Source organism: Gilliamella sp. W8126, assembly GCF_016102185.1.
GTDB classification, from domain to species: domain Bacteria; phylum Pseudomonadota; class Gammaproteobacteria; order Enterobacterales; family Orbaceae; genus Gilliamella; species Gilliamella apis_A.
The window spans coordinates 1-40,478 of the sequence record NZ_JACFPE010000010.1; the positions used below are offsets into that span (position 1 = coordinate 1).

35 protein-coding genes are annotated in these 40,478 nt (G+C 35.6%); 14 read left to right on the plus strand and 21 right to left on the minus strand.

Annotated elements, in window-relative coordinates; translation table 11 throughout:
* The 4 genes from H3S74_RS11970 to rpsL all read right to left on the minus strand — a co-directional run.
* On the minus strand, positions 1–85 hold an 85-nt coding region (locus H3S74_RS11970; protein WP_010312103.1), incomplete at its 3' end, for a GTP-binding protein.
* A gap of 65 nt (positions 86–150) precedes the next feature.
* Positions 151–2,253, minus strand: a complete 2,103-nt coding sequence (gene fusA / locus H3S74_RS11975; RefSeq protein WP_110448642.1) for an elongation factor G — start codon at positions 2,251–2,253, stop codon at positions 151–153.
* Positions 2,254–2,359: 106 nt separating this feature from the next.
* Positions 2,360–2,830: a 30S ribosomal protein S7 gene (gene rpsG, locus H3S74_RS11980; protein ID WP_065578189.1), complete on the minus strand. Its 471-nt coding sequence runs from the start codon at positions 2,828–2,830 to the stop codon at positions 2,360–2,362.
* A gap of 100 nt (positions 2,831–2,930) precedes the next feature.
* The gene (gene rpsL, locus H3S74_RS11985) at positions 2,931–3,305 is read right to left on the minus strand and encodes a 30S ribosomal protein S12 (protein WP_034883792.1); all 375 of its coding nucleotides are present in this window, start codon (positions 3,303–3,305) and stop codon (positions 2,931–2,933) included.
* 287 nt (positions 3,306–3,592) lie between these two features.
* Here rpsL and H3S74_RS11990 point away from each other — a divergent pair, with 287 nt between their 5' ends.
* Positions 3,593–4,783 (plus strand): DNA-binding transcriptional regulator, encoded by a 1,191-nt coding sequence (locus H3S74_RS11990; protein ID WP_198247964.1) that lies wholly within the window; start codon positions 3,593–3,595, stop codon positions 4,781–4,783.
* Between the two features lie 85 nt (positions 4,784–4,868).
* Here H3S74_RS11990 and xylB read toward each other — a convergent pair whose 3' ends face one another.
* The 8 genes from xylB to parE form a co-directional block, all read right to left on the minus strand.
* Entirely contained in the window at positions 4,869–6,326 is a 1,458-nt protein-coding gene (xylB, locus tag H3S74_RS11995) for a xylulokinase (RefSeq protein ID WP_198247965.1), read from the minus strand.
* 72 nt (positions 6,327–6,398) lie between these two features.
* Positions 6,399–7,718 (minus strand): xylose isomerase, encoded by a 1,320-nt coding sequence (xylA, locus tag H3S74_RS12000; protein ID WP_198247966.1) that lies wholly within the window; start codon positions 7,716–7,718, stop codon positions 6,399–6,401.
* A 299-nt stretch (positions 7,719–8,017) separates the two neighbouring features.
* Positions 8,018–9,328, minus strand: a complete 1,311-nt coding sequence (locus tag H3S74_RS12005; RefSeq protein ID WP_086320145.1) for an NCS2 family permease — start codon at positions 9,326–9,328, stop codon at positions 8,018–8,020.
* 290 nt (positions 9,329–9,618) lie between these two features.
* Complete coding sequence (locus tag H3S74_RS12010; protein WP_198247967.1) at positions 9,619–11,193, minus strand: TerC family protein; 1,575 nt, start codon at positions 11,191–11,193, stop codon at positions 9,619–9,621.
* 143 nt (positions 11,194–11,336) lie between these two features.
* Positions 11,337–12,782, minus strand: coding sequence for a TrkH family potassium uptake protein (locus H3S74_RS12015; protein ID WP_110448645.1), 1,446 nt, complete (start codon positions 12,780–12,782; stop codon positions 11,337–11,339).
* Positions 12,783–12,797: 15 nt separating this feature from the next.
* Positions 12,798–13,643 carry a co-chaperone DjlA gene (gene djlA, locus H3S74_RS12020; protein WP_198247968.1) on the minus strand — a complete coding sequence of 282 codons (846 nt, stop codon included), beginning with the start codon at positions 13,641–13,643 and terminating at the stop codon, positions 12,798–12,800.
* A gap of 1 nt (position 13,644) precedes the next feature.
* The gene (gene parC, locus H3S74_RS12025) at positions 13,645–15,873 is read right to left on the minus strand and encodes a DNA topoisomerase IV subunit A (protein ID WP_198247969.1); all 2,229 of its coding nucleotides are present in this window, start codon (positions 15,871–15,873) and stop codon (positions 13,645–13,647) included.
* 27 nt (positions 15,874–15,900) lie between these two features.
* A complete protein-coding gene (gene parE / locus H3S74_RS12030; protein WP_065614146.1) occupies positions 15,901–17,790 on the minus strand; it encodes a DNA topoisomerase IV subunit B in 1,890 nt (629 codons plus the stop codon).
* Positions 17,791–18,012: 222 nt separating this feature from the next.
* Between parE and H3S74_RS12035 the strand changes: the two genes are divergently transcribed.
* The 5 genes from H3S74_RS12035 to ubiA all read left to right on the plus strand — a co-directional run bounded on the left by H3S74_RS12035 (position 18,013) and on the right by ubiA (position 23,509).
* Positions 18,013–20,463 carry a DMSO/selenate family reductase complex A subunit gene (locus tag H3S74_RS12035; protein ID WP_198247970.1) on the plus strand — a complete coding sequence of 817 codons (2,451 nt, stop codon included), beginning with the start codon at positions 18,013–18,015 and terminating at the stop codon, positions 20,461–20,463.
* 19 nt (positions 20,464–20,482) lie between these two features.
* Positions 20,483–21,097, plus strand: coding sequence for a DMSO/selenate family reductase complex B subunit (locus H3S74_RS12040; protein WP_065650725.1), 615 nt, complete (start codon positions 20,483–20,485; stop codon positions 21,095–21,097).
* Between the two features lies 1 nt (position 21,098).
* Positions 21,099–21,938 carry a DmsC/YnfH family molybdoenzyme membrane anchor subunit gene (locus H3S74_RS12045; RefSeq protein ID WP_198247972.1) on the plus strand — a complete coding sequence of 280 codons (840 nt, stop codon included), beginning with the start codon at positions 21,099–21,101 and terminating at the stop codon, positions 21,936–21,938.
* A gap of 61 nt (positions 21,939–21,999) precedes the next feature.
* Complete coding sequence (locus tag H3S74_RS12050) at positions 22,000–22,557, plus strand: molecular chaperone (protein ID WP_198247973.1); 558 nt, start codon at positions 22,000–22,002, stop codon at positions 22,555–22,557.
* 121 nt (positions 22,558–22,678) lie between these two features.
* Positions 22,679–23,509, plus strand: coding sequence for a 4-hydroxybenzoate octaprenyltransferase (ubiA, locus tag H3S74_RS12055; RefSeq protein WP_198247974.1), 831 nt, complete (start codon positions 22,679–22,681; stop codon positions 23,507–23,509).
* 387 nt (positions 23,510–23,896) lie between these two features.
* Here the strand turns inward: ubiA and H3S74_RS12060 are convergent, their stop codons facing one another.
* On the minus strand, positions 23,897–24,790 hold the full coding sequence (locus tag H3S74_RS12060) for an SIS domain-containing protein (RefSeq protein ID WP_110448630.1): 894 nt from the start codon (positions 24,788–24,790) through the stop codon (positions 23,897–23,899).
* Between the two features lie 171 nt (positions 24,791–24,961).
* On the opposite strand from H3S74_RS12060, the gene rpiB reads away from it, so the two are divergent.
* The 3 genes from rpiB to H3S74_RS12075 all read left to right on the plus strand — a co-directional run bounded on the left by rpiB (position 24,962) and on the right by H3S74_RS12075 (position 27,882).
* On the plus strand, positions 24,962–25,414 hold the full coding sequence (rpiB, locus tag H3S74_RS12065; RefSeq protein WP_198247975.1) for a ribose 5-phosphate isomerase B: 453 nt from the start codon (positions 24,962–24,964) through the stop codon (positions 25,412–25,414).
* On the plus strand, positions 25,407–26,060 hold the full coding sequence (gene rpe / locus H3S74_RS12070) for a ribulose-phosphate 3-epimerase (RefSeq protein ID WP_110448628.1): 654 nt from the start codon (positions 25,407–25,409) through the stop codon (positions 26,058–26,060). The genes rpiB and rpe overlap by 8 nt, the downstream gene beginning before the upstream one ends.
* A gap of 232 nt (positions 26,061–26,292) precedes the next feature.
* The gene (locus H3S74_RS12075; RefSeq protein WP_110448627.1) at positions 26,293–27,882 is read left to right on the plus strand and encodes a PTS transporter subunit EIIC; all 1,590 of its coding nucleotides are present in this window, start codon (positions 26,293–26,295) and stop codon (positions 27,880–27,882) included.
* Positions 27,883–28,000: 118 nt separating this feature from the next.
* Here H3S74_RS12075 and folP read toward each other — a convergent pair whose 3' ends face one another.
* The 3 genes from folP to rlmE all read right to left on the minus strand — a co-directional run bounded on the left by folP (position 28,001) and on the right by rlmE (position 31,575).
* Entirely contained in the window at positions 28,001–28,840 is an 840-nt protein-coding gene (gene folP / locus H3S74_RS12080) for a dihydropteroate synthase (protein ID WP_198247976.1), read from the minus strand.
* Between the two features lie 152 nt (positions 28,841–28,992).
* The gene (gene ftsH / locus H3S74_RS12085; RefSeq protein ID WP_370547660.1) at positions 28,993–30,873 is read right to left on the minus strand and encodes an ATP-dependent zinc metalloprotease FtsH; all 1,881 of its coding nucleotides are present in this window, start codon (positions 30,871–30,873) and stop codon (positions 28,993–28,995) included.
* Between the two features lie 75 nt (positions 30,874–30,948).
* Entirely contained in the window at positions 30,949–31,575 is a 627-nt protein-coding gene (rlmE, locus tag H3S74_RS12090; RefSeq protein ID WP_065578175.1) for a 23S rRNA (uridine(2552)-2'-O)-methyltransferase RlmE, read from the minus strand.
* Between the two features lie 98 nt (positions 31,576–31,673).
* On the opposite strand from rlmE, the gene yhbY reads away from it, so the two are divergent.
* Entirely contained in the window at positions 31,674–31,967 is a 294-nt protein-coding gene (gene yhbY, locus H3S74_RS12095) for a ribosome assembly RNA-binding protein YhbY (protein WP_065614154.1), read from the plus strand.
* A 40-nt stretch (positions 31,968–32,007) separates the two neighbouring features.
* Here yhbY and greA read toward each other — a convergent pair whose 3' ends face one another.
* Positions 32,008–32,484: a transcription elongation factor GreA gene (gene greA / locus H3S74_RS12100; RefSeq protein ID WP_065578173.1), complete on the minus strand. Its 477-nt coding sequence runs from the start codon at positions 32,482–32,484 to the stop codon at positions 32,008–32,010.
* Between the two features lie 311 nt (positions 32,485–32,795).
* Between greA and H3S74_RS12105 the strand changes: the two genes are divergently transcribed.
* Genes H3S74_RS12105 through hslO form a run of 3 tightly spaced genes read left to right on the plus strand, consistent with a single transcriptional unit; the run spans position 32,796 to position 35,655 of the window.
* On the plus strand, positions 32,796–34,331 hold the full coding sequence (locus H3S74_RS12105) for a hypothetical protein (protein ID WP_198247977.1): 1,536 nt from the start codon (positions 32,796–32,798) through the stop codon (positions 34,329–34,331).
* A gap of 60 nt (positions 34,332–34,391) precedes the next feature.
* Positions 34,392–34,790, plus strand: a complete 399-nt coding sequence (gene hslR, locus H3S74_RS12110) for a ribosome-associated heat shock protein Hsp15 (protein WP_065578171.1) — start codon at positions 34,392–34,394, stop codon at positions 34,788–34,790.
* A 1-nt stretch (position 34,791) separates the two neighbouring features.
* Positions 34,792–35,655 (plus strand): Hsp33 family molecular chaperone HslO, encoded by an 864-nt coding sequence (gene hslO / locus H3S74_RS12115; protein ID WP_198247978.1) that lies wholly within the window; start codon positions 34,792–34,794, stop codon positions 35,653–35,655.
* 220 nt (positions 35,656–35,875) lie between these two features.
* Here hslO and tsaA read toward each other — a convergent pair whose 3' ends face one another.
* The 4 genes from tsaA to metN form a co-directional block, all read right to left on the minus strand.
* Complete coding sequence (gene tsaA / locus H3S74_RS12120; RefSeq protein ID WP_232354901.1) at positions 35,876–36,583, minus strand: tRNA (N6-threonylcarbamoyladenosine(37)-N6)-methyltransferase TrmO; 708 nt, start codon at positions 36,581–36,583, stop codon at positions 35,876–35,878.
* A gap of 87 nt (positions 36,584–36,670) precedes the next feature.
* On the minus strand, positions 36,671–37,570 hold the full coding sequence (locus H3S74_RS12125; protein WP_198247979.1) for a MetQ/NlpA family lipoprotein: 900 nt from the start codon (positions 37,568–37,570) through the stop codon (positions 36,671–36,673).
* 14 nt (positions 37,571–37,584) lie between these two features.
* On the minus strand, positions 37,585–38,226 hold the full coding sequence (locus H3S74_RS12130) for a methionine ABC transporter permease (RefSeq protein WP_110448643.1): 642 nt from the start codon (positions 38,224–38,226) through the stop codon (positions 37,585–37,587).
* A 112-nt stretch (positions 38,227–38,338) separates the two neighbouring features.
* Positions 38,339–39,370 carry a methionine ABC transporter ATP-binding protein MetN gene (metN, locus tag H3S74_RS12135; RefSeq protein WP_198222663.1) on the minus strand — a complete coding sequence of 344 codons (1,032 nt, stop codon included), beginning with the start codon at positions 39,368–39,370 and terminating at the stop codon, positions 38,339–38,341.
* Between the two features lie 118 nt (positions 39,371–39,488).
* Between metN and gmhB the strand changes: the two genes are divergently transcribed.
* On the plus strand, positions 39,489–40,025 hold the full coding sequence (gene gmhB, locus H3S74_RS12140; protein ID WP_110448620.1) for a D-glycero-beta-D-manno-heptose 1,7-bisphosphate 7-phosphatase: 537 nt from the start codon (positions 39,489–39,491) through the stop codon (positions 40,023–40,025).
* The last annotated feature ends 453 nt before the right edge of the window (positions 40,026–40,478 follow it).

Below are 40,478 nucleotides of genomic sequence, written 5' to 3' on the forward strand. Positions count from 1 at the left end.
TTAAAGTTGTTTTACCATGGTCAACGTGGCCGATTGTACCAACGTTAACGTGGGGTTTTGTACGTTCAAATTTTTCTTTAGACATCTTAATGTTCCTTTATTAAATCACTTCCCTAACAATAGGGAAGTGTTACTTATTTATATAAATAATTATTTCGCTTTACGAGCTTCAATAATTGCAGTTGCAATATTGGTTGGCGCTTCATTGTACTTCAAGAACTCCATTGAGTAAGAAGCACGACCTTGTGTTTGTGAACGAAGGTCAGTTGCATAACCAAACATTTCTGAAAGTGGAACTTGTGCTTTAACTGTTTTACCAGTTGCAGTATCTTCCATTCCTTCGATCATACCACGACGACGGTTTAAGTCACCGATAACGTCACCCATATAATCTTCAGGGGTTTCAACTTCTACTTTCATGATTGGTTCTAAAAGCACAGGTTTAGCTTTCATGAAGCCATCTTTAAACGCCATTGAACCGGCAATTTTAAATGCCATTTCTGATGAGTCGACATCATGGTAAGAACCATCAAAGATGGTAACTTCAACATCAACAATTGGGTAACCAGCAAGAACACCATTTTTCATTTGTTCTTGACAGCCTTTATCAACTGCAGGGATGTATTCTTTAGGAACCACACCACCAACAATTTCATTGTTGAATTTGTAGCCTTCGCCACCAGCTTCTAATGGTTTAATTCTTAACCATACATGACCATATTGACCACGACCACCAGACTGACGAACAAATTTACCTTCTTGTTCAACTTCATTGCGAATGGTTTCACGGTAAGCAACTTGCGGTTTACCAACATTTGCTTCCACTTTAAATTCACGTTTCATACGGTCAACGATGATTTCTAAGTGAAGCTCACCCATACCAGAAATAATTGTTTGACCTGATTCTTCATCGGTGTGAACACGGAATGAAGGATCTTCTTGTGCTAGTCGACCTAAAGCAAGTCCCATTTTTTCTTGGTCAGCTTTAGTTTTTGGTTCAACAGCAACAGAAATTACCGGCTCTGGGAACTCCATTCTTTCTAGAATAATTGGAGCACTTTCAGCACATAATGTATCACCAGTTGTTACCTCTTTAAGACCGATAGCTGCTGCAATGTCACCTGCGCGAACTTCTTTAATTTCTTCACGTTTGTTAGCGTGCATCTGAACGATACGACCAAAACGTTCTTTTTTATCTTTAACAGAGTTAAGAACAGTATCACCAGAATTTACTACACCAGAGTAAACACGGAAGAATGTTAAGTTACCAACAAATGGGTCAGTTGCAATTTTAAATGCTAATGATGAGAATGGTTCATCATCACTTGAATGACGCTCTGCTGCTTCACCATTTGGTAATTCACCTTTGATTGCTGGAACATCTGTTGGTGCTGGTAAATATTCAATTACTGCATCAAGCATGAATTGAACACCTTTGTTTTTAAAGGCACTACCACAAGTTACTAAGATGATTTCGTTAGCAAGCACACGTTCACGTAATGCTAATTTAACTTCTTCTTCAGTTAACTCTTCACCACCAAGGTATTTTTCCATTAACTCTTCATTTGCTTCAGCTGCTGCTTCCATTAAGTTTGCACGCCATTCTTCGACTTGCTCAACCATATCTGCAGGAACATCTTCATAAGTGAAACTTACACCTTGATCTGCATCATTCCAGTTAATTGCTTTACGTTTAAGTAAATCAACTACACCAGTAAAGCCTTCTTCAGCACCGATAGGTAATACTAATGGAACTGGTACAGCGGCTAAACGAGTTTTGATTTGATCAACAACACGTAAGAAGTTAGCACCCATACGGTCCATTTTGTTTACGAAAGCGATACGTGGAACTTTATATTTGTTTGCTTGACGCCATACTGTTTCTGATTGAGGTTGAACACCGCCAACCGCACAGTAAACCATTACCGCACCATCTAAAACACGCATAGAACGTTCAACTTCGATTGTGAAGTCAACGTGTCCCGGGGTGTCGATGATATTGATTCGGTGTGGTTCAAATTGTTGACCCATACCAGACCAGAATGCAGTAGTTGCCGCAGAAGTGATAGTGATACCACGTTCTTGTTCTTGTTCCATCCAGTCCATGGTAGCTGCACCATCATGAACCTCACCAATTTTGTGACTTACGCCAGTGTAAAACAAAATACGTTCAGTTGTCGTAGTTTTACCTGCGTCAATATGTGCACTGATACCGATATTACGGTAGCGTGCTATAGGGGTTGTACGAGCCATATTAATCCTCTATTTAGAATCGTTTGCTTATAAAATATCTTTTGGGGGACTGATAATAACTATTAATTATCAGTCTAATTTCAAGCGTCTTATATAAGCGCTTAAATTACCAACGATAGTGTGCAAACGCTCTATTAGCTTCAGCCATACGATGAACATCTTCGCGTTTTTTCACAGCGGTACCTTTGTTTTCAAAAGCATCCATAAGTTCATTCGCTAGGCGTAATGCCATTGATTTATCGCCACGTTTACGTGCAGCATCTACAATCCAACGCATTGCAAGTGCATTACGACGAACAGGACGCACTTCAACAGGAACTTGGTATGTAGAACCACCAACGCGACGAGACTTAACTTCTACAGTTGGTCTTACGTTATCTAATGCAACTTCGAAAGCTGCTAAGTGGTCTTTTCCACTACGCTCAGCTAATTTATCAAGAGCTGAATATACGATTGATTCTGCGACAGATTTTTTACCATCTATCATTAAAATATTTACAAATTTCGCCAGCAAATCTGAACCGAATTTCGGATCAGGTAAAATTTTTCTTTGACCGACAACATGACGACGTGGCATTGGAATACTCCGTTTATATGTTACAAATTTTCAGGTTTACCCAAAACTCAAATGAGTTATATGGAATTTATATAGTTTGGCCTTACTTAACGGAGTTCCATTAAGCTTTAGGTCGTTTCACACCGTATTTAGAACGGCTTTGTTTGCGATCTTTAACACCTGCGCAGTCTAATGCACCACGAACAGTGTGATAACGAACACCAGGTAAATCTTTAACACGACCACCGCGGATTAAAATCACGCTATGTTCTTGTAAGTTATGACCTTCACCACCGATGTAAGAAGTTACTTCGAAACCGTTGGTTAAACGTACACGGCATACTTTACGTAATGCTGAGTTTGGTTTTTTAGGTGTAGTGGTGTAAACACGTGTACATACACCTCGTTTTTGCGGGCATGCTTCAAGTGCAGGAACGTTACTTTTCGCTTCCTTTAGTGCTCTTGGTTTGCGTACCAGCTGATTAATTGTTGCCATTAATAAGCTCCTGATTAATTAAAATAAATTTAAAAATTGCTTTTTAGATACGTAATTAATAACTGTAGCCCAAAGCCTATTTATATAAGTTTTGGGTCGCAAGATTCTAGACCTCAATAGCTATAATGTCAAGTATTAGCACAGGTTCTTTATGTTATTTATCAATAATTTTTATGCATGAATAAATGCGAAATAAAAATACATTTTTTTATTTTATTGGTGCTTTTTATCGTACTAGTTTATCCTAATAGATGGATATAAATTAATATCAATATATAAATGTGACAATGAAAGATACACAGGTTGAAAGTTACAAAGTTGTTTTGCTATTTAATGCAAACAATATTTATGATCGACAAATCCTTAAAGGAATAGGTGATTTTCTAAAAGCGAATAATATTCACTGGAATATCTATATTTCCGAAACCATGCGTTATGACACAAACACAGCTTTCCATTTTGATTGCGATGGTATTATTGCTAATTTTGATGATCCAGATATTCAAGATCTACTAACCAATGTTGATATTCCAATAATTGGGGTAGGTAGTTCACATCATGATAATTCAAGTTATCCAAAGGTTCCTTATGTTGCTGCGGATAATTTTGCGATTATTGAGAGTGCTTTTAATCATTTATGTTCTAAAGGCATTAATCAATTTGCCTTTTATGGCCTACCATCACATCGATCTTGTCGTTGGGCGGCAGTAAGAGAACAGTTTTTTGAGCAAATTGTAAGTCAAAAGGGTTATGAAGGGTTTATTTATCAAGGAACAACTACATCTCTTGATAATTGGCAAGATAGCTTAGATAAACTCTCTAAATGGTTATTATCTCTGCCAGTTAATACTGGCATTATTGCCGTGAATGATGCTAGAGCCCATCATATTTTACAAGCTTGTAATAGAGTTGAAATAAAAATACCTGAAGAGCTATGCTTAATTGGTATAGATAATGAAGAAGTAATCAATGATCTATCGATGGTTTCCTTATCTACTGTAAAACAAGGAACCGAGGAGATGGGATTTGAAGCCGCTAAATTATTGCAAAAAATATTTAATAAAGGAAAGGTCTCTACCTCGCCACGGTTAATTTCACCGAAAAAAGTTATTGAACGTCGTTCGACCGATTACCGTTCAATACAAGATCCTTATGTTATACAAGCTATTCATTATATCCGTGATTATGCTTGTAAAGGTATTAAAGTAGATCAAGTGACTTCGGAATTGCAAATATCTCGTTCTAATTTAGAACTTCGCTTTAAAACATCATTAGGTAAAACCATTCACACGGTCATTCATGAAGAGAAGTTTAATCGAGCCAAATATCTATTAATTGAATCTCCATTATCGATTCAAGCAATATCTGAGCAATGCGGCTATCCATCAGTGCAATATTTTTACTTTTTATTTAAAAAGTTATATGGTATGACACCGAAGGATTTCAGAAATAAATTTACCAATCTTAATTTACTATAATCAAATTAACATAAAGTTAAAAAATAGATTTATTAACTGGCTAAAAAGCAGAAGAGTGTTACAAAAGATCTTCTGCTTTTTAATATCAAGACATTAGCGGCTTTAATTGTTGATAAATGTTTCTAAACATAGCACGCTGTTGTTGGTAATATTCATGTTTTTCCCTATCTGGCTGGTGAGTTTGAATGGTTGGTAATGGTGCTAACCATTGCCCTAAATCACTATCTGGGTTACAAGCGATTTGTGCCAGTTTAGCGGCGCCTAAAGCGGGACCAACTTCGCCACCCTCACAATAAACTATAGTATAACCAGAGATATCGCTAATTAATTGGCGCCAATATTTACTTCTAGCTCCGCCACCAATAACAATAATTTTATCAGGTGAAATGCCGCTTTGTTTTACCACATCTATACCATCTGCTAGGCCATAACTCACACCTAATAAGATTGCTTTAGCCAAATCGACTTTATTATGTTGATAGGTTAAGCCAAAAAATACGCCTTTAGCTTCAGGGTTATTATGCGGTGTTCTTTCACCTGATAGATAAGGTAAAAAATAGACTGGCGGTTTATCGTCAGATGGTTGTTCTTCTATTAAGCTAAATAATGTAGCAACATCTTTAATGTCTAACAATTGGCATCCCCAATCAAGACATGAAGCACAACTTAACATAACCGACATAAGATGCCAACGATTAGGTAATGCATGGCAAAAGCTATGAATTGCCTGTTCAGGTTGGCTGATAAACCGATCAGTAACGGCGAAATAAACCCCTGAAGTACCAAGTGAAAGCATTGCTTGTCCTGGTTGATAAAGACCAACACCGATAGCACCGGCAGCATTATCGCCACCACCGGCAATAACTGGAATTGAATTTATATTCCAACGCTTAGCAATATCATCAGTAACATAACCCGTTATTTGATTGCCTTCAAATAAGGTTGGCATATGTTGTCGACTTAAACCACAAGCATTTAACAATTGATCGTTCCAATCACGTTTTTCAACATCTAACCACATGGTGCCAGCAGAATCAGACATATCTGATGCATATTCGCCTGTAATTTTAAAGCGTAAATAATCCTTTGGTAAAAGTACTTTATCTATTTTGGCAAATATTTCTGGCTCGTGTTTTTGCACCCATTTTATTTTGGGTGCAGTAAAACCTGCCATCATCAAATTGCCAGTAATTTTTCTAGAATTTGGCACTAATTGCTCTAATTCATGACATTCAATATCACAACGACCGTCATTCCATAAAATTGCAGGCCTTAATACTTGAGATGAACTATCTAGTAGTACTGCTCCATGCATTTGTCCACTTAAGCCAATTGCTTTGACTAGTGTTAAGTCATGTTGATGGCTAAGTTCTTGTAGTGCTGAATCTGTTGCTTGCCACCACTGCTGGGGATCTTGTTCAGACCATAATGGGTGAGGACGGGATACGGTGAGTGACTTTGTATTTGACGCCACAATGCGTTGTTTTTCATCCATTAAAATTACTTTGACACCAGAAGTGCCTAAATCAATACCAATATACATATCTGCCTCCATTATGCAGCTATCAGAACTATAAATATAATAGTTCTGATAGGTAAATACACAATGATTTTTTTAGCCAAAAATAGATTTATTAACAATATTTTCTAATTGCTCTTGTGCACCGCTACGTGCTTTAGGTTGCAGATTATTTACAAGACTATATTGTGCAATTTCTTGTAGGGACATATTCCCTTGTAAAATATCTTTACCTAAATTTTTGTCCCAATCGGCATAACGCTCAGCCACTTTTTGATTTAATAGTTTATCTTCAATCATTTTCGCTGCACATTTTAATGATAATGCCATAGTATCGATAGCACCAATATGCCCATGAAATACATCATATTTATCAATGCTTTGTCGTCTTATTTTGGCATCAAAGTTAAGTCCACCAGTGGTAAATCCGCCACTTTTTAATATTTCATACATAACTAGTGTGTTTTCCTCGACACTATTCGGAAATTGATCTGTATCCCATCCCAATTGTGGATCACCTCGATTAGCATCAAGTGAACCAAATATATCTAAGGCAATAGCTGAAGCTACCTCATGTTGAAATGAATGGCCGGCAAGTGTTGCATGATTTGCTTCAATATTGACCTTAATTTCCTTTTCTAAGCCGAATTGTTTTAAAAAGCCATAAATGGTTGCAACATCATAATCATATTGATGTTTGGTTGGCTCTTGTGGTTTTGGTTCAATCAATAATGCGCCATTGAAACCAATCTTGTGTTTGTTTTCGACAACTAATTGCATAAATTTACCGAGTTGTTCACGTTCTTGGCGTAAGTTAGTATTTAACAGCGTTTCATAACCTTCCCGACCACCCCATAATACATAATTTTGACCACCTAACTTATGAGTAGCATTCATTGCATGGACAACTTGAGTGGCAGCACAGGCAAAAACTTCCGGATCGGGATTGGTTGCCGCACCAGCTGCATATCTTGGATTTGTGAAACAGTTAGCGGTTCCCCATAATAAATTAACGCCGGTTTCTTGTTGCTTTTGTAACAGGATATCCGTCATCATGGATAAATTAGAGATGTATTCTTGAATTGAATTACCTTCTGGGGCAACATCGACATCATGAAATGCATAAAAAGGAACATTCATTTTATAAAAAAATTCAAAAGCAATATCTGCCTTTGCTTTGGCATTAGCTAGTGGATTAGCCCCTTTTTGCCACGGATAATTAAATGAATTTGCACCAAACATGTCGGTGCCAGCCCAACAAAAAGTGTGCCAATAACAGATAGAAAAGCGTAAGTGCTCAGCCATTGTTTTTCCTAAAATTATCTGCTCTGGATTGTAATGCCTGAACGCAAAAGGATTATTAGTTTGTGTTCCTTCGTATTTAACTCTTTCTATTTTTTCATAATATTGACTCATAATGTACCTCTAAATACCATTAATTAACTTAAAATCTATATATTGGTTACTAAGTTTTCTGGATAACTAAACGTTGCTAAATCAGGTAATCAATATGCATGAGTTTTAACAACAACAACAATTACTAAATTTTGTAGCGATTTTATGTTTTTTGTTTTTTGTGACGCAGATCAAATTCTATAAAGGGTTTAAAGAAGGTAAAATGATTGTTGTAGTCTGTTTGAAATTTCAGATGAAATAATTGTATGGGGGGAAGAAGCTATTTCTACCATGTTAATGGTAGAAATAGTTTGATGAAATTAATGATGATCGATAAAGATGAATTTTAAAGCAAACAGTAGTGCAAAAACTATCACACAAAGATTTAATTCTTTAAATTTACCAGTAAATGTTTTTAATATCACATAAGAGATAAAGCCAAGTGCGACCCCTTCAGTAATAGCAAAAGCAAATGGCATCATTAATGCGGTAATAAATGCTGGTGTTGCATCAGTTAAATCAGACCAGTTAACTTTCATTAAACTTGATACCATTAAGATACCAACAAAAATTAGTGCGCCTGATGTGGCATAAGGTGGTACTAAATGTGCTAAAGGTGATAAGAAAGTCATCATTAAAAATAATAAGCCAACCACCACTGCAGTTAAGCCTGTACGTCCACCAACTGAAATGCCTGCGGAACTTTCAATGTAAGTTAATACAGATGAAGTACCAAATAACCCACCAAGTGAAGAACTGAAACTATCAATTAATAAAGCTTGACGCATTTTAGGAAAACGACCTTTTTCGTCAGAAAGTCCTGCTTTATCAGTTAAAGCTAAAATAGTACCCGATGAATCAAACAAGCTGACAATCATTACTGAAAAGATTACCCCGAGGATACCAATATTCAGTGAACCAGCAAGGTCAACATGGCCAACAACGCTGCCAACACTCGGTGGAACTGCTGCAATTCCTTGATAACTAATATTTGGATCAAGCCATAGCGCTAGTAGGGTTACGACAAGAATAGAAACTAACACGGCGGCATGAAAATTGCGGGTAGCAAGGATAACGATAATAAAAAATCCAAGCGAACCTAATAAGACTTTAAGTGACAAAATATTGCCTAAGGTTAGTAATGTAGCTGGTGATGCGACCACAATACCCATATTTTGGAATCCCATAAAGGCAATAAATAAGCCAATGCCAGCGCTAATACCAGCGCGCAAACATTGTGGAATATGTTCGATTAACCAATGGCGGACTTTAAATAGTGATAATGCAAAAAAGACCAATGATCCCCAAAATATCGCTCCCATCCCAACTTGCCAAGAATAGCCCATTGCACCGCATATTCCGTAAGCAAAAAAGACATTTAGCCCCATGGCAGGCGCTAAAGCAATCGGTAGATTGGCAAATAATCCCATCATAATTGTCGCAAAAGCGGTGACAACACAAGTTAGAACAAACACGGCTGATTTATCCATTCCTGTTGCAGATAAGATTGAAGGATTAACAAAGATGATATAAACCATGGTTAAAAAGGTGGTACAACCGGCGATAAACTCGGTACCAGGGGTGGTTTTTTTCTCTTTTAATTGAAAGATTTTTTCGAATAGTGAATTCATAAATTAAAGCCCAATTTAGGTTGATAGTGATCCATTTTGATATAATTTTATATCTTTATTTTTACCGAAGTGAATTTACGGTAAAAATAAAAAAGATATAAAGTGATTACTTCATATCTTTAAAAAACGTTAAAGCACAGCGCTATTATTGCCAGTAATTTATTTTGGTCAAGCGTTATTCTAAACAACAAATAACGTTTAATTAGCGATCAACAATGCCTATAAATTAACGCTAACATAATTTTCAGCTATTTTATGGTGAATTGAATTAAATATTAATTATCAATAATTTATTTATCCAAAATAGCTAATTTATTTTTAGTGATTTTTACTTTTAAAATCCGATGACTTTCAATCTCGGCAACTTCAAATAGATAGTCACCAATCTGTATGGTTTCACCAACATTGAGTAGATGTTGGGCTTTTTCCATCAATAATCCCGCAAGGGTATGATATTCTCGCTTATCATCAATCGGAATCGGTACAAATCTTACTAATTCTTCTACTGGGATATAGCCATTTGCAATCCAACTATCATCATCTAAACATTGGATGTCATGTTTAGCATCGATCTCTTCTTCTTCAGTTGGAAAGTCACCGGCAATGGTTTCAATAACATCGGTCACTGACACCACACCTTGCATTGATCCAAATTCATCAACCACAAAAGCAAAGTGCGTTTTGGCTTTTTTGAATTGTTCCAGCGCTACAAGTAAAGATACTGTTTCAGGAAAAATTAATGGTTGTTTGATTAATGAATTAATATCAAAGGGTTGTTTATTTTGTAAAATATCTTTTAACAGATCATTAACTTGAATGATACCTAATGGTTCATCAATTGAAGCATTATCAGTCACTACTAAACGTGAATGAGGATTGTCAAAAATTTCTTTTAATATTACTTCTCGATCATCATTGATATTGACCATATCAACATCTAATCGAGATGTCATGATACTGCTTACTGAACGTTGAGCTAACCCTAATACTCGCTCAACCATGTTTAATTCTTGATGATTAAATACTGAGGTTTTTTTATTATTATCAGATACCACATCAATGGTATGGCTATCGGGATCTTCTTCAGCATCGCCTTTAAGTAAATGTAAAATAGCTTCGGCGGTACGTTCACGTAGAGGTTTTTTGTTTAATGCTTTTCGACGGTTAAATATGGCTAGTTGATTAAAGAATTCAATCATAATCGAGAAGCCGATAGCTGCATATAAATAGCCTTTTGGAATGACAAAACCGAAACCTTCGGCAACCAAACTAAAGCCAATCATCAATAAAAAGCTTAAACATAAAATAACAATCGTTGGATGGGAGTTAACAAAATAGGCTAATGGTTTACTTGCCACCATCATAATCGCAATGGCGATACAAACTGCGATAATCATAACGGGTATATGGTCAACCATTCCCACTGCAGTAATGACTGAATCAAGTGAGAATACGGCATCAAGTACCACGATTTGTGCAACAACAGTCCAAAAATGTGAGGTTTTTTTCGGTTTTCCATCTTCGTGAGATGCACCTTCTAAACGCTCATTGAGTTCCATTGTTGCTTTAAACAGCAAAAATATTCCGCCAAGCAACATAATTAATTGCCGAGCATTGAAACTAATACCTGATATAGAAAATAGTGGGGTGGTGAGAGTAACTAACCAGCCAGTAAACATTAATAACAATATTCGGGTTATTAATGCAAAAGCAAGGCCTGTAATGCGTGCTTTATCTCGTTGTTGAGGCGGAAGTTTCTCCGCAAGAATGGCAATAAAAACAATGTTATCAATGCCAAGGACGATTTCAAGTACAACTAGAGTGGATAAACCAATCCAGATTGTAGGATCCATGATCCATTCCATATGTCAGGTGATTACCTCTAATGATCACAGCACATGCTGCTTAGTAATTCTGTCTGTAATTAGCAAAATAATCAATAAAATATTTAAATTTTTGACCATTTTATGGAAAATTGTTGATTAAAAGCCTTTATTAGGCGTAAAAATTAACTTCGCCAGAATGTTGGCGTGAATAAAACTAATAAAGTAAATATTTCTAGTCGACCAAATAACATGTCAACGACCATGACCCATTTCACCATATCACTGACATGAGCAAAATTATCACTGACACTACCAAGGCCAACGCCTAAATTATTTAGCGATGAAGCAACGATATAAAATGAGTCAGTTGCATCAATTCCTGTTGCCATAATAATAAACAAACTCACTAAAAATACTAATGCATAGGCAGAAAAGAATCCCCATACCGCTTCAATGATACGTTCTGGTACAACACGATTATTGAGTTTTAAGGTATAAATTGCATTAGGGTGAATAAGTCGTTTTAACTCTCGTGAACCTTGCATAAATAGTAGTAGTACCCGAACAACTTTTAGTCCTCCACCAGTAGAACCAGCACAGCCACCAATAAACGAAGCACATAATAAAAAGATAGGTAATGACGATGGCCAAGTATTAATATCATCGACGGTAAAGCCTACTGTTGCTGAAACAGACACGACTTGTAAAACAATTTTGTCGACACTAAGATGGCGTTGTGGCTGATAAATATAGATCACTAAAGCGCAGATAATAATTAAGATAAGCAGAATAAAGATAAAGGTTCTAAATTCTTGATCACGCCAATACACTTTCACTGAGATACCATTTAACGCAGCAAAATGTAGAGCAAAATTACATCCTGACAAAATGAGGAACAAGGTAACAATATAGTTAATTGTTGCACTATTAAAATAAGCTAAATTGTTATCATGGGTCGAAAAACCACCCATTGATATCGTTGAAAAGCTATGTGAAATAGCATCAAAGATATCCATTCCAGCACACCACAAACTTATTGCACATAAGGTAGTGAGTAAAATGTAAATCGACCAAAGTGTTTTTGCTGTTTCGGCAATACGTGGTCGCATTTTACTGTCTTTTTGAGGACCAGGAATTTCAGCACGATAGAGCTGCATACCCCCGACTCCTAATAATGGTAAAATTGCAACCGCAAGTACGATGATCCCCATACCGCCTAACCATTGCAGCATTTGACGATAGAAAAGTAGCGCTTTGGGTAAATGATCCAAATTGACAATCGTAGTGGCGCCAGTGGTTGTTAATCCAGAAAAAGACTCAAAAAAAGCTGTGGTTAAATTAAGATTGATATGATTATCAAATAGGAACGGGAATGCGCCAATAGTGCCTAAAACGACCCAAAATAATACAACAATGAAAAAGCCTTCTCGAGTACTTAATTCATGGCGTTGATGACGATTAGGAAACCACAATAACACACCTAAAATTAATGCTGCGAAAAATGAACGAACAAAAATAGCACCAGCACCGTCACGATATATTAACGCCACTAGTGCAGGTATTAACATAAATACTGACAATAGTGATATTAATAAACCGATAATTCTTATAATCGAGCGCCAATGCATCATATATAGTAATCTCTATTTAAAGCCACGTGATGATTTTATAAGATCGTAAGCAGCTTGAATTTCTTGTGCTCGCTTTTTGGCTGCTTCTAACATCTCTTTTGGTAAGCCTTTGGATACCAATTTGTCTGGATGATGTTCATTCATTAATTTACGATAGGCTCTTTTTATTTCAGAAATTTCAGCAGATGAATTTATTCCTAATATTTTATAAGCATTTGCTAAATCTGATTGCCTAGTACTGCTTTGGGAACCATTATAATTATGATTTTGTTGATATTGATGTTGACTGTTTTGTTGATTGTACTGATATTCTTGACGGAAATGAAAGCTTCCCATCATCATTTGAATATATATTGCCATTTGTGGTCGTGGAATACGAAACTCATCGGCAACAATGAAAAGAATCTCTGATTCTTTGTCATCTAAATGACCATCAACTAAAGCAGCTTGAATTAATTGTTCACAAAAGATATTTAAGACATTACGTCGATAACGATATTGGTGATATAACTCACTTAATCGTGATCGAAGTGGGTAATCACTCGCTTTACCACGATTGAATGATTCTTGCGCTAATTGACGACTTGTCGCATCAAGTTGGAGTCGATCCATAACTTGCCGAGCAAGATTAATATCATCACGAGTAACAACCCCTTTAGCTTTACTTAAATGTCCTAATACTTCAAAAACAACCGTTAAGTATAAGTTTGGATTAGATTGTGTCCTTTTCTCAGTCAATTTATTGCCAAATGCTTGATATAGCATTGGGCCAATAAATAATCCGAGTATAAATCCCCACCCAGATTTTAATACTGAATTCAGTATTAAACCGGTAATAACGGACCAGATCAAAGACATATTATTCGTTTACCTCAATTCGATCTATTTTTTGCAATCCACGTGGTAATGATGTGCCTTTACGAGCACGCTCCGCTCTAAATTTTTGTAAATCAGCTGGATAAAGTGTAAGTTTGCGTTTACCAACATATAGAGTTATAGATGTTTCTGGTGTTATCAACATCATATAAGCTAGGCTATCATCGCTACCAGAGAGTGAAATAATTTTATTGCCTTTACCTTTAGATAATTCTGGTAAATCTTTTACTGGGAATATCAGCATTCTTCCTGCTTTAGTAATTGATAACAGCAAGCTTTCTTCTGATAAAATCTCTATTGGTGCTAATACATCTGCATCTTTAGATAAATTAATCACTGCTTTACCATTACGGTTGCGCGCAATTAAATCATTAAATTGACAGATAAAACCGTATCCAGCACTCGATGCAAGTAAGAATTTTTGTTGTTCATTGCCTGACATCAATACATGTTCAATGGTTGCTCCAGCTGGTAATGCCAGTTTACCAGTAAGAGGTTCGCCTTGTCCTCTAGCTGATGGTAATGTACTTGGCTCAATAGCGTAACTGCGACCAGTTGAATCGATAAATACCACTGGTTGATTACTTTTACCTTTTGCTGCGGTTTTAAAAGTATCACCTGCTTTATAACTTAATCCTACAGGATCGATATCATGGCCTTTAGCAGCTCTGACCCAACCCATTTCTGATAATACGATTGTAACTGGTTCAGAAGGGATTAACTCTTGTTCAGTAATTGCTTTGGCTTCACTGCGTTCGACAATTGGTGAACGACGTTCATCACCATATTTTTCAGCATCAGCTTGTAGCTCTTTTTTGATTAAATTACTTAACTTTCTTGGTGAAGCTAATAATGCTTGCAGTTGATCTCGCTCTTTAGCCAGTTCGGCTTGTTCACCTTTGATACGAATTTCTTCTAGTTTAGCTAAATGGCGGAGTTTTAATTCTAAGATAGCTTCAGCTTGTGTTTCGCTTAAGGCAAATCTCTGAATTAATTCTGCTTTTGGGTCATCTTCATGACGAATGATTTCAATTACTTCATCAATATTTAGGAAGGCAATTAATAAACCATCTAAAATATGTAGTCTTTTTAGTATTTTATCTAAGCGATAATTTAAGCGACGGGTTACGGTAATGCGTCGATATTCTAACCATTCAGTTAGGATTTCAACCAATCCTTTAACAGATGGACGATTATCTAGTCCAATCATGTTCATATTAACACGATAACTTTTTTCTAGATCAGTAGTGGCAAATAGATGATTCATTACTTGCTCTAGATCCACACGATTAGAACGTGGCACAATAACCAGACGAGTCGGATTTTCGTGATCGGATTCGTCACGTAAGTCTTCAATTAACGGTAGTTTTTTAGCGCGCATTTGGCTAGCAATTTGCTCTAAAATTTTAGCACCAGAAACTTGATGTGGCAGATCAGTAATAACAATGTCGCCATCTTCTTTTTTCCAAACTGCTCGCATACGTATTGAGCCACGGCCAGTTTTATAAATTTTGGCGATATCTTCCGGAGAGGTAATAATCTCTGCTTCTGTTGGGAAGTCAGGGCCTTTTATGTGCTCCATCACTTCGCTAAGTGTTGCTTTTGGATTATCAGCTAACATAATAGCTGCATTCGCCACTTCACGAATGTTATGAGGTGGAATATCGGTTGCCATACCTACCGCAATACCGGTAGTACCGTTTAATAAGATATTCGGCAATCTAGCTGGCAACATTTTTGGCTCTTGTAATGTACCATCAAAATTTGGCGTATAGTCAACAGTGCCTTGTCCTAACTCACCTAACAATAATTCGGCATATTTTGATAAACGTGATTCGGTATAACGCATTGCAGCAAATGATTTTGGATCATCGGGTGCCCCCCAGTTTCCTTGCCCATCAACTAATGGATATCGATAAGAAAACGGTTGCGCCATTAATACCATTGCTTCATAACAGGCAATATCACCATGAGGATGGTATTTACCTAAAACGTCACCGACAGTACGGGCTGATTTTTTAAATTTTGCTTGAGCATTTAGTCCTAATTCTGACATTGCATAAACAATGCGACGTTGTACTGGTTTTAAGCCATCGCCAATAAACGGCAATGCGCGATCCATAATGACATACATTGAGTAGTTTAAATAGGCGCTTTCGGTAAATGTTCGTAGCGACTGAACTTCTACTCCGTCATGAGTTATTTCACTCATTATTGTTCCTCTAAATTATTCTGTATATTAGACATCAAGTTCAACTTGGTCACCTTTTTCTTGTAACCATTCTCGGCGATCTTCGGCACGTTTTTTCGCCAGTAACATATCCATTAATGCCATTGTTTCTTCGGCATTATCTAGTGATAACTGAACTAATCTACGGGTGTTAGGATCCATTGTGGTTTCGCGAAGTTGTAATGGATTCATTTCACCCAACCCTTTGAAACGTTGAACATTTGGCTTACCTTTTTTACGTTTAAGCTGATCTAAAATCCCTTCTTTTTCTTCTTCATCAAGGGCGTAATGAACTTCTTTGCCTAAATCGATACGATACAGTGGTGGCATGGCGACAAAAATATGTCCATGTTCAACCATGGCTCGAAAGTGACGAACAAATAGTGCGCACAGTAACGTGGCAATATGCAATCCATCTGAGTCAGCATCGGCTAAAATACAGATTTTACCGTAGCGTAATTGACTTAAATCATCACTATCAGGATCAATACCAATAGCTACTGAAATATCATGAATTTCTTGCGATCCTAATACTTCGTCAGATGAGACTTCCCAAGTATTTAATATTTTGCCTTTCAACGGCATAATTGCTTGATATTCACGATCACGGGCTTGTTTAGCCGACCCGCCAGCAGAATCACCTTCGACTAAAAATAGTTCGGTGCGACTTAAATCTTGTGATGCACAGTCAGCCAGTTTACCCGGTAAAGCTGGACCACTGGTTAGTTTTTTACGGATGACTTTTTTGGATGCTCTTAAGCGTTTTTGAGCACTGGAAATTACCATCTCAGCAAGTAATTCGGCAATTTGTACATTTTGATTCAACCACAGGCTAAATGCATCTTTAACAATAGCTGAAACAAAAGCTGCACTTTGTCTTGATGATAAACGTTCTTTGGTCTGACCGGCAAATTGCGGTTCTTGCATTTTTACTGATAACACATAGGCACAGCGTTCCCAAATATCATCGGCGGTTAATTTTAAACCACGCGGTAATAAATTACGAAACTCACAAAATTCACGCATGGCATCAAGTAATCCTTGACGTAAACCATTGACATGGGTACCACCTTGCACAGTAGGAATTAAGTTAACGTAACTTTCAGTTAACAATTCACCTCCTTCTGGTAACCAAAGTAATGCCCATTCAACCGCTTCTGTTTCACCTGTATGGCTACCAGTAAATGGTTGTTCCGGTAATAGTGTGTAACCACTAACTGACTCTATCAGATAATCTTTTAAACCGTCTTGATAACACCAGCGTTGCTCAGTACTGTTAATTTTGTCTTTAAAAATGATTTCCAGTCCCGGGCAAAGTACAGCTTTCGCTTTAAGCAAATGAGTTAGGCGAGGTACTGAGAAGCGAGGTGAATCAAAATATTTTTCATCCGGCCAAAAACGTACTTTTGTACCAGTATTTCGTCGGCCACAGGTGCCAATTACATGTAAATCTTCAACTTTATCACCATTTTCAAAGGCGATTTGGTAAACTTGTCCATCACGGTTTACGGTGACTTCTACGCGTTTGGATAAGGCATTGACAACAGAGATACCCACCCCATGTAAACCACCAGAAAATTGATAGTTTTTGTTGGAGAACTTACCACCAGCATGTAAGCGACAAAGTAATAGTTCAATAGCCGGTACGCCTTCTTCAGGATGGATATCAACAGGCATACCTCGACCATCATCAATAACCTCAAGTGAATTGTCTTCATAAAGGGTTACTTTCACTTGGCGAGCATGGCCAGCAATAGCCTCATCGACACTATTATCAATCACCTCTTGCCCTAAATGATTGGGGCGAGCTGTGTCAGTATACATTCCAGGACGATGACGAACAGGATCGAGCCCTTTTAAGACCTCAATATCAACTGCATTATAAGTGGATTGTGACATAACTTTTCTGTTTATTCGATTAAATGGGCTTATTATACCAATCTTTCCTTAAGATGCATGAAATTAAATTTATAATAAAAAGCAAAGCTATTTTTTTATTGATAATAATTCTTATTTCATTAATTTATTTTAAGTTAATTTCGATTTTAGTCTTTTTTCTGTTTTATAATTTTAACTGTAGTATTATGATAATGACATGCCAAATATAAATAAGCGAATAGGATGAGCAAGTCAGATAATCAGATAACTCGGCGCGATTTTTTACAAAAATCATTAGCAATCGGTAGTGTGGCCGCATTAACTAATGATTTACAATTACCTTTTGCTTATGCCTCGCCAGAGACAGATCTTGCCAACACCTCGGTACCTAATCCAACGAGTCAAGAAAAGATTTTTTATAGTGCATGTTTAGTTAACTGTGGTAGTCGTTGCCCGTTAAAAGTACATGTTAAAAACGATATTATTACTAAAATATCTGCTGAAGATGGGATTAATGATGCGATCTTTGGTCAACATCAAATCCGTCCTTGTCTGCGAGGACGAGCTGTGCGTTGGCGTACTTATGATCCGGAACGGCTAAAATATCCAATGCTACGAATCGGTAAACGAGGTGAAGGCAAATTTAAACGCATCTCGTGGGACGAAGCTATCGATCTATTAGCTGAGAAACTCAAATACACTATTAATCGCTATGGCAATGAAGCTATTTATTACCAATATGGTACAGGTACGACAGGGGCAAATATCTCAGGCCGTAATGCCTGTAAGCGATTTTTAAGTTGTATCGGTGGCCACCTTAATTATCATGGTGATTATTCAAGTGGACAGATCACCGCTATTCAACCTTTTATATATGGTAATGCTAAAGAGTCGTTGCTAGACCAAATCAAACATTCTGATCTAGTTGTGATGTTTGGACATAATGTTGCTGAAACTAGAATGTCGGGCGGTGGGCAGGTTGCTGAGTTATATACTGCATTAGCACAAAGTAAAGCAAGGGTAATTATTATTGATCCACGCCGTAGTGAAAGTGTCGTTGGTTATAATGCTGAGTGGCTGCCGATTATTCCTGGTACTGACGCTGCGTTAGTCGCTGCAATTATTTATGCGTTGCTTGAAGAAGATCGTGTTGATGAGGCGATGCTTAACGAATATTGTGTGGGTTGGAATGCTGATACATTACCAGATAGTGCTCCGCCTTTTAGCGATTACAAATCTTATATTTTGGGACTAGGGCATGACAGAACCGCAAAAACGCCAGAATGGGCAGCTAAAAAAACCGGTATTCCAGCCAAACAAATTCGGCAGTTGGCATTAGATATTGTTAATGCTAAAGCAGCATGGATTTCACAAGGTTGGGGGCCACAGCGCTGGCAAAATGGTGAGCATACTACAAGGGCGATTATGATCCTACCAGTTATCACTGGTCAGTTTGGTAAGCGTGGTACTAACATTGGTACTTGGGGTGGTAGCGTAACTTATCCTGTGCCTGGCTTGAATATGGTTAACCCAGTTAAAACCAGTATTCCTTTCTTTTTATGGACGAAAGCAATTGATGAACCGCTTAGCATGACTGCGAAAAATTCTTATATAAAAGGTAAAGATAAATTAGATGTGGGTATTAAATTTATCTGGAGCTATGCTAGCAATGTTATTGGTAATCAACACGCCGATCTCAATCGGACTCATCAAATTTTACAAGACGAATCGAAATGTGAATTTATTTTAGTTTGGGATACCCATATGACTGCTTCAGCAAAATATGCTGATCTACTGTTACCGGATGTTTCATCTGTAGAGAGTAATGATTTAATCAATAATTCATATGCATCAGGTGCTTATCATTATTTTATTCGTTTGCAACGAGCAATAAAACCACTTTGGGAAAATCGTCCTGCTTATGAGGTTTTGACAGAATTGTCAGCAAAAATGGCAGTTAAAGATAAATTTACTGAAGGTCGGAGTCAAGATGATTGGATTGCTTATAGTTATGAAAAAATGCGTAAGCTCAATCCTAATTTACCGACTTTTGCCGAAACAGATGGAATGGGGATAGTTGATCGTAAATTAGCTGATAGCGATGCACAGATCGGATTAAAAGCTTTTCGCGATGATCCAATAAAAAATCCATTAAATACGCCGTCAGGTAAAATCGAAATTTATTCAGAAGCATTAGCCAAAATTGCCAATGAATGGGAGTTTGATGACGATGATAAACTTTATCCTATACCGGCATATTTACCGGCAATAGAGGGCAGTGAAGACCTGCAAACACAAGCGAAATATCCATTACAATTAATCGGTTTTCATATCAAAGGGCATTGTCATTCAAGTTATAGTAATCTTCCGCAACTGCGAGAAGCGGTAGCTAGTAGTCTCTGGATTAATCCAGTGGACGCAGAACAAAGACAGATAAAGCATGGTCAATTGGTTGAAGTTTATAATGACCGCGGTCGACTTTACATTCCAGCTAAAGTGACACCACGGATACTACCGGGAATTATCGCTCTTCCGCAAGGATTATGGGCCAAGACTAATGCTGCTGGCATTGATATTGGTGGTTGCATTAATCGTTTAACCTCCTTACGACCCTCTGTGCTTGCTAAATCTAATCCTCAGCATACCAATTTGGTTGAAGTTAAACCAATAGCAGCTATGCCGTCGGCATCTTAATCGGAAGGAGATGGTTCAAATGCAATATGGTTTTTATATTAATTCTACCAAATGTACTGGTTGCAAAACTTGCCAAGTAAGTTGTAAAGATGAAAAAGATAATGCGCTTGGTGTCCATTTCCGCCGTGTTTATGAATATGGCGGTGGTACATGGAAGCAAGTAGATGGATGTTGGCAAAATGATACATTTACCTATTATTTGTCAATCTCTTGTAATCATTGTCAAGAGCCAACCTGTGTAAAAGGTTGCCCAACTGGCGCTATGCATAAACGCCAAGAAGATGGGTTAGTGGTAGTCAATCAAGATGTGTGTATTGGTTGTCGCTATTGTGAAATGCGTTGCCCTTACGGTGCACCACAATATGATCATCAAAAAAAGGTAATGTCTAAATGTGATGGTTGTTATGAACGTGTAGCGCAAGGTTTAAAACCTGTATGTGTTGAGTCTTGTCCTCAACGCGCTTTAGATTTTGATGACATTAATACCTTGCGTCAACGTTATGGTGATGAGTGCGATATTGCTCCATTACCTAGTTCAGATTTAACCAAACCAAGTATTGTGATAAAGCCACATGCGCAAGCTAAAGCATCGGGTGACTCGCTTGGTAAAGTGCTTAATCCTGAGGAGGTCTAGTATGCATGAACTTCCACTGGTATTTTTTACGATATTTGGTCAATTATCCGCAGGGATGATCCTACTTAGTAGCTTGTTTTATCTTGTTTATCGTTCAAAAACCAAATTGGCTATCACTCAAAAAATTAATGCAGTAGCGTTAATTTTCATGGCGATTGGTATGGCGATTGCATCATTTCATTTAGGTCAACCATTACGAGCATTCAATGTGATTTTTGGTATCGGCCGTTCACCAATGAGTAATGAAATTTTTACCTTTGGCTTATTATTTGCTATGACATTTGCTTTTGTATTGCTTAATTATTTTGTCTTGTATCCAAATAGTACCAAATTACAAATCATCAAACCTCTATGCCAAAAAATTAACCGTATACCACATTTAAACTATTTATTGGCGATGATCTTGGTTATTTTAAGCCTATTTTTTGTTTGGACCATCGTATTAACCTATATGTTAGCAACAATAAAAACGTGGGATAGTTGTTATACCGCGATACAAATGTATACTGCGATGTTGGTATTGGGAGGAATTGCTGTTACTTGGTTAGGACTATATCGAGCAGGTTATTGCGCTTTTTTTATTGGTAGTTTACTGATTCTGCTATTAAAAATGCCTTACTTAAAGTTAATGAGTGAAATTGCTCCAGACTTAACCTCTAATCAATATTGCTGGATAATAGCACAGTGCGCATTATTAATTATTTCTATCACATTGGTTTTATTTGCGATTTTAAGAAAGCAACATCAGGTAATGATTTATCTATTGGCTTTTATTGGCGTATTTATCGCAGAAATTTGCGGACGTATCACTTTTTATAATTTGTGGATGATAACCGTTTAATTGTGCGGTAATTGATGGTAATGGCATAATTAATTGGCTAATCAATATAGGATTGAATAATTTGGATAACCTGACTTCTATCACGTTGGCGAAATTATTAGGCGCTTTTTTTTATTATCCGCCTACCAGTAAACAAGTCACTGGTTTAATTGATGGATTATTACAGCTAGATCAGTTAGCAAAGTGGCCAAACCAACAATTAGTAACTGAACAATGCCAAATCTTGAGTACTCAGATACAGCATGCAGAAATAGAATATCAATTCTCACTATTATTTGAAGGGCAAGGCATTATGTCGGCGCCACCTTGGGGTTCAGTCTATTTAGATCAAGAAAAACTACTAATGGGTGAATCACAAGAACGCTATCGTGAATTTTTACAGCAGCAAGGGTTGATTCTTGATACGGGTATGAATGAGCCAGAAGATCAGTTTGGATTGATGTTAATGGCATATGCAATACTACTAGAAAAGCAGCAATTTGCTGCTGCACAGCAATTAATGACCGAATACCTTTTAAATTGGGCACCAATGTATTTGAATTGCTTAAAACAAAATCAAGTCAGTCTATTTTATCAAGCATTAGCGATTATTGCTGAACAATATTTGCAAATGGTATAACTCTGATTATATAGCAAATAAAGCGCTCACTTATTTAAGTCAAAATATGCATTGATAGCTGTTGTTTGCAGCTTTTTAACGAACAGGTATAATCCACCTATTATGATTCGGGACAATACCTATGTTAGCTTATTTACAACTGATGCGATTAGACAAGCCAATTGGTTCCTTACTGCTACTTTGGCCAACATTGTGGGCGATTTGGCTTGCTACATCTACGCCATCTGTTCATGTTGTTGTTGTGTTTGTTGTTGGTGTGATTGTTATGCGCTCAGCTGGCTGTGTGGTTAATGATTACGCTGATCGGCATTTTGATGGTAAAGTCGAACGTACTAAGAATCGTCCTCTCGCCCGTGGTGCATTGAGCGAAAAAAATGCCTTATACACTTTATTCGTATTACTGCTTATTGCGCTTGGTTTATTGCTTACTTTGGATAAATTAACTTGGTTAATGGCTGGTTTTGCATTAATCACGGCAATGCTTTATCCATTTATGAAACGTTACACACATTTACCCCAGTTGACTTTAGGCATTGCCTTTAGCTGGGGAATTCCAATGGCCTATGCGGCAACAATAGCTCAATTTCCGATAACTTGTTGGTTACTGTGTCTAGCTAATGTATGTTGGACAATAGCTTATGATACCGAATATGCTATGGTCGATCGCGATGATGATCTTAAAATAGGCATCAAGTCCACTGCTATCCTATTTGGTGACTATGACAAGTTTATTATTGGATTACTGCAAATCATAACCTTAGTTTGCCTGACATTGATCGGCATAAACAATCATTTTCAGCAATTTTATTATATTGGTTTAATCATCGCCTTATTGCTATTTATTTATCAACAATGGTTAATCAAAGACCGTGATAGAAGCAATTGTTTTAAAGCGTTTATGAATAATAATTATATAGGATTGTTTATATTTATAGCGATCTTGGTTAGTTAAAAACAGATTTACCATCATTATTTAACTTTCATAGCGAACATTAATCGCTTTAAACGATATATCTTAAATTGTAAAGGCGTTGCTTATTAAAAAAGGAAAATGGTGGTATAGACTCCTCAATATTTTTTACAAGATTATTTTTAACTTTTTAAATTATTAAATTTAATTCACCTGCGTCATTCGGAAGATAAATACTATTGTAATATAGGTAAGGTAGGCATTTACCTACCTTTGAGGTTATTCGATTGCTAGTAATAAAACAGAAATATTATTTGCAAGTTAATGGTATAGACTCCTTAATATTTTTTACATATTTTAACCACAATTAAAAATTTTGAGGAAAGGCGTTTTTGATAACTCAACTTTTATATTTAATTAAAAATAATATTATTCAATATATTGTGCATTTTTATGTAATGGTTTTACTACATCAATACTACGTTCTAAATGAACTTTTGATTTTTCGTGATCTAAGACTACAATTGCGATAAATAATGTATCTAATAAAGTTAGTTGAATAATTCGAGCTGCAGCATTTTGCCCTAATAATGGACCATTTTTAGCTGGACTAAAGATAGATAAGTCGGAAATTTCAGCTAGTTCAGATTGATGATTATTAGTAATACAAATAATCTTAGCTTTATTCTTTTTCGCAACCAATATTGCATTACATATTTCCGCTGTATTGCCTGATTGAGATATAGCAATAACTACATCGTTTTCTTTTAATTGACTCGCCACCATTACCATCAAATGGTGATCACTATAAGTATGGCTGTGAATCCCAATTCTCAATAATTTATGTTCAAAATCCTGACCAACAATAGCTGAACCACCGACACCAAGAATAACGATACGGTTAGCATGAAAAATCCATTCTGCTGCTTTTGATATTATTTTAGCATCAACAATAGATTGGGCTTCTTTTAAAGCTTGTACAGAGTTATTAAAAACTTTTTCAATAATATTTTCGACATTATCTTTTTCAGATAGTTCTTGTTCTTTATCAAAAGGTAAAGCATCAAAATAAGAAAGTAATGCTTTTCGAATTTCTCTAAAACCAGAGTAACCTAATTTTTTAGATACTTTTACTAATAATGGTTCCGAAACGGATAATTCTTCTGCCACTTCTTTAATACTTGTTCTAGGCTTTAAATTTCCTTTAGTCATCATCCATTCAATAATTCGTTGTTCAGTATTACTTAAACTAGAAAGTGAAATACGAATCATTGCTCCAATTGCTAAAGCATTAGAATTTTCTGGATCATGTGTTTGTTTCATGGTTTCTCTCCATAACATTTTTCGGGTAATTTTAACCCAATTTCAATTTAAGCACATTGTAAAAAAAGATTTTTTTATTTTTGCTGGTAACTTTACAAAAAAATAAATTAACGTTAATATTTTTAAGTGTGAAGTTAATTGTGTTTTTTTTAGTCAGAGAGGTGGGAATATATGAAAATTGCAATTGGTTATGATCATGTTGGATATATTTTAAGAAAAGATATCATTGATTATTTGGAGACTAAGAATATTACAGTGATTGATCTTGGTGCGCCATCAACAGAAAGAACCGATTATCCGATTTATGCTAATAAAGTGGCAAGGGCTGTCAATTCAAAAGAAGTCGATTTAGGAATATTAATATGTGGCACTGGTATTGGTATTTCAATTGCGGCAAATAAATGTTCAGGAATAAGAGCGGTTGTTTGTAGTGATCCTTATTCTGCAAAATTATCACGTGAACATAATAATACTAATATTCTTGCTTTTGGTTCCCGTGTAGTGGGAAGTGAACTTGCAAAAATGATTGTTGAACAATGGTTAATGGCGAAATTTGAAGGCGGCCGTCACCAAAATAGAATAGATCAAATCGATGCTATTCAAAAAGGAGAATTTCATGAGTAAATTTTGTCCTTCGCTTATGTGTGTTGACTTTTCCAAGTTAGAAGTTGAATTGAAGTCATTAGAAGAATCTGGTGTAGACATGTTTCACATTGATGTGATGGACGGTAATTTTGTACCTAATTTCGCATTAGGTATAGAAGATATTAAAGCGGTGAGTAAGTTGTCAAAAATTCCTTATGATGTTCATTTAATGGTAACTAATCCATCACCATATATAGAAAAATTTGCTCAACTTGGCTGCGATATTATTTATGTTCATGTTGAAACATTAACCCACATACATCGAACTCTAAATCAAATTAAATCAACAGGTAAGAAAGTAGGCGTTGCTATTAATCCAGGTACACCATTATGTGTGTTAGAAGATGTTTTAGATCTAATTGATGTTGTTTTGATAATGTCAGTAAATCCAGGTTTTGCCGGACAACCTTTTATCGCTAACTCTATTGATAGAATAAAGCGATTAAGTGATATGATTAAAGATAGAAATCTCAATACTTCTATTGCCATTGATGGTGCGATAAGCCCAAATATCATCGAACAGCTATCGCCTTATGTTGAATATTTTATACTGGGAACTGCTGGGTTGTTTAATAAAGATAAATCCTATAAACAGACGCTAAATGAACTCCGTAATCTCTCCTAACTTTTAAGGCCTTTATTGCGATGAAGGTCTTAATTCACAAAATTAAACATTATAGATAATTTATACTCTATTTTTTGTTGTTTTTCCGTTAATAAGGCTATATAAATTAATTTTTTATTAAAATTATGTGAACTAGATCTCTTTAAATTAAATTTGTTTACATATAAAATTATTTTTGTGAACTATTTGAGGCGTTCACTGTGTCTTTTAATAAAAAATAGGGTTAACTACAATGAAAAGTACTTTTTTTAGTGTATTGCAACGGGTTGGTCGTTCTTTTATGTTACCTATTGCTCTTCTTCCTGTGGCTGGATTAATGTTAGGTATAGGAGCGTCATTTACCAATGAAACAACAATTGTGTCCTATGGATTACAAAGCTTTTTAGGCGAAGGAACTTTGTTACATGCTTTTTTAACCATCATGAAAAATGCGGGTAGTGTAATATTTTCTAATCTGCCTATTCTTTTTGCTATTGGGGTAGCAATGGGAATGGCAAAACAAGAAAAAGAGGTTGCAGCAATATCTGGTGCGGTAGGCTTTTTTATTATGCATTCAACTATTCATGCGCTATTGGAGCTAAAAGGACTCTTAAAAGAAGGTGCCTTACCAGATGGTTCTTTAGGTGATGCGGTTGGCATTCAAACTCTACAAATGGGCGTTTTTGGTGGTGTTATTGTTGGATTAGGTGTCGCTGCTTTACATAATCGGTATTATCGAATTGAGTTACCTGCTATTTTATCATTCTTTGGTGGCTCGCGCTTTGTTCCTATTGTTACAGCATTCGTTTATTTATTTGTCGGTATTTTAATGTTTTATATTTGGCCTTCTATCCAATATGGAATTTTATTATTAGGCAAATTAGTCAATGAATCGGGCTATGCAGGTACATTTATTTATGGATTTATTGAGCGAGCTTTAATTCCATTTGGTTTGCACCATGTATTTTATATGCCATTCTGGCAGACTGGAGTTGGTGGTACGGCAATGATTGATGGCAATCTTATTGCTGGAGCACAAAATATTTTCTTTGCTCAACTTGCTAGTCCAAATACAACTGAATTTTCAGTTGAAGCCACACGCTTTATGGCGGGTAAATTTCCATTTTATTTATTTGGTATTCCTGGTGCAGCATTAGCTATTTACCGTACTGCTAAACCACAAAATCGCAAAATGGTCTTAGGTCTACTCGTTTCTGCAACTTTAACGGCTATTTTGACAGGGATTACTGAACCAATTGAGTTTTCTTTCTTATTTGCTGGTCCTTTACTCTACTTTATTCATTGTTTGTATGCTGGTTTATCTTTTATGCTTTGTCATATTTTCGATGTTGGTGTAGGGCAAACATTCTCTGGAAGTTTAATTGATTTTGTATTATTTGGTGTTTTACAAGGAAATAGTAAAACACATTGGGTTAATGTTATTCTGATTGGTCTTCCATTGTTCCCAATATACTACTTTACATTTAGTTACTTGATCAAAAAATTTAATTTTAAAACTCCAGGTCGAGAAGACGATAACGAGGAAACTAAATTATATACCAAAAAAGATGTTGAAAATGCGAAGAAAGCTAAAAATAACAATGAGCTATCAAGTATTATATTAGATGGATTAGGTGGCAAAGAAAACATTACTTATGTAGATTGTTGTGCAACAAGATTAAGAATTTCTGTACATGATAATCAATTAGTTGATAAAGATATTTTAAAATCAACGGGTGCAAAAGGTGTAATTATTAATGGCCAAGGTATTCAAGTTATTTATGGTCCTCATGTGACAGTAATTAAATCACACTTAGAAGAATATATGGCAACCCTAAAATAATATAACTTTTGTATTACTCGTTCATTTCGGAGTAGTTTAACCAATCTAAATAGTTAGCCGTTTTAGACAATCTTTAACGGCTAGCTATTTAAATAACAATAAGAAGAAATTCTACAGACTAAAATGATTGTTCTGCTAATGTGGCTTGCACTATTCGCATGGCATCGAAGGTTTCTTTGACATCATGAACACGGATAATTTGCGCTCCTTTCATTGCTGCAATAACTGCACAAGAAACACTACCTAATACACGTTCTTTAGGGGGAACATTTAGCACTTGCCCGACCATCGATTTTCTTGACATGCCAACCAAAATAGGCAAATTGAAGTGATGGAATTTTTCCAGTGTAGCCAATAGACGATAGTTATGGGCTAACGTTTTGCCAAATCCGAAGCCTGGATCAAGGATGATTTTTTCCCGAGCAATGCCAGCAGTTACACATCGTTGAATATGTTCAGTAAAAAATGAATCGACTTCTTGATAGATATCTTGTTGGTAATGAGGTGCATTTTGCATCGTTTTGGGATCACCTTGCATATGCATAATACATACTGGTAATTCCGTTTTTTGTGCTGCTTGTAATGCTCCAGGTAAAGTTAATGCCCGAATATCATTAATTAAATGTGCACCAGCTTTAGACGCTTCTGTGATGACCTCTGGTTTTGATGTATCAACTGAAATCCAAACGTCAAAATAACGAGCAATTTTTTCCACTAACGGTATAACCCGATCAAGTTCTTCACTGGTTGAAACATCAGCAGCACCAGGTCGAGTTGATTCTCCGCCAACATCAATAAAGGTTGCCCCAGCTTGAATCATATTATCAACTCGCCGCATAGCATCATCAAGATTGTTGTAATTACCGCCATCAGAAAAAGAATCTGGCGTCATATTAACAATTCCCATTACTTGAGGAAAAGAGAGATCCATTACGTGATTTTGAAAACGAATTTCCATGATTTTAGGCCTTATTTTATTAATATTTTTAATGCTAATTGCACTGTTGCAATGCTGAAGTATGATTGTTAGTACTGGTTTATTATTTTACAAAATTAATTGCTGTTGGATGATAAAAAACGCGCCGAAGCGCGTTTTAGATTTAGTCGTAATTAATTTTCTGATTGAGGTGGTATGTCTGTTCCCTCATTTGGTATCTCTTTTGCTGCTTGTTCATCACTTTCAGTCCAATCTTCTGGAGCAGTAATTGGTCTACGAGCAATCAAATCAGCAACTTGTTTTGCGCCAATGGTTTCGTATTTCATTAATGCATCTTTCATCGCATGAAGTACGTCCATATTTTCAGTTAAAATTTTACGTGCTCGTTCAAAGTTACGATCGATAATTTTTTTAACTTCTTCATCAATAATTCGCGCTGTTTCATCAGAGATATCTTTTGGTCGTCCATAAGATGAATTATCATCCATTTCATAAAATAACGGACCTAAACGATCAGAAAAGCCCCATTGGGTAACCATTGCTCTGGCATATTGAGTGGCAACTTTAATATCGTTTGATGCTCCTGTTGAAACTTTATCAACACCATAAATCAGTTCTTCGGCAAGACGTCCACCATATAGTGTGGCAATATCACCTTCTAGTTTTTCTCGGCTTTCACTAACCCGATCACCTTTAGGTAAGAAGAAAGTTACCCCTAATGCTCGGCCACGGGGGATGATAGTTACTTTATGGATTGGATCATGATCAGGCATTAAATAACCAATAATGGCGTGTCCAGCCTCATGATAAGCGGTTGAGATAAGTTGCTCTTGTGTCATGGTTAACGAACGTCGCTCTGTACCCATATTGATCTTATCTTTAGCTTCTTCAAATTCGTCCATAGTGACTAAACGTTTGTTACGACGAGCTGCAAATAGTGCTGCCTCATTGACTAGGTTTGCCAATTCTGCACCAGAATAACCTGGGGTACCACGAGCAAGCACCGATAAATTAACATCAGAACCAAGTGGCACTTTTTGCACATGAACTGCTAGAATTTGTTCACGACCTTTCATATCCGGTAAGCCAATTTGTACTTGGCGGTCAAAACGGCCAGGACGAAGTAAGGCTGGATCTAGAATATCAACACGGTTGGTTGCCGCAATAATGATAATGCCACTATTAGCTTCGAAACCATCCATTTCAACTAACATTTGGTTAAGAGTTTGTTCACGTTCGTCATGACCACCCATTGAGCCGGCACCACGTTTACGTCCAACAGCATCGATTTCATCAATAAAGATAATACATGGTGAATGTTTACGTGCTTGTTCAAATAGATCACGAACACGTGAAGCACCCACCCCAACAAACATTTCTACAAAGTCTGAGCCAGAAATACTAAAGAAAGGAACATTTGCTTCACCAGCGATGGCTTTAGCTAGTAATGTTTTACCGGTACCTGGCGGTCCAACCATTAAAATACCTTTTGGAATTCGACCACCAAGTTTTTGATATTTTCCAGGATCTCTTAAAAAATCGACAACTTCGGTAACTTCTTGTTTCGCTTCTTCACTACCTGCAACATCGCTAAATTTAGTCTTAACTTGGTCAGGTGTTAACATTTTAGCTTTACTTTTGCCTACCGACATTGGCCCACCTTTACCACCGCCTTGCATCTGGCGCATGATAAAGAACCAGAAACCAAGTAGTAAAATAATCGGGAACCAAGAGATTAAAATGTTAACTAATAAGCTTGGTTTTTCGTCTGGGCTACCATAGACCGCAACATCATTTAATACCAAATTATCAACTAACTTTTCATCAAAATAAGGTATATAGGTAACATAACTATTGCTACCTTTAGTAGTAGCAACAATTTCGCGACCATTTATATGCACTTCTTTAAGTTTGCCACCCGTTACATCCGCATTAAATTTGGTGTAATCGACTTGAGGGCCGCTATTGGATATTGAGCTGAATTGACTGAAGACAGCAATCAATACGACGGCGATAACACCCCAGATCAGTAAATTCTTTACCATGTCGTTCAAAAGAAAAACCTCTCATAAAATTAATAGTTACGACTAAAATTAACCAAGTATGGTACTACAAAATTGTACGGCTGGCTACTTCATCCCCATTGCTACAATATATACTTCTCGAGACCTAGCTCGCGAAGCTTCAGGCTTACGAATTTTGACTGTTTTAAACAGTGATCTTACTGTTTTTAGATACTCTTCAAAACCTTCGCCTTGGAATACTTTAACGATAAAACTCCCATTTGGAGCAAGGACGTCTTTACACATATCTAATGCCAGTTCAACTAAATACATAGCTCTTGGTATATCAACGGCTGGTTGTCCACTCATATTTGGTGCCATGTCAGACATAACAACTTGTACTTTTTCTTCACCAACTCGCTCAAGTAGGGCATTTAATACCGCTTCATCACGAAAATCACCTTGCAGAAAGTCAACGCCAACGATGGGATCCATCGGTAATAAATCACAGGCAATAATTCGTCCTTTATTTCCAATGAGTGATGCAACATATTGTGACCATCCTCCCGGCGCAGCGCCTAAATCCACCACAGTAATTCCCGGTTTGAATAATTTGTCACTTTTTTGTATTTCTTCTAATTTAAACCATGCTCTGGATCTCAGGCCTTTTTTTTGTGCTTGTTGCACAAAACGATCGTTAAAATGTTCATTAAGCCAACGAGTAGAGCTTGCTGAGCGTTTTTTGTTACTCACAGAGAATAAATCCTTAATGTAATGAGGTCACTTCAATTGATTACAAATATATATAAGGGTAGAATAGCAAAATTACAACTTAATGTGATAAAAAATTAATGAATTTATCGAATAAACAAAAACAGTATTTAAAAAGTGAAGCTCATCATTTAAAACCGATAGTGATGATTGGGGCTAATGGATTTACCGAAGGTGTGCTAGCAGAAATTGAAAATGCCTTAAATTTCCATGAGTTAATAAAAGTTAAAGTATCCGCTGAAGATCGTGAAACTAAAAAGTTAATTTGTGAAGCAATCATCCGCGAAACCAAAGCTTTAGCAGTTCAACAGGTGGGTTCTATTTTTACGATATACAGACCGAGTGAAGATAAAAAAATTACACTACCAAAATAAAAAATAGGGCTAATCGCCCTATTTTTTTGCAACAGTTTAATTAAATATATTCAACTTTAACAATATCGAATTCAACATCACCGCCTGGTGTTTTAATTTGTACTGTATCACCATCTTCCTTGCCAATAAGTCCACGAGCAATTGGTGAATTAACTGAAATTAGATTCTGTTTATAATCTGCTTCATCGTCGCCAACAATTCTGTAGGTTGTTTCTTCATCAGTATCAATATTCACAACGGTGACTGTGGCACCAAATATAATGCGGCCAGTATTTTTAACTTTAGTGATATCGATAATTTGTGCTTGCGACAATTTACCTTCGATTTCTTGAATACGACCTTCACAAAATCCTTGTTGTTCTCTCGCTGCATGATATTCAGCGTTTTCTTTCAAATCACCGTGTGCTCTAGCTTCAGCAATAGCGGCAGTAATTTGAGGTCTTTTTACATTTTTAAGTTCTTCAAGTTCTGCACGTAATAATTCGGCTCCCTTTACTGTCATTGGGATCTGTTTCATCTCGGTTTTTTCCTATTTATATAGTAAATAAAAAGAATAACAAATGTTCATCTTAATCAAAAGAGAGATAAATTATTAATTTGGTTTGTTATTCTAATGTTACAATTGGTTTTAGTTATATATTAACTTCAAAACTGGTTTAACAACAAATCATTTATAGCAAAATCAAGTGCTATTTTAACCAAAATCAGGTATCGTAATACAAACTCAACCCTTCATTCTAACTATTTAGCTTATTTATGAGACGATTACGATTTAGTTTAATCATCCTCTTTTCGATTTTCTGGTTGTTAATTGTAGTTGGCTATTTTTTGTTACAGACCAATTTTGGTGCCAAAATAGTAAGCCAACAATTATCAAAGCTGGGTACCTATTCTATTACAATTGGCAAAATAAATCATTCCTTTGCTAATTTTTATGAGTTAAGCGTTGATAATTTATTAGTAAAAAAAGATCAGCAAGAAGTTGCTAATATTGGCAAATTAATCGTTGGGTTCGATAAGCAAAATTTGTGGCAATTCCATCATTTTAATTATATTAATGTCATTGATGGCACGCTAGATGATTCTCAAATCAGCCAATCGATATTTACGGCCAATATGTTACGGTTTTACAACACAACCTTAAAATTTTCATTGAATAATGCTCAAGAACCATTGTTATTACAACAAATTAATGGTGGTATAAAGCCGTTTGATTTGTCGAGTAAACAACCATATCAATTCGATTTAACTGCCCAGCAAGTATTATTTAAGCAAATGGCTGTAAATAGTGTGTTACTGCAAGGATATTATCGTGATGGTATCACTTCAATTACTAATTTAGGTGGTAATATTGGTAATGGTTTTTTTGTTAGTAAATTAAAAATGCTAGCAGATGGTAGTTTGGATATAGCACAATTAAAATTAAACAATATACATTTTAACGTCAATAATGAGACTGATTTAAACAGATATTTGTCTGAATTGCCAAAATTCAAATTACAAGAATTTTCAATCTTTGATAGTAATATTCAATTGCCTAATTTAACTATTGAAAAGGGTAATATAGACATAACCAATATTGATTATGATGATAATCAATGGCAGTTAAAACAAAGTAATTTTGTTATTAGTGCTGATAATGTTGTATGGTTTGATGAAAAACTTTCATCATTATTACTACAACTATCTTGTAAAGACGATGAAGTAGACATTTTAAAAGCGATCGCGGAGTGGAATGACGGTAATATCCGTTTAACTGGTAGCTGGAGAAATAATGCATTACATCTAAAAACATTATTATTAGCCAGTGTTAATTATCAGTTACCTGATAACTTCAAACAACGGTTATTACCGAGTATATTTAATCAAGTCGATATTGATCAGTTAACTGTTATGCCAAGTACGTTAATCAGCACTAAGTCAGATTATCCATTTAATCTCGCTAGCTTTAATGTTTCTGGAACCAATGTTAGGCTAGTGGAAGATAAAAGGATTGGTATATATTCAGGTTCGTTATTTTTTAAAGCTAATGATGCAACAATTAATAAAATTGCGGTTAAATATCCTAATTTATCACTCAGTTTTGATAGTCAGCATCGAGCGTTATTAAGTTTTAGCGCATTAATTAATAGCGGTAAACTTGACGCAATTGCAACGATAAATCCTTTGCAAACTGAGTTTGAATCATTGCATATTATTGCTAAAGGTATTACTAGTGAATTGCTAAATCAATGGCAGCTAGTCCAAACGCCACCAGAATCATCAAATTATCGTGTTGATTTACATGGTGAAATTTCACCGTTTAGTCTATCGGGAACATTTTTTACTAACGATAATGAGTATTCTATTTATTCACAGCATTGATTTTAATAAAATTATCCTTATATCTGTTTTAAGATGTATTAAGTTTTAAATGAGGAAACGATGTATCTAGTAAGATTAGATAAATGGTTATGGGCGGCTCGGTTTTATAAAACTCGTTCCATCGCTCGTGATATGATTGATGGTGGCAAAGTCCACTATAATGGTCAACGAGCAAAGCCAAGTAAAATTGTTGAAGTTGGTGCTATATTAACCCTTAGACAGGGCAATGAACAAAAAACAATTCGTGTTTTAGCTATTAGTGATCAACGTAGGCCTGCTAGAGAAGCTGAATATCTTTACCAAGAGACCTTAGAAAGCATCACCAAACGAGAAAATATCGCTGAAGCTCGAAAACTTAATGCATTAACTATGCCGCATCCTGATCGACGACCAGATAAAAAAGAGCGGCGAACATTAATTAAATTTAAATATGATAGACAACAAGGCGACAAGAATTAATATGGATACTTTAAATCGGTTTTTATTTGATAATCATTCGGTTCGAGGTGAGATTACTCGACTTGAAAATACTTACCAAGCAATTTTAGAAAACCATACTTATCCTATAGCGGTACAAAATTTATTAGGTGAATTGTTAGTAGCAACCAGTTTGTTAACTGCTACTTTAAAATTTGATGGTGATATCGCGGTTCAATTGCAAGGTGATGGCCCGCTGACATTAGCAGTAGTAAATGGTAATAATGAACAGCGATTACGTGGAGTTGCTCGAGTTAATGGTGAAATAGCGGATAATGCCACACTTAAAGATATGGTGGGTAACGGCTATATCGTCATTACCATTACACCTAAAAAAGGGGAGCGTTATCAAGGTATTGTTGGCCTTGAAAAAGACACTTTAATTGGTTGTATTGAAAATTACTTTATGCAATCTGAACAACTTCCTACCCGTTTATTTGTCAAAACGGGGGTTCATAATAACAAACCTATGGCGGCAGGTATTTTATTACAAGTATTACCAGCTAATGAAGATATTGAACAATCATTTGAACATCTCGGTGCATTGACGGAGACTATCACTAGTGATGAGTTATTCCAATTGCCAACTGATGAGATATTATATCGTCTTTATAATCAAGAAGAAGTTCGTTTATTTGAGACGCACGATATTGTGTTTAAGTGTGGTTGTTCGCGACAACGTTGTGAAGATAGCTTAATGACATTACCAGATAACGAAGTTGATGATATTCTCAATGAAGATGGTGGTAAGATTGATATTCATTGTGATTACTGCGGTAAACATTATCTGTTCGATGCTATTGATATAGCAGAGTTAAGAAACAAGAAAAGTAATAATTATCATTGATTTATAAAAGAGCCACTAAGATTATTAAATTTTAGTGGCAAAGTGAAATATAAGGAATTAAACCCACAGCTAATTTATCAGAATAATTTCAACACACCAAATAAATATTATCGGTCTCGCATAACTTTTTTTTGAAATTATCTTTACAAACTGTCCGATTAATTCCTAAATATATTAAATCAATAATTTATTATTTTTTATTATTAGTGTATTTGTACGACTAACTAATTATCTGAATATTTTCTACAATGGCTGCATCCCCTAATACTTTCCACATTATATTGAAATGATATAGGGTAATCGCATAACTTTGTTCATGAAGACTTTTTTGTTTATAAGCCGGTCTCGGATCTTGAGAAATAACTTGTTCGATTAGTTCGCTTAGTTGTGGATAATGCTGTAGTTGGTTTTGTAAAAATATGTCAGCTTCAGATGAAAATGTTACCTTAAGTTTTTGTGTTGGAAGCTGTTGCGCATAACCAGCTATTGCCTCTGGATGGCTATCACAATAAGGTAAGTAGGGTTTTATATCAATTATTGGTGTACCATTTACTAGATCCAAACCACCTAGTTTTAATATGACCTGCTTGTTTTCAATAATAATATCTAGTAATTCAACGACTGAGAGCCCAATATTATTGGGTCTAAATGGTGATCTTGTCGCAAATACACCTAAACTTTTATTGCCACCTAAACGAGGCGGACGGACAGTTAATTTCTGTTTATTAGCATCAATATGATGAAAATGAAATAATAACCATATATGTGAAAACTGTTCTAATCCCTTAATACTCATAGGATCATTAAATCTATCTAGCAAATGTAGTTCACCTTCAGCTGCTGTTACAAGATTAGGTTGGCGTGGTACAGCAAATTTTTCAGTATAGGGTGAGTGAATGATGCCAATTGGCTCAAATTGAGATGTCATTATTGAATTATTGTGTAATTGTTATAAATGTGCTCCCATCGACAATAGTCGATGGGAGTAAGTTAATCATAGTTTGCGAATGTACTATTACCAACCACGAATAGCGCCACCTTTGAAAATTTCATCGGCTTTTTTAGCTACAGCATCAGATTGATAAGCTTTAACAAAGTTTTTAACTCTTTCATCGTCCTTATTCTCTTCACGAGAGACAATAACATTGACATATGGTGATTCTTTATCTTCAACAAAAATACCATTTTTGCTTGGGATTAAATTTGCAGGAGCTGCAAACGTGTTATTAATTATTGCTAAATCAACTTGTGAGTCGTCTAAAGAACGTGGCAACATTGGTGCCTCAAGTTCAACAATTTTATAGTTATATGGATTGCTGGTGATATCTAATACAGTAGGTAATAAACCTTTAGCTTTATCAACCGTTAACATTCCTTCATGTTGTAATAAAAGTAAAGCACGGCCTAAATTAGTAGGGTCATTAGGTATAGCAATGGTTGAATTAGCTGGAATGAAGTATGTTTCACCACGAGGAGAAGTTACTTTGACGCCTTCTCCAACTTGCTCATCGGCTGCAATTGGTTTTAGTTTTTTTGAATAAGAAGAAATTGGGAAAACAAAAGTATTACCAACTACTGCTAATTTATAGCCTTGTTCTTTCATTTGTTCGTCTAAATATGGTTTATGTTGAAACACATTAACATCAATTAAACCATCGTTTAAGGCTCTATTAGGCGTGACATAATCATTAAAAATAACTAGTTCGATATCAAGATTAAATCGTTCTTTTGCTTGTTGTTGCGCTATTTCTGCTTCTTCTTGGTCTGCTCCAGCAATTACTCCAACTTTTAAAGGACTAACTTTTGCTGGTTCTACAGGTTTGTTATCAGTTGCAGTTGTTTGTTTGTTATCACAACCAGTTAAGAAAAATGCACTGACCAGTGTGGTTATTAGTGCTAATTTTTTTATAGACATAACTCTCTCCATGATTAATGATGGGTAACACGTTTAACTATAGTATTACCTAAAAATTGAATAAAAAATACAAAAATTATTAATATAAACACTACTAAATTTGTTATTGCTGGTTTATGGCTGATGTATCCATACTGTATTGCAAGTTGACCTAGGCCTCCGGCACCTACAGCACCTGCCATAGCAATATATCCTGTTAATGTGATGAGTGTAATGGTCATACTATTTACAATGACAGGTAATGCTTCTGGTAATAAAACTTTATAGATAATTTGTAATGGTGTCGCCCCCATAGAGCGCGCTGCTTCTATTAAACCTTTCGGTACTTCTAATAATGCATTTTCAATCATCCGAGCTATTAATGGTGCTACTCCTATACTTAATGGTACAACTGCCGCTTGTTTACCAATAAATGTACCCATTAATAAAGCAGTAAAAGGAACAATCCATACAATTAATATAATAAATGGTATTGAACGAAAGAAATTTGCAATAAATGAAATAACATTATTTAAAATAGTACAATCTAATATCTGTCCCTTACGTGTGGTATAAAGCAATATACCTATAGGTAAACCAATAAGCAGACCAAAGAAGGCTGACAAGGTAACCATATAAATAGTATCGTCAGTAGATTGCGCTATTTTTATTATCATCGCTTCACTAAATCCTTCAAAAGAAGAGGCGAAAGCAATAAAATCTGACCAAAAATCAAAATGAGATAAATATAATATTAATGATTCAAATGGTTTAAATGATGGAAGAAAATCAAACATAACCTAACACCTCAACTTTAGTATTATTCTTTTCTAAAAACGCAATTGCCGATGCAGTACTTTTTTGTTTGCCTTTCATTTCTGTCAACATTAAACCAAATTTAACACCGCCAGCATAGTCCATCTGAGCGCTAATAATATTACTATCAACTTCAAACTCTTTTGCTATTTGCGATAGTAGTGGTAAATCAACCGAAACTCCTGTGAACTCCATGCGAACCAGCGGATTAAGTCCTTCTTTATGTTCTGGTGTCAGTCTTGCTAAATAGTCATCTGGAATTGTGAGATGCAATGTTGATTGAATGAATTGTCTTGCAATATCCGTTTTTGCATGTGAAAACATCTCGCCAACTGAAGATTGTTCAACTAACTCGCCATCACTAATTACTGCTACTTGGTCACAAATCTGCTTAACTACATCCATCTCGTGAGTGATTAATAAAATGGTTAAGCCTAGTTTCTGGTTGATATCTTTTAATAATTCTAAAATAGAACGGGTTGTCTCTGGGTCAAGAGCACTCGTTGCTTCATCACATAATAATACTTTTGGATCACTGGCTAGCGCTCTAGCAATAGCGACGCGTTGTTTTTGCCCACCAGATAAATTAGCTGGATAAACATTCGCTTTTTCACTTAAACCAACAAGATCAATAAGTTCATTTACTTTTTGTTTAATGACTGCTTTAGGTGTTCTATTGAGTTCAAGAGGAAAAGCAATATTATCAAATACCGTTCTAGAAGAAAGTAAATTGAAATGTTGAAAAATCATGCTAATTTTTCGACGAACTTCAATTAACTTTCGATTAGATAAATGGGTGATATCTTGGTTATCAAAAAATATTTTTCCACTTGTTGGTTTTTCTAACAAGTTAACGCAACGTATTAATGTACTTTTACCTGCGCCGGATTTGCCAATCACACCATAAATTTTACCTTCTGGAACATGAAGTGAAATGTCCTTTAAGGCATGAATAGTGGTTTTATTTTGCTCAAATGTCTTTGAGATATGTTCTAGTTTTATCATGATATATAACAACAAAAATCTGAATAGATAAATATTAAGACGTCTAGACATCTAAGTCAATCAATAATATCCTATATATAGTTAGAAAAGAATCCATATAAAAGGAAGATAATTAAACATGAAACCTGCTATATTTTTAGATCGAGATGGGACAATTAATATAGATTATAATTATGTACACACTATTGATAAATTTCACTTTATTGATGGTGTGATTGACGCAATGCAAGAATTGAAAAAGATGGGGTTTCTATTAGTTATTACCACTAATCAATCAGGAATTGCTAGAAATAAATTTACTCAAGAGCAGTTTGATACCTTAACTGAATGGATGGATTGGTCACTACAAGATCGTGGTGTTGATTTAGATGGTGTCTATTATTGTCCTCATGATCCACTAGTGGATGAATGCGACTGTCGCAAACCAAGTCCTGGTATGATTCAATCTGCGGCTAAAGAACTCAATATCGATATAGCAAATTCTTATATGGTTGGTGATAGGGTTTCTGACTTGTTATCAGGGAAACGGGCTGGGGTTAAAAAAACAGTATTAGTTAAAACCGGCGATGAAATAACCGAAGAGGCGTTAGCACAAGCAGATTGGTTAATTGATAGTTTAGCTGATTTACCGAAAAAGATTAAAGCAGAATTATAATAGAACCACAGCGTTTAATTTAAACGCTGTATATTTTTAATAATGGTGAATGATGTGAATGTTAATTCGCAAAATAGCACATTAATTAATAATACTACTATATTCGCTATTCTATTTATGATGAGAGAATAACGAAAACAATAAAAAAGTAAGACTATATAGCTGGATGTTCAAAAGCAAATGGTTATGGATATCGTTATTTAGGCGATAGTTATTTTAAATTTTGCCATCTGATTTTTCTTTTATTAAAGAATTTAACTAACAAAATAAAAATTAAAAAGGTGAAATTGCTACAAAATGTATCATTTTAGTTTGATTTTAGCTCATCTTGTGTAAAAAAAAGACAAACAAAAATAAATTTGCAATAATCACTTGCCAAAAAAAATGAAGTGCCTATAATGCGCATCCACTGACACGGCGTCAGCGACAAGCAGATAAAGGTCGTGTTAGTGA

Coding starts and splice junctions, on each gene's coding strand:
- H3S74_RS12075 (WP_110448627.1), top strand. CDS start 26,293: ATGAAAAGTACTTTTTTTAGTGTATTGCAACGGGTTGGTCGTTCTTTT.
- djlA (WP_198247968.1), bottom strand. CDS start 13,643: ATGTCTTTGATCTGGTCCGTTATTACCGGTTTAATACTGAATTCAGTA.
- H3S74_RS12045 (WP_198247972.1), top strand. CDS start 21,099: ATGCATGAACTTCCACTGGTATTTTTTACGATATTTGGTCAATTATCC.
- H3S74_RS12015 (WP_110448645.1), bottom strand. CDS start 12,782: ATGCATTGGCGCTCGATTATAAGAATTATCGGTTTATTAATATCACTA.
- H3S74_RS12130 (WP_110448643.1), bottom strand. CDS start 38,226: ATGATAATAAAAATAGCGCAATCTACTGACGATACTATTTATATGGTT.
- gmhB (WP_110448620.1), top strand. CDS start 39,489: ATGAAACCTGCTATATTTTTAGATCGAGATGGGACAATTAATATAGAT.
- rpiB (WP_198247975.1), top strand. CDS start 24,962: ATGAAAATTGCAATTGGTTATGATCATGTTGGATATATTTTAAGAAAA.
- xylB (WP_198247965.1), bottom strand. CDS start 6,326: ATGTATATTGGTATTGATTTAGGCACTTCTGGTGTCAAAGTAATTTTA.
- parC (WP_198247969.1), bottom strand. CDS start 15,873: ATGAGTGAAATAACTCATGACGGAGTAGAAGTTCAGTCGCTACGAACA.
- H3S74_RS12035 (WP_198247970.1), top strand. CDS start 18,013: ATGAGCAAGTCAGATAATCAGATAACTCGGCGCGATTTTTTACAAAAA.
- hslO (WP_198247978.1), top strand. CDS start 34,792: ATGGATACTTTAAATCGGTTTTTATTTGATAATCATTCGGTTCGAGGT.
- metN (WP_198222663.1), bottom strand. CDS start 39,370: ATGATAAAACTAGAACATATCTCAAAGACATTTGAGCAAAATAAAACC.
- xylA (WP_198247966.1), bottom strand. CDS start 7,718: ATGAGTCAATATTATGAAAAAATAGAAAGAGTTAAATACGAAGGAACA.
- parE (WP_065614146.1), bottom strand. CDS start 17,790: ATGTCACAATCCACTTATAATGCAGTTGATATTGAGGTCTTAAAAGGG.
- ubiA (WP_198247974.1), top strand. CDS start 22,679: ATGTTAGCTTATTTACAACTGATGCGATTAGACAAGCCAATTGGTTCC.
- rpsL (WP_034883792.1), bottom strand. CDS start 3,305: ATGGCAACAATTAATCAGCTGGTACGCAAACCAAGAGCACTAAAGGAA.
- greA (WP_065578173.1), bottom strand. CDS start 32,484: ATGAAACAGATCCCAATGACAGTAAAGGGAGCCGAATTATTACGTGCA.
- H3S74_RS12040 (WP_065650725.1), top strand. CDS start 20,483: ATGCAATATGGTTTTTATATTAATTCTACCAAATGTACTGGTTGCAAA.
- tsaA (WP_232354901.1), bottom strand. CDS start 36,583: ATGACATCTCAATTTGAGCCAATTGGCATCATTCACTCACCCTATACT.
- H3S74_RS12060 (WP_110448630.1), bottom strand. CDS start 24,790: ATGAAACAAACACATGATCCAGAAAATTCTAATGCTTTAGCAATTGGA.
- H3S74_RS12010 (WP_198247967.1), bottom strand. CDS start 11,193: ATGGAATGGATCATGGATCCTACAATCTGGATTGGTTTATCCACTCTA.
- hslR (WP_065578171.1), top strand. CDS start 34,392: ATGTATCTAGTAAGATTAGATAAATGGTTATGGGCGGCTCGGTTTTAT.
- fusA (WP_110448642.1), bottom strand. CDS start 2,253: ATGGCTCGTACAACCCCTATAGCACGCTACCGTAATATCGGTATCAGT.
- yhbY (WP_065614154.1), top strand. CDS start 31,674: ATGAATTTATCGAATAAACAAAAACAGTATTTAAAAAGTGAAGCTCAT.
- rpsG (WP_065578189.1), bottom strand. CDS start 2,830: ATGCCACGTCGTCATGTTGTCGGTCAAAGAAAAATTTTACCTGATCCG.
- rpe (WP_110448628.1), top strand. CDS start 25,407: ATGAGTAAATTTTGTCCTTCGCTTATGTGTGTTGACTTTTCCAAGTTA.
- H3S74_RS12005 (WP_086320145.1), bottom strand. CDS start 9,328: ATGAATTCACTATTCGAAAAAATCTTTCAATTAAAAGAGAAAAAAACC.
- H3S74_RS11990 (WP_198247964.1), top strand. CDS start 3,593: ATGAAAGATACACAGGTTGAAAGTTACAAAGTTGTTTTGCTATTTAAT.
- folP (WP_198247976.1), bottom strand. CDS start 28,840: ATGGAAATTCGTTTTCAAAATCACGTAATGGATCTCTCTTTTCCTCAA.
- H3S74_RS12125 (WP_198247979.1), bottom strand. CDS start 37,570: ATGTCTATAAAAAAATTAGCACTAATAACCACACTGGTCAGTGCATTT.